This is a genomic window from Pseudomonas sp. CCNWLW23 (assembly GCF_037095675.1).
GTDB lineage: Bacteria > Pseudomonadota > Gammaproteobacteria > Pseudomonadales > Pseudomonadaceae > Aquipseudomonas > Aquipseudomonas atacamensis.
The window spans coordinates 138382-193347 of record NZ_JBAWKM010000007.1; the positions used below are offsets into that span (position 1 = coordinate 138382).

Below are 54966 nucleotides of genomic sequence, written 5' to 3' on the forward strand. Positions count from 1 at the left end.
TCGGGCGGATGTTGGAGTAGTACTCGTTTTCGATCTGCAGGATGTTGGTGTTGAGCTGCACCCACTCACCATCCTTGTGCGTACCGACTTCAACATACGGCGCATACGGCGTGGCCACGGCTTCGCGCAGGCTGTCGGTGTAGCTCGCCAGATCGTTGTAGCACGGTGTCAGGCCGGCCTGGGCGTTGCTCTGATAACCGAGATCGCTCATGCGCAGGCTGGTCGCGTACGGCAGATACAGCGTGTCCGGGTCGAGCTGCTCGAGCTGATGCGAACGCCCGCGCAGGAAGCCGGCGTCCAGCGCCGGCGAGGCACCGAACAGGTACATCAGCAGCCAGCTGTAGCGACGGAAGTTGCGGATCAGCGCGATGTAGGACGCCGACTGGAAATCGCGATCGGTGCCGACGAAACCTTCAGCCTCGCGCAGCAACGGCCAGAGTTGTTCCGGCAGGGAAAAGTTGTAGTGAATCCCGGCAATGCACTGCATGGTCTTGCCGTAACGCAGGGCCAGGCCCTTGCGATAAACGTACTTGAGCTGACCGATGTTGGAGGTGCCGTAATAGGCGATCGGAATATCTTCCTCGGCCGGCAACGGGCACGGCATCGATGGACTCCACAGATACTCGTTGCCGAGTTTGCTGTAGGCAAAACGATGAATCTTGTCCAGGCTTGCCAGCGTGTCGGCAGGATCCGGCAGGGCGGGGGTGATGAATTCCAGCAGCGACTCGGAGTAGTCGGTGGTGATCTGTTCGTTGGTCAGCGCGGAACCCAGGGCTTCGGGGTGCGGCGTTTGCGCCAGGCGACCTTCACTGGTCACGCGCAGGCATTCACGTTCGATACCGTGCAGGCACTGCTTGAGCAGAGAAAGGTTAGCGCGCTCGCCGAGCAGAGCCAGGCGGCGGTTGAGAAGTTCGCTCAATTTGGATTCCTTCACGCGTCAGTCGCCCCAATATGGGGGTGGGCAGGACGGTCTACAAGGGTGAAGTTGAAACTGGCGTTATCGCCTGGTTTGTAGCGGCAGGCCATTTGCCGGTCAGTCAAGAACTGCACAATCCCTGTGGGAGCGAGCCTGCTCGCGAAGAGGGTTTTGCAGTCAATTTCATCGTCGACTGACACACCGTCTTCGCGAGCAGGCTCGCTTCCACAGGATTCATTGCGCCGAAATTAACTCAAAATGATGAGCAACATCTACAGGACAGCGAAGGTGCCTTGCGCTTTTGCGACCAGTTTGTCGCCCTGCACCACCTCGGCTTCGACCACCAGCGTGCGCCGGCCCGGGTGGATCACCCGCGCCGTGCACAGCACCTCGCCATCGGAAACGGCGCGGATGTAGTTGATCTTGCATTCGATGGTCGCACTCTGCTGATCGAAGCCATGGCTGCTGGAACACGCCAGGCCCATAGCAATATCGACCAGACTGAACAGCGCACCGCCGTGCAGTTTGCCGCCGCGGTTGCGCAGTTCGGGCTCAAGCGCCAGGGCGACTTGCGCCACCCCGGTTTCGAGACTGTGCAGGCGACAGCCCAACAGCTTGAAAAACGCGCTCTCGACGAGCCCGGCCGGCATGTCCATCAGCGTTTCTTCAACTGCTTGGCGTTGGCGAACAGCGAGGCCATCGCATTGTTCACCGGCGCGGCGGTGGCGGTTTCCTTGCGCGGCGCGTTGCCCGAAGACTGGCGCGGTGCCGAGCCCGGGCGCGAGCCACGGGCGCCATCGATTTTCTCGCCCGGGGTGTCGCTCATGCGCATCGACAGGCCGACGCGTTTGCGCGGGATATCGACTTCCATGACCTTCACTTTCACCACGTCACCGGCCTTGACTGCTTCGCGTGGGTCCTTGATGAACTTCTCCGACAGCGCCGAAATGTGCACCAGACCGTCCTGGTGCACGCCGATGTCGACGAACGCACCGAACGCGGTCACGTTGGTCACCACGCCTTCGAGGATCATCCCCAGTTGCAGGTCCTTGAGGTCCTCGACGCCTTCCTGGAACTCGGCGGTCTTGAACTCCGGACGTGGGTCGCGACCGGGTTTTTCCAGTTCTTGCAGGATGTCGGTGACGGTCGGCAGACCGAAGGTTTCGTCGGTGAATTTCTTCGGATCCAGACGCTTGAGGAACGCGGCATCGCCGATCAGCGAGCGAATGTCGCGGTCGGTTTCAGCGGCAATGCGCTGCACCAGCGGATAGGCTTCCGGGTGAACCGCCGACGAATCCAGCGGGTTGTCGCCGTTCATCACGCGCAAGAAACCGGCGGCCTGTTCGAAGGTTTTTTCGCCCAGACGCGCGACTTTCTTCAGCGCTGCACGGGTCTTGAACGCGCCGTGTTCGTCACGGTGAGCAACGATGTTCTGCGCCAGCGTCGCATTGAGGCCGGAAATCCGTGCCAGCAAAGCCACGGAGGCGGTGTTCACATCCACGCCCACGGCGTTCACGCAATCCTCGACCACGGCATCCAGACCGCGCGCCAGTTTCAGCTGCGAGACATCGTGCTGGTACTGGCCGACACCGATGGATTTCGGATCGATTTTCACCAGTTCGGCCAGCGGATCCTGCAAGCGACGGGCGATCGACACGGCGCCACGGATCGACACATCGAGGTCCGGGAATTCCTTGGCCGCCAGTTCCGACGCCGAGTACACCGAGGCGCCGGCTTCAGACACCATGACCTTGGTCATTTTCATCGCTGGATATTTTTTGATCAGCTCGATCGCCAGCTTGTCGGTCTCGCGGCTGGCAGTGCCGTTACCGATGGCGATCAGGTCCACCGAGTGTTTGGCGCACAGCGCGGCGAGAATGGCGATGGTTTGATCCCATTTGTTGTGCGGCACGTGCGGGTAAACCGTGGCGTGGTCGAGCAGCTTGCCGGTGGAGTCGACCACGGCCACCTTGCAGCCGGTACGCAGGCCCGGGTCGAGGCCCAGGGTCGCGCGCGGGCCGGCCGGAGCGGCCAGCAGCAGGTCGTGCAGGTTGTGCGCGAACACGTTGATCGCTTCGGTTTCGGCACCGTCGCGCAGCTCGCCAAGCAGGTCGGTTTCCAGGTGGGTGTAGAGCTTGACCTTCCAGGTCCAGCGCACCACTTCACCGAGCCATTTGTCCGCCGGGCGGTTCTGGTTCTGGATGCCGAACTGCTGAGCGACCATGCCTTCGCACGGATGCATCGTGCCGGGCAGCTCATCGCCGACTTTCAGCGCGGAGCTGAGAATGCCTTCGTTGCGGCCACGGAAAATCGCCAGGGCGCGGTGCGAGGGCATGCTTTTCAGCGGCTCGTCGTGTTCGAAATAATCACGGAACTTGGCGCCTTCCTCTTCCTTGCCAGCGATGACGCGGGCACTGAGGATCGCTTCCTGTTTGAGGAAATTGCGCAGCTTTTCCAGCAGGCTGGCGTCTTCGGCGAAGCGCTCCATGAGAATGTATTTGGCGCCTTCCAGCGCAGCCTTGATGTCGGCCACGCCCTTTTCGGCGTCGACGAAGCGCGCGGCTTCGGTTTCCGGCGACAGGTTCGGGTCGTTGAACAAGCCGTCGGCCAGTTCGCCGAGGCCGGCTTCGAGGGCGATCTGGCCCTTGGTGCGGCGCTTCTGCTTGTACGGCAGGTACAAGTCTTCGAGACGGGTCTTGGTGTCGGCGAGCTTGATGTCGCGCTCAAGGGCAGGGGTGAGTTTGCCTTGCTCCTCGATGCTGGCGAGGATGCTGATGCGCCGTTCGTCGAGTTCTCGCAGGTAGCGCAGGCGCTCTTCCAGATGACGCAACTGGGTGTCATCGAGGCTGCCGGTGACTTCTTTCCGGTAACGGGCGATAAAGGGAACGGTAGAACCTTCATCGAGTAGCGCGACGGCCGCTTCGACCTGTTGTGGGCGTACGCCGAGTTCCTCGGCGATGCGGCTGTTGATGCTGTCCATAAAACCACCTGACATAGTATGAAAGCAGGCTCGCAGGCACGCAGATAATGGCCTGGAGGCTGATTGAGCGGCTGGAAAATTGCCGCTGCCTGGATCAAGAAGCTGCCCATTGACCCGTGAAATCGAACAGTTACTGCACAGGGCCGGAAAAAATACCGGCCACTTACGGTAACGATTCAGACGTTGCCTGGCGCAAAACGCCGCGCATTATAACCAGCGTTCTGTCATTCGGGGGCGTTGCAGGCTGTAGGCATAAACCCCGGTTTTCTGGCAGTGAAGGAAAAATCTGCTAACAATGCACACGGTGCGTATAACGACAGCTACGCCATAATGCGCGCCGAGCTAAAAGGAGCATCCAATGAGCAGCACTGCACAAACGGCTGAAGGCGAAAAAATTCTTATCGTTGATGACGATCCGGGGCTGAGCAGCCTGCTGGAGCGTTTCTTCGTCAGCAAGGGCTACCGTGCCCGTACCGTTCCGAACACCGAGCAGATGGACCGTCTGCTGGCGCGTGAAGTGTTCAATCTGGTCGTTCTCGACCTGATGCTGCCGGGCGAAGACGGCCTGACCGCGTGCCGCCGCCTGCGCAGCGCGAACAACCAGATTCCGATCATCATGCTCACCGCCAAGGGCGATGAGCTGAGCCGTATCAAGGGCCTTGAACTGGGCGCCGACGATTACCTGGCCAAGCCGTTCAACCCCGACGAGCTGATGGCGCGGGTCAAAGCGGTATTGCGCCGTCAGGCCGCACCGGTACCGGGCGCACCGGGCAGTGAGGACGAAAACGTCACCTTCGGTGATTACGTGTTGTCGCTGGCGACCCGCGAGCTCAAGCGTGGCGATGAAGTGCACATGCTCACCACCGGTGAGTTCGCGGTACTCAAGGCGCTGGTGATGAACGCGCGTCAGCCGCTGACTCGCGACAAGCTGATGAACCTCGCCCGTGGCCGTGAATGGGATGCGCTGGAGCGTTCCATCGACGTGCAGATCTCGCGTCTGCGCCGGATGATCGAACCCGATCCGTCGAAACCGCGCTACATCCAGACCGTCTGGGGCGTGGGTTACGTGTTCGTACCGGATGGCACCGCCACCAAGTGATCGGTGATTTGTAGGAGCGGGTCTGCAAGGCTCTGGTCGCACGGCCATTGCCACAGACTCGCAATCCGCAATATGCGAGCATTGCTCGCTCCTGCAAGTGTGTAGCGGTTAAAGATGAAAACCCCCGTCTGGTTCCCCCAAAGTTTTTTCTCCCGCACCCTCTGGCTGGTGCTGATCGTCGTGCTGTTTTCCAAGGCGCTGACCCTGGTTTATCTGTTGATGAACGAGGACGTGCTGGTGGACCGCCAATACAGCCATGGTGTCGCTCTGACGCTGCGCGCCTATTGGGCCGCCGACGAAGAAAACCGCGCAAAAATTGCCGATGCCGCGACCCTGATTCGTGTGGTCGGCGCCGGTGTGCCGGAAGGCGAGCAGCACTGGCCGTACAGCGAAATCTATCAGCGGCAGATGCAGGCGGAACTGGGTGCCGACACCGAGGTGCGTTTGCGCATGCACTCGCCACCGGCGCTGTGGGTGAGGGCACCGAGCCTGGGCGATGGCTGGCTGAAAGTGCCGTTGTATCCACATCCGTTGCGCGGCCAGAAAATCTGGAACGTGCTCGGCTGGTTCCTCGCCATCGGCCTGCTATCGACGGCGTCGGCATGGATTTTCGTCAGCCAGCTCAACCAGCCTTTGAAGCGCCTGGTGTATGCCGCGCGGCAACTCGGCCAAGGCCGCAGCGTGCGCCTGCCGATCAGCGACACGCCGAGCGAAATGACCGAGGTTTATCGCGCCTTCAACCAGATGGCCGAGGACGTTGAACAGGCCGGACGCGAGCGCGAGCTGATGCTGGCGGGGGTTTCCCACGACTTGCGCACACCGCTGACGCGCTTGCGCCTGTCGCTGGAATTGATGGGCGATCACACCGATCTCACCGACGACATGGTCCGCGATATCGAAGACATGGACGCGATTCTCGACCAGTTCCTCGCGTTCATCCGCGATGGTCGTGATGAGTCAGTGGAGGAGGTGGACCTCAGCGATCTGGTGCGTGAAGTCGCCGCGCCGTACAACCAGAACGAAGAGAAAGTGCGCCTGCGCCTGGAACCGATCCAGCCGTTTCCGCTGCGTCGAGTGTCGATGAAACGCCTGCTCAACAACCTGATCGGCAACGCCTTGAACCATGCCGGCACGGGAGTTGAGGTCGCGGCTTATGTGTCCGGAGATACCAGCGCGCCGTATGTGGTCCTGAGCGTGATGGACCGTGGCGCGGGGATTGATCCGTCCGAGCTTGAGGCAATCTTCAACCCGTTCACCCGAGGTGATCGGGCTCGCGGTGGCAAAGGCACCGGGCTGGGGCTGGCGATCGTGAAAAGGATTGCGGCGATGCATGGCGGCAACGTCGAATTGCGCAACCGGTCCGGGGGTGGACTGGAGGCGCGGGTGAGATTGCCGCTGGGGTTGATGTTGCCCCGAGATGCGGTTTAGAAGCAGCTGCAAGCTGCAAGCTGCAAGCTACAAGCTGCAAGCAAGAGCGCTTTTCACTTGCCGCTTGAGGCTTGCCGCTAGCAGCTGCTTCTCTAGCCCTTGCCCTTGGTGCGGGTCATATTCGGCCCGCCATTCTTTTCCAGATGCTCGATGATGATCCCGGCGACATTCTTGCCCGTAGTGGTTTCGATGCCTTCCAGTCCCGGCGACGAGTTCACTTCCATCACCAGCGGACCGTGATTGGAGCGCAGGATATCCACACCCGCCACCGCCAGGCCCATGACCTTGGCAGCGCGTAACGCGGTCATGCGTTCCTCCGGGGTGATCTTGATCAGGCTGGCGCTGCCGCCGCGATGCAGGTTGGAACGAAATTCCCCCGGTTTGGCCTGGCGCTTCATTGCCGCGATCACCTTGTCGCCGACCACGAAGCAGCGGATATCCGCGCCGCCGGCCTCCTTGATGTATTCCTGAACCATGATGTTCTGCTTCAGGCCCATGAACGCTTCGATCACCGATTCTGCCGCCGTCGCGGTTTCGCACAGCACCACGCCGATGCCCTGAGTGCCTTCGAGCACCTTGATCACCAGCGGTGCGCCGTTGACCATGGCGATCAGGTCGGGAATATCGTCCGGCGAGTGGGCAAAACCGGTGACCGGCAGACCGATTCCGCGTCGCGACAGCAGCTGCAGTGAACGCAATTTGTCCCGCGAGCGGGCGATGGCCACCGACTCGTTGAGTGGGAACACGCCCATCATTTCGAACTGACGCAATACCGCGCAACCATAGAACGTCACCGACGCGCCGATCCGCGGGATCACCGCGTCGAAACCTTCCAGCGGTTTGCCGCGGTAATGGATCTGCGGCTTGTGGCTGGCAATGTTCATGTAGGCGCGCAAGGTGTCGATCACCACCATTTCATGCCCGCGCTCGATTCCGGCTTCGACCAGACGGCGGGTGGAATACAGACGCGGATTACGCGACAGCACAGCGATCTTCATGCAACACCTGTGGAGGAGGTAGATACCGGGAACACCGGCTTGTCTTGTACATACTTGATGCCCGGATTGACCACCAACTGGCCATCGATCAGGGCTTTGGAACCGAGCAACAGGCGATAGCGCATGGACTTGCGGCAGGCCAGGGTGAACTCCACCGGCCAGACCCGATCGCCAAGGGCCAGCGTGGTGCTGATCACATAGCGCACTTGCGCATGGCCGTTGGAGCTCTTGATGGTTTTGCGCGTGACCAGCGGTGCTTCACAGCGCCGGTGACGCAACTGCACCACCGTGCCGAGATGCGCAGTGAAGCGCACCCATTTCTCGCCGTCGCGTTCGAACGGTTCGATATCGGTGGCGTGCAGGCTGGAGGTGCTGGCGCCGGTGTCGATTTTTGCGCGCAGGCCAGCGACTCCCAGGCCCGGGAGCGCCACCCACTCGCGCAGACCGACAACGGTCAAATGATCAAATGTCTTCAAAGAAAAAAACCAAGGGTTAACGCTTCCAGGCCTCGTCCGGCACCTGGGCCAACGCTTTGAATGCGGGTCTGGCGAACCAGTAGCCCTGCATCAGAAATATTCCACAGTCCGCGAGGAAATCCCGTTCCCCGGCGCTTTCTATGCCTTCGGCAATGACTGTAACGTCCAACTCCGCACACATTGTGACAATCCCCCGCACGATCACCTGACGGACACGGTCCTGGTCAACATCGCGGATCAGCGCCATGTCGAGTTTGATCAGGTCCGGTTGGAAATCAGCCAGCAGATTGAGCCCCGAATAACCGGCGCCGAAATCGTCGATGGCGGTCTTGAAGCCGAATTCGCGGTATTCACGCAGAATATTGGTCAAATGGCGATAATTATCTACGTGCTCGATTTCCAGGGTTTCGAAAATCAGTCGGTCGATCGGAAAGTTGTGTTTGCGTGCGGCCTCCAGTGTGCTGCGAATGCATAGCTCTGGACGGTAGACGGCGTTGGGCAAAAAGTTGATCGACAAGTGTGTCTGCATATTAAGGCTCGCCGCGCCTTCGATGGCGCGGGTCCGGCAGAGCTGGTCGAAACGGTAGCGGTTATCTTCTGTAACCTGATTTAACACCGACAGTGCACCTTCCCCGGCCACGCCTCGCACCAGCGCCTCGTGGGCGAATACCGACTGGTCGCGCAGGTCGACGATCGGCTGGTAGGCGAAGGCAAAATCGAAGTCCAGCGGTTCGCTCTGCTGGCAGCCCTGGCAACCGCCCTTGGTTGAGGTCAACGAAGTTGGAAATTTAGTCACGCGGTCACTCCAGGCCGGTCAGGCGGCGAAGATCACAGTCTATCTGGAGGGCCGAGTTCTTGCGCCCGACAGAAACGGTAGTACAGTTCCGACTACTGGCTGAGCGAGGAATTCATATGGGACAGAAGCAGGAGGAGGACGACAAGGTCCGTCTCGATAAATGGCTATGGGCAGCGCGTTTCTACAAGACCCGTGCATTGGCCAAAGCCGCCATTGAAAGTGGCAAGGTGCATTGCCGTGGCGAGCGCTGCAAACCGGGCAAGGAGCCGCGCATCGGTGATGAGTTCGAGATTCGTACCGGCTTCGAAGTGCGCACGGTGAGGGTCGAGGCATTGTCGATCGTGCGTCGTGGCGCACCCGAGGCGCAGACCTTGTATGCCGAGACCGAGGCGAGTGTCGCCAAGCGTGAAGCGGCTGCGGCAATGCGCAAGGCAGGGTCGTTGGGCGTGAGCACCGATGGCAAGCCGAGCAAGAAACAGCGGCGTGATCTGTTCAAGTTTCGCGGTAGCAGCAACGAAGATTGAAACGTTGTGCCGGCCTCTTCGCGAGCAGGCTCGCTGCCACATTTGATCAAGTCGTCTGTGGCAGCGAGCCTGCTCGCGAATCGAGTACGACGCGGTATCAGGCGCTACGCACCACACTCATCCGCGACACCATCGGCAGCTTGCCCAGCAACGCGAAAACCGGCGCGGTCAGCTTCAACCAGAAGTTCGCCGCGTGATAGGCAAACGGTGTGTAGTAACCCCAGCCCAACGCCCACACCGCCAGCAGCACGCCGCCGATGTAGTCGTCCTGACCCCAATGCGCGCCGGCCACCAGACGCGGCAGCATGAACAACACGGCCAGACCCCATACTGTTAGAAATTGTCCGACGGTGCGGCTGAACACGCCCATGAACAACGCCCAGATCAACAACACTGAGGCATGATCACCGGGGAAACTCTGGCCGGAACGGTCCTTCAGCTCCCAGGTTTTTTCCAGATGCGGAAAGTAATCGCTGATGTGCACGGCGCCCTCAAGCACCATTGACGGGCTGCTGTGCTGCCAGCCCATGTGATCGGCGAATTTGGAAAACAGCGCGCGGATCACCACCATCAGCAGCAGGATCGAGAAAAAACCGAAGAACGCGCGACGCACGTCGATCGCCCTGAAGACCCAGTCGCCCTTGATCAGCAGCGTCAGCAGAATCAGTCCGACGACGATGTCGAACGGGCGCAGACTTGCAATTGCCCAAATGTGGAGCCATATCGGGTTGCTGGCCAGCGGTGCATTCAGCGAGCGGAACAGCCACTCGTCGAAAATCACACACAGCATCTGGCCGGTAGGCCATAACCAGAAAGCCAGCAGCGCCAACGGCACTACGTTACACAGAACCAGCCGGCCGAGGTTCCACCTTGATTGGAACAAACCCGGATTGTTCATAAAATGCCTCCCATGGCGAAAAAGCGCCGGCACCAAAAAAAGTGCCAGCAAGCGCAAATTTTCACGTTTTGTAATCATTTTGTCATCACATTCAGATACCCAGACCTATGACTGACCTAGCGGATACCGATTTCACTCAACGCTTCATCTTCGATGACAGCGACACTCGCGGCGAACTGGTAGCGCTGGAGCGCAGCTACGCTGAAGTCCTCGCCAAACACCCGTACCCGGAACCTGTCGCGCAGTTGCTCGGCGAACTGATGGCGGCCGCTTCGTTGCTGGTCGGCACGCTCAAGTTCGATGGCTTGCTGATTTTGCAGGCACGCTCGGAAGGGCCGATTCCGCTGCTGATGATCGAGTGCTCCAGCGAGCGTGAGATCCGTGGTCTGGCGCGTTACAACGCCGAGCAGATCGCCGCAGACGCCACCCTCAGCGATCTGATGCCGGACGGCGTTCTGGCCCTGACCGTCGACCCGACTGTTGGCCAGCGCTATCAGGGCATTGTCGATCTCGACGGCGAAACCCTGTCGGATTGCTTCACCAACTACTTCGTCATGTCGCAGCAGGTTGGCACGCGCTTCAAGCTGTTCGCCGACGGTCGTCGTGCCCGCGGCATGCTGCTGCAACAACTCCCCGCCGATCGCTTGAAAGACGAAGAGGATCGCGCCGCCAGCTGGCAGCACCTCACCGCGTTGGCCAGCACTCTGAGCGCCGATGAGCTGCTGAGCCTGGACAACGAAACCGTCCTGCATCGCCTGTACCACGAAGAGCAGGTGCGCCTGTTCGATGTGCAGCATTTGCGCTTCAGTTGCAGTTGCTCGCGGGAACGCTCCGGCAATGCGCTGGTCAGTCTTGGGCTGGAAGATGCGCTGGCGCTGGCCGCCGAGCAGGGCGGCAAAGTCGAGATCGATTGCCAGTTCTGCAATCAGCAGTACCTGTTCGACGCGGCCGATATTGCTCAATTGTTCGCTGGCGCGGGCGTCGATACGCCGTCAGATACCCGTCACTAAAACGGTTCAGCGCAGGTAAATTCACTGCGGAATGACGGAATATCGCCGTTACGACGGGAGGACCCTACTCTTTTTGGGCTTTTCTGGCATAATCCGGCCCACTTTTTTCGCGGTAGTAGTGCACGACTTTCTACTACAAAACGTTTGGAGCACACTCGGCCACTGGCCGACGGGGAACCTCATGACGCAAGCCAATAACGCCGTGTACACCGATCTGAGTGTTGATGATCTGGTAAAAGAAGCCCTGAATCGCGGTGAAGGCGAGCTTGCCGATACCGGCGCTCTGGTTGTTCGCACCGGTCACCGCACCGGCCGTTCGCCAGTCGACCGTTTCATCGTTGAAGAGCCTTCCACCCAGGCTGCTATCGCCTGGGGCCCGATCAACCGCAAGTTCCCGGCCGACAAGTTCGATGCCCTGTGGGCTCGCGTCGAGGCCTTCAACAACGCGCAAGAGCACTTCGTTTCCCACGTGCATGTAGGCGCGGCGGAAGATCACTACCTGGCCGTGAAAATGACCACGCAGACTGCCTGGCAGAACCTGTTCGGTCGTTGCCTGTTCATCAACCCGGCCCAGTACAACCCGGCTGGCCGTGAAGAATGGCAAGTGCTCAACGTCGCCAACTTCGAGTGCGTGCCTGAGCGTGACGGCACCAACTCCGATGGTTGCGTGATCATCAACTTCGCGCAGAAGAAAGTGCTGATCGCCGGCATGCGTTACGCCGGCGAGATGAAGAAAGCCATGTTCTCGGTGCAGAACTTCCTGCTGCCGGCCGCTGACGTGCTGCCAATGCACTGTGCTGCCAACATCGGCGAAGACGGCGACGTGACCCTGTTCTTCGGTCTGTCGGGCACCGGTAAAACCACCCTGTCGGCCGACGAAAGCCGTTACCTGATCGGTGACGACGAACACGGCTGGGGCGAAGGCGTGGTGTTCAACATCGAAGGCGGTTGCTACGCCAAGTGCATCGACCTCTCCGAGAAGAACGAGCCGGTCATCTGGAAAGCCATCAAGCACGGTGCAGTGCTGGAGAACGTCGTTATCGACGACGCCAAGCACGCCGACTACGCCGATGTCAGCCTGACCCAGAACAGCCGCGCCGCCTACCCGCTGGAGCACGTTGCCAAGCGCTCCGAGAAGAACCTGGGTGGCGAGCCAAACGCGGTGATCTTCCTGACCTGCGACCTGACCGGCGTACTGCCGCCAGTGTCGATCCTCAACGAAGAACAAGCGGCCTACCACTTCCTGTCCGGCTACACCGCACTGGTGGGCTCGACTGAAATGGGTTCGGGCAGCGGCATCAAGTCGACCTTCTCCACCTGCTTCGGCGCACCGTTCTTCCCGCGTCCGGCTGGTGAGTACGCAGAACTGCTGATCAAGCGCATCCGCGGCTTCGGCTCCAAGGTCTACCTGGTCAATACCGGCTGGACCGGCGGCGGCTACGGCGTCGGCCAACGCTTCAACATCCCGACCACCCGCGCGGTGATCGCAGCGATCCAGAGCGGCGCGCTGATCGGTGCAGCCACCGAACACCTCGACACCATCAACCTCGACGTGCCTCTGGCGGTCCCGGGCGTCGACACCAACCTGCTAAACCCACGCAACACCTGGGCTGACAAGGCGGCGTACGACGAAGCCGCGAAAGCACTGGCCGGTCTGTTCATCGAGAACTTCAAGAAGTTCGAAGTGAGCGACGCGATCAAGGCGGCTGGGCCGAAATTGTAAGTAGTGGTTTGCAGTGAATAAAAAACCGCCCTTTGGGGCGGTTTTTTCATGGGCGAAGATTTGGGTAAGCTCATCTCAACGGCGGTTCGTCACTTGCCGTGTAGCAGTAATCGTTCATTTTTGGCGTGATACGGCCAGAGTAATGCCACTTAACATTCCTGCAAAATGATCCTCTAGCTAAGGCCATTGCCGCCGTGCATGCATGACACGCAGCACTTCCACCCGGTCTTTTTTGATTGCGTAGACGATGACGTAGTTGGCGGCCGCAACGATTTCACGTGTTCCGTGGACCCTGCCCTTTCGGTACAAGGTTGGGCGCTGTCTTGCTATTTCCCCTTTTGATTCGAACATTTCATCGAGATCCGCAGCAGCGTCTGGGTTGTCCTGACCGATTCGATCCATTATCCGGTCTCGGTCAGCAAGCGCTTCCGGGCGCCAGACCAACCTCATCAGCGCCCTCGTTGACGCAGGGCATCACGCTTGGCGGCGAATATTCGGCGAGCATCTTCATCGCTGATACTTGGCCTTGGATCATCGATGCTGATCTGCACCTGTCGCTTGAACCATTCCTCATAAGCGGCCGCTTCATGGGCTTGTTTCAACGCTTCAGAGCGATCAGGCCTGGCGTAGGTTTTCAGTTGCAGCGGGTCATAACCGGAGGCATCCACGTTAAATTGGCTGATGCCCAAGCCCTGCAGGTAGGCCACCAGCGTCTCCAGCCTCTTGAACAGGCGCACCTGACCACTGCGTTGTGCTGTCAGCGCGCATTTGCGGCTACCTTGCCGAATCTCGACCGACCAGCCTCCCGGTTTCGCGACGATGATTGTGCCGCTCACAGAACCGTTTTCGACCAAGCGAAGGAGGGCGCTGTGGTCGATGTTTTCAGTGCTGGCCATAAATGCGAGCCCTTCGCTGAGTAATGGCTCCCATCGTACGCAATCAATAGTAGTTTGCAAAATTTGACTCCTGATGCTGGATACGCCGTGTGCAGCGATGATGTTTCGTTTGTTGCTGGGCCGGGGCTTTCGGACTTGCAGCAGGTCGCAGCCGTCCTGTGTCAGCGGATACAGAGCGTAGGTGATGTGGGTGTCACTGACCAAAGCAGCGACACCCACGACTATAGGTTCGCACCACCGCCTCGCGATAGCCGACAAGGCATCGCGTGAAGTAGGAATGGGACGAACAAAGCGCCAGACGTTGCTACCGATTCTTCAACGCCTTTCAACGCAGATGCTGGTAACCGGAAATATCCAGCAGGCTTGTGGTCAGTCCGGTCGCCGGCCGGTAGATCGTGCCTTTGACTGCCGAGAATGGCACGCCGTTGCTGCCCAGCGAGACATAGCGTTCACCTTTATCCAGCTCGGTGAAGTAGGTGTAGGACTGAGTATGCATCTTCTTGTAGCGAGCTTCGTCGCTGACGATGGCGCCGGTGAGGCGGCGCAGGTCGGTATCGTTCAGGTTGAGAGTTTTGCTCAGTGGCGCGCCCCAGCGCTTGAGGCAGGTCTCGGCGAGATGGCGAACGATGCGGCCGGGCTCGATCAGCGCGTTGAGGTCGCTGCTGCTACTCGGCTCGCCGCCGAGCGCCGTGGCGTTGCCAGCAAGGGTGGCGTGGCGACCGGCCATTGGATAGATCGAAGTCCTGGTGCCGGTAGCGGTTTGCGGGATCACGCAGCTGAAGCCTTTTGAGCGCTCGTCGCGGGCATAGAAGGCGATGTATTCCTTGACGTTGGATTCGAGTTTGACGCGGTTTTCCTGGAAGTTGCCAATTCCCGGGACTGGATCAATCGCAAAGATATTCACCGGAATATGTTTGAGCGCAGCGTCCCTGGACATTGCATTGGCAAGCATATGGCAACTGATACCACCCCGGCTCCAGCCGAGCAGATTGACACGCGTCGGAATAATGCCGTCCTTGCGGAAAGTCTTGATGATCTGTTCCTGCAACTTCTGTTGCGTGATACTTCGGTCGCCATAGTTATACTGGCGCCAGAACCAGGAACCTTCCTCTTTTACATCTTCAATAGGAATGCCTGCGGCTTTCAGACGGTTATATTCTGCCTCGGTAAGTTGTTTACGCTGCCAATCGCATTTGCCTTTGATGATATTCAACGCGTGCTGCACGTTTTCATCCCAGCCTTTGCCGAACAGCGTGCCGGACAAGCCGTATTCAGAGGTCTTGGTGAACAGGTCGTCGGCTTGCAGATTGCCGCTGCCAGGGCCATCGACGACGATCCACTCGGCGAATTCGCGTCCACTGTGGTGTGCAGCGAGCGTAGAAACGATTTCGCCGTCCCAGAAGTTTTTATGTTTGTCATCAAACTTGTTGGAGCCGGTGCCGCAGAAAAAGATTGTTAAAGTTGTCATTTCGTTGCTCTTGCTTATGTATAGGAGCAGTCAAGTTAGTTTGAAGTGTTGTTATAAATAAAGGGTGCTGTTGTGTCTGCGTTTGTAATTTTTAAGTTTGTTATATATATGTAGCTTAGTTTTTCGAAAGTTTGTCGAGACGCTTCGATTGTTACACGCTTGGTTTTCGCTTCCCATGTATCATTCAGTATCGATTCAACCCCGACCTTTTCTCGACTCGCTGCAATCGCCCGCTAGGCTTTGGGCATGGCAGCAGTCAAAGGAGTGACAGTAAATGCACCACACCCTGGAACAGGTTTTTGGTTATCCACAGTTTCGCCCCGGTCAGGAGGCCGCTGTCAGCGCGGTCCTGGCGGGGCGCTCCGCGGCGGCGATCTTTCCCACCGGCTCCGGCAAATCGCTTTGCTATCAGCTGCCGGCGCTTTTACTGCCACACCTGACATTGGTGGTTTCGCCGTTGCTGGCGTTGATGCAGGATCAACTGGCGTTTCTCAAGCGCCACGGTATCTCCGCAGGCAGTATCGATTCGGCGCAGAGCCGCGAGGATGCCAACGACGTCATGGCCCGTGCGCGTTCGGGGGAATTGAAGATTCTGATGATCTCCGTCGAACGCCTGAAAAATGAGCGCTTCCGCAATTTTCTGCAGCAGGTGCCGATCTCGTTGCTGGTAGTCGACGAGGCGCACTGCATTTCCGAATGGGGCCACAACTTTCGGCCGGACTACCTGAAATTGCCGGACTACCAACGTCAGTTCAACATCCCGCAGGCCTTGCTGCTCACCGCCACGGCGACACCAAAAGTCATCGCCGACATGCAGGCCAAATTCGCCATATCTCCGGACGATGTAGTGACCACCGGTTTCTATCGGCCCAACCTCAACCTGCTGGTCGAGCCTGTACGCGGTCAGGACAAGCGCCGGCGTCTGGTCGAATGGATGAGCGAGCGTCCCGGGCAACCGAGCATTGTCTACGTGACGTTGCAGAAGACCGCCGAGCACATCGCCGAGCATCTTCAACGCAACGGAATTCAGGCCGAGGCATACCACGCAGGTTTGCCCCACGATCAGCGTGAAGACATTCAACGTCGCTTCATGGCCGGGCAGTCCAATTGCATTGTCGCCACCATCGCCTTTGGCATGGGCATCGACAAGAGCGACATCCGTAACGTCGTGCATTTCGATCTGCCCAAATCCATCGAAAACTACAGCCAGGAAATCGGCCGCGCCGGACGCGACGGGCAGCCCTCCGACTGCCTGGTACTAGCGAATCGCGACAGCCTCAATGTGCTGGAAAACTTCGTCTACGGTGATACGCCCGAGCGCGACGGGATTCGCTATGTGCTCGATGAACTCAAAGCCTCGGTCCCGGAAGGGCAATGGGAATTTCTGCTTGGGCCACTGGCGGATCAGAGCAACATTCGCTCGTTGCCGTTGAAGACTTTGCTGGTGCAGCTGGAACTGCGGGGCCTGATCGCGCCGCGCTACGCTTATTACGCTGAATACCGCTTCAAATATCTGCTTGAGCCTGAAGCAATGCTCCAGCGCTTCGAAGGCGAGCGCAGGGATTTCGTTGCGGCGATCATCAGAACGTCCACGCGAGCACGCACCTGGGCCACAGTAGATTTCGAGGCGATGTATTCGCAGTATTCCGCCGAGCGCAATCGCGTAGTGACAGCGCTTGATTACTTCCAGGAAAAAGGCTGGGTCGAGCTTGAAAGCAAGCAAATGACCGAGGTTTACAGCCTGCTGCAAAGTGATTTTGCCAGCGACGCCCTGAGCGCTGAGCTGCACGAGTACTTCACTCGTCACGAAGAGACTGAAGTGGCGCGAATTCACGCCATGCTTGAGGTGTTCGCCACCGAACGCTGCCTGGGTTATCGCCTGGCCGAGTATTTCGGTGACCACAATGCCCCTGAACATTGCGGCCATTGTTCGGTATGTCACGGCCAGATCGCGCGGTTGCCGGAGCCGCCGCCATTGCCGCCGCTTGTGGATAAAAACTTCGCGCAGCTGTGTGGTGAATTTATCCACAGGCATGAGCAGCACACAGGCAGCCTTCCGACGGCCGAACGCCTGACACGGTTCCTGTGCGGAATCAGCGTGCCGTTGTTCACCAAACTCAAGGCGCGGGCGATACCGGGTTTTGCTGCGTTGGAAGAGTATCCCTACGCAGAGGTCCGCGAGTGGGCGGACAGTCACTTGCTCGATTAAGCAGAGAGTCTGTGGTCGCTGCATCCATCCGCTGAATGTCGATCATCACGCTAATAAACTTCAAAAAGCGTCGTGGCCTGACTAAGGTTGGAATCTGTCTTCGGGCAACTCACAAGAGAACAACATGAGCCAGACAAGCTTCGAGATTCAGCAGGCTGCCGTGATCGGCGCGGGCACCATGGGCCGTGGCATCGTCATGTGCCTGGCCAATGCCGGGGTGAACGTGCAATGGGTGGATAACAATCCACAGATGCTTGAGCAGGCGCTGACTACGGTCGCCGAAACTTATGCACACAACGTGCGCCAGGGCCGCATTGATCAGGCCGAGGCGGATGCGCGAATTGCTCGTATATCTGCGGCGGCGGATTACGCGGCGATTCGCAACGTCGATCTGATGATCGAAGCGGTGTACGAGAACCTCGAACTGAAGCAGAAGATTTTTCGCGAGCTGGATGGCCTGCTCAAGCCTGAGGCCCTGCTGGCGAGCAACACCTCGGCGCTGGACATCGACGCCATCGCAGCTGCGACCCGGCGCCCGGCACAGGTGCTGGGTCTGCACTTCTTCAGCCCGGCGCACATCATGAAACTGCTGGAAATCGTTCGCGGTGCGCAGACCTCGCCAGCGGCGCTGGAGGCCGCGCTGGCACTCGGCAAGCGCATGGGCAAGGTCAGCGTAGTGTCGGGCAACTGCCACGGTTTTATCGGCAACCGCATGCTGCATCCGTATGTACTCGAAGCGCGCAAGATGCTCCTCGAAGGTGCTTATCCACAGCAGGTGGATGCCTCGCTGCAAGGTTTCGGCTTCGCCATGGGGCCGTTTCGCATGTACGACGTGGTCGGCATCGATCTGGAATGGCGTGCTCGGCAGCTAGCTGGCAAGGGGCAGGATGCGCCCGAGGTTCAGGTGGATAACCGCCTGTGTGAGATGGGTCGGTTCGGGCAGAAGTCCGGCAACGGCTACTACCACTATGAGCCGGGCAGTCGCCAGGCCGAGCATGATCCCGAAGTGGATGCACTGGTGCTGCGGGTCAGCGAAGAGCTGGGTTTCCAGCGTCGCGACATCGGTCCTGAAGAAATCCTTGAGCGCTGTTTGCTGGCGCTGATCAACGAAGGCGCGAAGATTCTGCAGGAAGGCATTGCCGGCTCGGCCCATGACATCGATCTGGTGTACTTGAACGGCTATGGTTTTGCAGCGGATAAGGGTGGACCGATGGCCTGGGCGGATCAGCAAGGGCTGGCGGATATTCATCAGCGCTTGCTGGCACTGGAGACGCGCCAGGGCGATCAGTGGAAGCCGGCGCGGCTGATTGGCGAACTGGCGGCGCAGGGCAAGGGGTTTGCTCACGCATAGTGTTACGGCGAAAATCTATCCCCTCACCCCAGCCCTCTCCCCCAAGGGGAGAGGGGGAAAGGGAGCCGATCTTCGTGATTTTCGAATGTGAGCTCGACTCGACAGTTCAGGTCGGTGTATTTCGAGAGAACACATCGGTCAGTCCCCTCTACCTCTGGGAGAGGGCTAGGGTGAGGGCAAGCGCCCTCACTGAAAAACAAGAGAACCAGCACAACCATGTCCACCCCTCAGCGCATCGACTACCCCCACTTCCAGCCCATCACCACACGCTGGCACGACAACGACGCCTACGGTCACGTCAACAACGTTACCTACTACAGCTTCTTCGATACGGCGGTGAACACTTATCTGATTCAGGTCGGTGGCCTGGATATTCATGACGGCGAAGTGGTGGGATTCGTGGTCAGTTCCGCCTGCGATTACTTTGCCTCGATCGCTTTTCCCGATCTGATCGAGATCGGACTGCGGGTCGGCAAGCTGGGCAACAGTTCGGTGCAATACGAACTGGCTGTGTTCAAGGTTGGCGAAAGCGAGGCGTGTGCGGCGGGGCGGTTCGTGCATGTGTTCGTCGATCGGGCGAGCAATCAGCCGGTGCCGATTCCGGCAGGTTTGCGTGGGGCGCTGGAGCGGCTGGTGGTCTAGACGCGCAAAAAAAATCGCAGCTAAAAAGCTGCGATTTTTTGTTCAAGCCTTCGCCTTAGTGGTGGCGATAGTACTTGTGATGCTTGCGGTGGCCGTAGGCATGGCCGCGACCTGGATGACCACGGTCGCGGTAGTAGCGACCGTCATCATGGCGACGGTCGTAGCGACGATCATCATCGTCGCTCTTGTTGCCCATATAGTTACCCAGCGCGCCACCTGCACCGCCACCAGCGGCGGAGCCGATCAGGCTGCCGGTGGTGCCGCCGAGACTGCGGCCGACGACGTTACCGCCGGCTGCACCCAGTGCACCACCAATGGCTGCTTCGCCACGGCTGCGCTTGTCTGCGCCGACCGCACTACCACCCGCGCCGCCCAGGGCTGCGCCGATGGTGGAACCTGTATTGCCGCCTAACGATTGACCGACGACCGAGCCAAGAACCCCGCCCAATGCGCCGCCCACACCTGCTTCGGTGGTGCCTCCGGCAGAAGCGAAGCCACTGACCAGGCCAAGGGACAACAAGAGAATCGAGGAGAACTTCATAGAGGATGAGCCTCAAAGGGATGACGGCGCCGATCCTGAGGCTCTGCAATGGGCGTGACAATCAAAATCCGACGAATAACACGACTTGTATACAATAATGCAAGTTACTGTTTTTTCACCGGAACTTAACCGATTTTCGCCGGTCTTTAGCTACTTCGGACAGGCCGTTTTCATGCAGAAACGGCCTTTTTTGTGAGCGGTCGAAAATCTTTGCCACGGCAGATCTGTTGAAAGATCGATGGCTTTCGCGAGCAGGCTCGCTCCCACATTTGAAATGCATTCCAACTGTGGGAGCGAGCCTGCTCGCGAAGGGGCCGGATCTGGCTCCGCGGTTAAGCGGATTTAGCCATGATCAACCCAGTCTCACTCGCCGCTTCCAGCCGGATCGCAATGAACTTCGACGTCGGCGTGTGGCTGCCATCCCCCGTACTTTCCAGCGGCACCAGCGGATTGACCTCCGGATAGTACGCCGCCGCCTGCCCCGCAGGAATATCGAACGCCAACAATGTAAAACCTTTCACCCGGCGCTCGCGACCATCGTCCCAGATCGACACGATGTCGGCCTTCTGTCCCGGACGGAAGCCCAGGCGAATGATGTCGGCCTCGTTGGCGAACAGCACGTCACGCTGGCCCTTCACGCCACGGTAGCGGTCGTCGAGACCATAGATCGTCGTGTTGTACTGATCGTGGGAGCGCATCGATTGCAGGATCAGATCCGGCACCTGGCCGGTGGCGCGGGTGCGTTCGTGGACCAGATCTTTCGGCAACTGATTGGCGCGGAAGTTGGCGCGGCCTGACGGCGTGTTCCACTTGCGGGCGCCAGCCGAGTTGCCCAGATAGAAGCCGCCCGGGTTTTTGATCTTGTCGTTGAAGTCTTTGAAACTCGGGATGGTGTCGGCGATCAGTTCGCGAATGCGCCCGTAATCGGCTACCAGCCAGTTCCAGTCCACCGGTTGGCTGCCGAGAGTGGCGGCAGCGATGCCGGCGATGATCGACGGCTCCGAGCGCATCTGGTTCGACAGCGGCTGCAACTGGCCGTTGGACGCGTGGACCATGCTGAACGAGTCTTCCACGGTCACCGCTTGCGGGCCTTCGGTCTGGATGTCGATGTCGGTGCGGCCCAGGCACGGCAGGATCAACGCGTCTTTGCCGTGAGCGAGGTGGCTGCGGTTGAGCTTGGTGCTGATCTGCACGGTCAGGTCACAATTGCGCAGCGCTTCGAAGGTGCGCGAGCTGTCCGGCGTGGCCTGGGCAAAGTTGCCGCCCAAGCCGATGAACACCTTGGCGCGACCTTGGGCCATCGCATGAATCGCCTCGACCACGTTGTGGCCATTGTGGCGCGGCACCTTGAACTGGAAGCGACGCTCCAGCGAGTCGAGGAACGCCACCGGTGGACGCTCGTTGATGCCCATGGTGCGGTCGCCCTGCACGTTGCTGTGACCACGCACCGGGCACAGACCGGCGCCAGGTTTGCCGATATTGCCGCGCAGCAGCATCAGGTTGGCGATTTCCTGAATGGTCGGCACCGAATGACGGTGCTGGGTGATGCCCATGGCCCAGCACATGATCACGTTCTTGCCTTTGGCGTACATGCGCGCGGCTTGCTCGATCTCGACCAGGGTCAGGCCGGACTGCTCGACGATCTGCTCCCATGAGGTGTCGTCGACAGTGGCGAGGTACTCCAGCACGTTGGCGCTGTGGGCATTGAGGAAGTCATGATCGAACACCGCTGGCTCACCAGCTTTCTGCGCATCGCGTTCCCATTGCAGGAGGAACTTGGCCATGCCGCGCAGCACCGCCATGTCGCCGCCGAGTGCCGGGCGGAAGTACGCGGTGTTGGTCGGCTTGTCGCCGTTGGTGAGCATTTCGATCGGGTGCTGTGGATGCTGGAAACGCTCCAGACCGCGCTCTTTCAGCGGATTGATGCACACCACCTGGGCGCCGCGTTTCACCGCTTCACGCAACGGTTCGAGCATGCGCGGATGGTTGGTGCCGGGGTTCTGGCCCCAGACGAAAATCGCGTCGGCGTGTTCGAAGTCGTCGAAGGTCACCGTGCCTTTGCCGACCCCGACACTCTGCGCCAACGCCACGCCGCTGGCCTCGTGGCACATGTTCGAGCAGTCAGGGAAATTGTTGGTGCCGTAAGCCCGCACGAACAGCTGATACAGATACGCCGCTTCGTTGCTGGCGCGCCCCGAGGTGTAGAACTCGGCCTGATCCGGGCTTGGCAGATTGCGCAGGTGCTTGCCGATCAGAGCGAAGGCATCTTCCCAACTGATCGGCTTGTAGCGATCGGACTCGGCGTCGTAGACCATCGGCTCGGTCAGGCGACCCTGATATTCCAGCCAGTAATCGCTTTGTTCCAGCAGGGAAGTGACGCTGTGCTTGGCGAAGAACTTCGCATCGACGCGACGCTTGGTTGCTTCCCAGTTCACCGCTTTGGCGCCGTTCTCGCAAAACTTGACCATGCCGCTTTCCGGCGAATCACCCCAGGCGCAACCCGGGCAGTCGAAACCGCCATTCTGGTTGGTCTTGAGCATCATGCGCAGGTTTTTCAGGGCGTTGTCGCTGGTCAGCCACGCCTGGGCCACACTGATCAGGGCGCCCCAGCCGCCAGCGGCACCTTTGTAAGGCTTGTAGCGCGGGACAGGTTTCTGGTCGGCTTGATGATGTTGGCTCACGCTTGATTCTCCATCGCGGGGCTGTACACCCGCGGCGCACTTTTCTGCGGCAGGTGGATGAGATTGAGGTTATGGCGCCGGGCCCATTGCACGGCCAGGCCGGTGGGTGCCGACAGGCTGACCAGGGTCTGGATCCCGGCACGCAAAACTTTCTGGATCAATTCGAGGCTGCAACGGCTGGTGACAATCGCCAGGCCGCCTTCGGTGGAAATCTTCTGGCGTATCAGTCCGCCGATCAGCTTGTCGAGGGCGTTATGGCGGCCGATGTCTTCTCGACCGAGCAGCAATTCGCCGCTGGCATTCATGAACACCGCAGCATGCACCGCGCCGCAGTGCTGGCCGAGCGGCTGGAACGCGCCGATGCGCTGGCGCAAACCGTCGAGCCATTCGATCGGTGGCAAGGCTGCGCCCGGCAACACTTTGAGCTCAGGCAGCGCCTGTTCGACGGCTTCGACGCCGCACAGTCCGCAGCCGCTGGTGCCGGCCAACTGCCGACGCTGCTGTTTGAGGTTCCAGAATGCGCGATTGGCGATGGTCACTTGCGCGTATTGCGCCGAGCCTGCGCCTGTCAGTTGCAGATCGTAGATATCGCTGGCGTCTTCGATGATGCCGCTGCCGAGGCTGAAACCGACGATGAAATCTTCGAGGTCGGTCGGTGTAACCAGCATCACTGCCTGGCTGATGCCGTTGTAGGCGATCGCCAACGCGACTTCCTCGGCCAGCGCGGTGCTGGCTGATGCCTCAGAGGGTACATCGCTGTAGCTGTAGGTCTGGCTGGCGGCAGGCGCGGGCGTTTCAATTGCTGGCGCCGCGCAGGCTGCGCGCTTGGCGTTCATGGCATCACCGACGGTTTGATCTAGGTCAAGACTAGGCGCGGCAAGTTGTCGCGTCTAATCGCTATTACCGATCTACCGATAGATGCCGTCGATCAAGCGTCTTTTGACGATTTCTGATAAAGCGCGAAACAGGCTTCCGCCAGCGCTGAACGCGGCGCGCCACGGCGCATGATCAGCCCCAGTGGCGCTAGGGTGTGGGCATTTTCGATCGGTTGCAGACGCAGGTGATCAGCAAGGGTTTCCGCGCCGCCATCGAGCGGCATGATCGCGCAGCAAAAACCGCCGTGTACTGCTTGCAGCAGTTGATGCACGGCGTCGGTTTGCAACAGCGGCTGCGGGGTCAGGCCACGGCTGTGGAAGTTGTGGTCGATGGACTGGCGAAAATGCATGCCGCTGGTGAGCATGCACAGCGGCAGTTCGATCAGCGATTCCCAGCTCAGGGGTTCTTCGCCGAAGTTGAACGAACGCTCGTCATAGAGCAAGCCCATGCGCGTCTCGTTGAAGGCCAGCGAATCGAAGCGCTCGCTGTCCAGACGCTCCAGATACGACACGCCAATGTCGATGCGGTTGTTCGCCAAGTGTTCGAGCACTTGCTCGGAGCTCAGCGACGACAGCTCGAAGCGCAAGTCCGGGTGCGCCGCGTGCAGTCGTTGCATCAGCGGCAAGGGATCGAAACTCGACAGCGGCACCACGCCCAGGCGCAGCGTACCGATCAGGTTGCCGCGACAGGCCGCCGCTTCCGCCTGCAAGCCGTCGTAAGCCGCCAGCACCGTACGCGCCCACGCCAGCACGCGTTCGCCCGGTGCGGTGAAGCCTTCGAAGCGCTGGCCGCGATTGACCAATGGCAAGTCGAGTTCTTCTTCGAGGCTGCGCAAGCGCATCGACAGGGTCGGCTGGGTGATGTGGCAGCGCGCGGCGGCCTGGCCGAAATGGCGGGTTTCGTCGAGGGCGATGAGGAATTTCAGTTGCTTGATGTCCATCTTCGCTCCGGGCGGTTGGCGGGGTGTGGCGATTCTACCGCCTGCGGCGCGGCAGCGTCATTGGTCGGACTGGAACCGGGTTTGGCTGGGGTGGTCTAGGCTTGGACGACTGACCCTTTATTACATGGAGTGAATGCGATGAGCCTGTTCAGTTTTTTGAAAGAAGCCGGTGAAAAGATTCTCGATGCACTGACGCCGGACAAGGCCGAGGCCAACAGCGCAGCGCTGACCAAGCACGTGCAGGAAGCGCTGACCGGTATCGATACGTCGAAGATCCAGGTCAAGGTTGAAGGCGAGAAGGTCATCGCCACGGGTGAAGCGGCGAGTCAGGAAGAGAAAGAGAAGATTCTTTTGGCCCTGGGTAACGTCGCCGGCGTGAGTGGCGTGGACGATCAGATCACCGTGACGGGTGGCGTTGCCGCCGCCGCAAAATTTGTCACGGTCGAGAAGGGCGACACGCTGAGTGCGATTTCCAAGCGCGTGTATGGCGACGCCAACCAGTACAACAAGATTTTCGAGGCCAACAAACCTCAGCTCAAACATCCAGACAAGATCTACCCGGGACAAGTACTGCGTATTCCTGAATAACATTTGAAAGCGCTTTCGCGAGCAGGCTCGCTCCCACATTTGAAACGCATTTCGGTGTGGGAGCGAGCCTGCTCGCGATGGCAGCAACGCGACGTCAAAGTCCTGCAATCAAATCCCGGTAATCCTCGACTGCGGCAAACTCCGCTGTGTCCTTCGGTCCTTTGCGGCTGTCCGGTTCTTTCACCGCCAGCAAGTGCGCCACGCCAAAATCCCGTGCACTGCGCAAGATCGGCAAGGTGTCATCGATAAACAGGCTGCGCGCCGGATCAAAACCGATGTCCGCCTGCAAGGCATCCCAGAACTGCGGGTTCTCCTTGGGATAACCATAGTCATGCGAGCTGATCAGCCGCTCGAAGTAAGGCGCGAGTTCGATCCGTTCCAGTTTCAACGACAGCGAATCGCGGTGCGCATTGGTGATCATGATCACCCGTTTGCCGGCGCGTTTGATTGCATCGAGAAAGGTATCGGCATCCGCGCGCAGGGCGATCAAGTGGGCGGTTTCCTGTTTCAGTTCACGCACCGACAATTTCAGTTCCGCGCTCCAGAAATCCAGGCAGTACCACTGCAACTGGCCGGCGTGGCGTTCGAACAGCGGCTGCAATTCCAGCTCGGCCATGGCCCGGCTGATGCCGTGCAGTTCGGCGTAGCGCTGGGGCAGGTGTTCGAGCCAGAAATGGTTGTCGAAGTGCAGATCCAGCAGCGTGCCGTCCATGTCGAGCAGGACGGTATCGATGTCGAACCACGGTAAAGAAGGCATGGCAACGTCTCGAACGGTGAAAAGATATCCGACGCAAACAATCGGGAAAGCCGCGTTATAGTAGCGCGTTCACGCCAAGGAGCTTTGCATGCGCCAGAAACCCACCGTACTCGCCCGCGAGATCGTCGCCACCAGTCGCCTGTTTCGCGTCGAAGAACTCAAGCTGCGATTTTCCAATGGCGTGGAGCGCACTTACGAGCGTCTGGTCGGCAAGGGTGCGGGCTACGGCGCGGTGATGATCGTCGCGATGCTTGATGCCGAACACGCAGTGTTGATCGAGGAATACTGCGGCGGCACCGACGAATACGAACTGTCTCTGCCCAAAGGCCTGATCGAGCCGGGCGAGGACGTGCTGGCGGCGGCCGAGCGGGAGCTCAAGGAAGAGGCCGGTTATGGCGCGCGCCAGTTGGAACATCTGACCGAGCTGTCGCTGTCGCCCGGTTACATGAGCCAGAAAATCCAAGTGGTGCTGGCCACCGACCTGTATGAAGAGCGGCTGGAAGGCGATGAGCCGGAGCCGATGCGGGTCGACAAGGTCAACCTGCGCGAACTGTCGGCGCTGGCGCAGAATCCGCAATTTTCCGAGGGCCGCGCCTTGGCGGCGCTGTATCTGACCCGCGACCTGCTGAGCCAGCGCGGGGTGTTCAGCTATGAGTGAGACGTCGATGAATTTTCCCCATCCGCTGATGGCACCTGTGGTTGCGCTGGCTTTACAGGCTGGCGAGGCGATTCTGCCGTTCTGGCGTGCCGGCGTCGAAGTCACGGCCAAGTCCGATGATTCGCCGGTCACGGCCGCCGACCTGGCCGCCCATCACCTTGTCGTTGCCGGGCTGACGGCGCTGGATCCGAGCATTCCGGTGCTGTCCGAAGAGGACGCCAACATCCCGCAAAGCGTGCGCGCCGGTTGGCAGCGCTGGTGGCTGGTGGATCCGCTGGACGGTACCAAGGAGTTCATCAGCGGTAGCGAGGAATTCACCGTCAACATCGCGCTGATCGAAAATGGCCGGGTGGTATTTGGCGTGGTGACGATGCCGACCAGCGGTCGTTTTTACGTCGGCGGTGCCGGGCTCGGTGCATGGCGTGGCGACGAGGGCGCTACGCCGGTAGCGATTCGGGTGCGCGATGTGCCTGCGCCGGGCGAGGCGTTTACCGTGGTGGCCAGCCGTCGCCATTCAAGTCCCGAGCAAGAGCGTTTGCTGGCCGGGTTGAGCGCCAGTCTTGGTGAGCTGCAACTGGCCAATATCGGCAGTTCCTTGAAATTTTGCCTGCTGGCCGAAGGTGCTGCTGATTGCTATCCGCGACTGGCGCCGACTTCGCAGTGGGACACGGCGGCAGCTCAGGGCGTGCTGGAAGGCGCGGGGGGCGAGGTGCTGGATCTTAGCGGCGAGGCGTTCAGTTATCCGCCGCGGGAATCGCTGTTGAACGAGTTCTTTCTGGCGCTGCCGGCGAAGGCTGCGTGGCGCGGGCGGTTGTTGGAGCTGGCCCGAGGCTAACTGCCTGATCCGCAATTCCCCTCACCCCAGCCCTCTCCCCCAGGAGAGGGAGCCGACCGAGTTGTCTGGCGCTATGCATCGACCTGGAGAATCGAGTCGATTGTGGATTCGGCGAAGCAGGTTCAGGTCGACGTAAATCTGTAGCATCCCCGTATCGGTTCCCTCTCCCTCGGGAGAGGGCTAGGGTGAGGGGCTGTTGATCTTCAACGGTGCAAAACGTACTGGCCTGTAAATCTCACCGCCTCGTCCTCGCTTCCCGCATTCAAAATCCGCGTATCCAGCGTCAACCGCGCCCGTCCGTATCGCCGATACATCGCCACAAAGCGCTTCCACACCGCGGCATCCGGTGCCGGGCAGATCGCCACGGCGTCCCCGGTTACAGGCATCGGATAACTGATCTGCCCTTCCTGAATGACGATGTGTCCGTCGGTAATCCCTTCTTCCTGCAAACGTAGATGCAACCAGCCCCAGCCGGCCAGCACCGCGCCGCAGTAGAGGCTGCCGCCAAACATGGTGCTCTTGTGATTGACGTTGGGTGCGAGCGGCAGGTGCAGGCTCAGTTGCTGCTTGCGCCACTCGAGCACCTCAAGACCCATCTCGGCGGTCAGCGGAATGTCGTGATGCAGCACCGTTTGCAGGTATTCGCTTGCGCTGCTCATTCGTTGTCTTCCCCGTGGCTGCTGTCGCCGAAATTCAGACCGTGTTTGCGCAACTTGTCGTGCAGGGTCTTGCGCGGAATACCCAAGGCTTCAGCGAGGCTGCGTACCGAGCTGTGCGAGCGCGCGAGTTCGGCGGCGATCAGCGATTTCTCGAAGTTTTCGACTTGCTCGCTGAGGCCGCCACTGACCACTTCCACAGGCGTGCCACCGCTGCCATCCGCGCTGTTGTCCAGTGCCAGCTCAAGCCCGAGGGCGAAGCGTTCGGCGGCATTTTGCAGTTCACGGACATTGCCCGGCCAGGTGTGGCGCAGCAGCAGGGCGCGGTGTGCCGGTTGCAGTTCGTGGGGGGGCAAGCCGTGGCGGGCGCTGGCTTCATCGGCATAGTGCTGGAACAGCACCAGTGCGTCTTCGCCCCTTTCGCGCAGCGGCGGGATGCGCAGCGGCGCGACGTTGAGGCGGTAATACAAGTCGGCGCGGAAGCGACCCTGATCCGCCGCTTGGCGCAGATCTTCCTTGGTCGCGGCGATGACGCGGATGTCCAGCGGGATCAACTGATTGCCGCCCAGGCGTTCGACGACGCGCTCCTGCAGCATGCGCAGCAGCTTCACTTGCACGTCCATGCTCATGCTTTCGATTTCGTCGAGAAACAGCGTGCCGCCGTTGGCGAATTCGAATTTGCCGATGCGGCGTTTCTGCGCGCCGGTGAAAGCGCCGGGTTCGTGACCGAACAGCTCGCTTTCCACCACCGACTCCGCCAGGGCGCCGGCGTTGATCGCTACGAACGGGCCGTTGCGGCGGCTCGACAAATCGTGCAGCGCGCGGGCCACCACCTCTTTGCCGGCACCGGTTTCGCCGAGGATCAGCACGTCAGCCTTGGTCGCCGCCAGCGCACCGATCTGCTCACGCAGACGCAGCATCGGCGTCGAATGGCCGACCAATCGCGCGCTCAATTCGTTGCGGTCGCTCAAGGCCAGACGCAGGCTGCGGTTGTCCAGCACCAGCCGCCGTAGCGCGAGGGCGCGACGGACGCTGTCGAGCAGCGCGTCGCTGGCAAAGGGTTTTTCCAGAAAATCGTAAGCGCCGGCGCGCATCGCCTGCACTGCCAGCGGTACGTCGCCATGGCCGGTGATCAGCAGCACCGGCAACTCGGGATCCTGTGCATGCAACTCGCTCAACAGTTCGAGGCCGTCCATGCATGGCATGCGGATGTCGCTGACCACCACCCCCGGCCAGTCACGCTCAAGCTGTGCCGCCAGCCCTTTGGCTTCGGACAGCGGCAGGATTTTCAGGCCGGCCAGGTCCAGGGTCTGGCCGAGGGCCTGGCGCAAGTGCGGATCGTCGTCGATCAACACTACCTGGATGCGATTGTCGATGGTCATGCACTTCGATCCTCGGACGGTTGCAGGCTGACTCCGGGCGCGCCGGCGCGCAGGCGCAGGGTGATCAGGGCGCCGCCTTGCTTGTGGTTGGCGAACGACAGCTCGCCACCAAAGGCGCGCATCAGCGTTTCACAAATCGCCAGCCCCAGGCCCAGACCCTGGGTGCGGGTCTTGGTGGTGTAAAAGGGCTCGCTGGCGCGGCCAAGGGCTTCCATGCAGAACCCGGGGCCGTTGTCGCGAATGTACAGATTGACGCCGTCGGCGGTGGCTTCGGCACTCAGCCACAACTTACGGGGCGGGCCTTTTTCGGTCAGGGCATCGAGAGCATTGGCCAGCAGATTGCCCAGCACTTGGCGCAAGCGGGTTTCGCCGGCCTCGACCCACAGCGTCGCGGCTGGCAGATCGCGGATCAGTTCGACTTCCATGCTGCGCCGACGTTTGGCCAGCAATGCCAGCGCATCGTCCAGCGCCGGTTGCAGGGCGACGCTTTCCGGTGCGTGGCGATCGCGACGGGCGAAGGCGCGCAGGTGGGCGATGATCGAGGCCATGCGCCCGGTCAGTTCGCTGATCAGCTTGAGGTTGCCGCGCGCGTCCTCGGTGCGCTGATGATCGAGCAGCACTTCGGCGTTTTCCGCATAGCTGCGAATCGCCGCCAGCGGTTGATTGAGTTCGTGACTGATGCTCGCCGACATGGTCCCCAGCGCCGACAATTTGCCCGCCTGGACCAGATCGTCCTGGGCGCGCACCAACTCCTGCTGCGCCTGCTCACGCTCGAGCACTTCCTCCTTCAAACGCCGGTTGAGGCCCTCCAGATCGCTGGTACGTTCAGCCACCCGGCCTTCCAGTTCGCGGCGCGCCTTGGCCTCGAAGGCGATGCGCTCCAGATAATGCCGGCGACGTTGCATCATCAAACCCACCAGCAGCATCACCACCAACAGCGTGGCGCCGCCGATCGCAACCACCGTGCGCACCGGACGATCAATCAGCGTGCGCGGGGCGAGAATGCTCACGCTCCAGCCGGTTTCGGCGATGTCGTGGGTCTGCGTCAGCCAGGCGTCGGCGCTGAGGTTAAGCGGTCGGGGTTCGCGGGTCGGGTAGGGCTGGATTGCGGTGATCGCGGCGCGCTCGGCATCGCTCAACGCGCGAGTGGAACGGAAACGCCATTCCGGGCGCGACGTCAGGATGACCACGCCGTTGTGGTCGGTCACCAGCAGTTGTTCCGGGGTTTTGCCCCACAGGCTTTCGGTGTGGTCGAGGTCGACCTTGATCACCAGCACGCCGATGATTTTCTCGCCGTTGCGCACGGCAGCGGCGAAGAAGTAGCCGCGTTTGGCCGATGTGGTGCCGAGGCCGAAGAAGCGTCCGAGGCGCCCGGCCATGGCTTCGCTGAAATACGGGCGGAAGGCGAAGTTGCGGCCGACGAAGCTGTCGCGTTTGTCCCAGTTCGACGCCGCCAGCGTCTGGCCGGACGTGTCCATCAGGTACATGACTTCAGCGCCGGTCTGCGCGGCGATATTTTTCAGCAGGCGATTGGCGTTGCCTTGGGTAACCCCGTCGTCCGGCGCACCGAGCACCGCGCGCAGGGCCGGCAAGTCGCCGAGAATCTGCGGCAACACTTCATAGCGATGCAGGGTGCCGAGCAGGTTGGCGACGTACAGATCGAGGGTCTGGCGATTCTGTCCGGCGAGCTCGCTGCGGTAATAGCGCTCGGCAAGATGTTCCAGCGGCCACAGCAGCGGCGCCAGGCACAGGGCCAACAGTGCGAGGCTGCGCCAGCGAGGTCTGCGGGGGAGCGGTGGTTTCATGTGCCGGATACGCCTGTAGGGACAGGCGCATTATGCCCGGCCTCAGGCGAAGACGTCAGCGTCCTTGAGCAGCGCGGCCGCCTGGTCCTTGGCCGACAGCTTCGGCGCTTCGTCCAGTTGCCAGTCGATGCCCAGCGCCGGGTCGTCCCAGCGAATGCTGCGCTCGGAGGACGGGTCGTAATAGTTGGTGGTCTTGTAGAGGAATTCGGCGAACTCGCTCAGCACCACGAAACCGTGAGCGAAACCTTCCGGCACCCATAGCTGACGATGGTTTTCCGCCGACAGGCGCACCGCCACCGATTTGCCGAAATGCGGCGAGCTGCGACGGATGTCCACCGCCACATCGAGCACTTCACCCGCGGTCACACGAACCAGCTTGCCCTGGGTGTTCTGCAACTGGTAATGCAGACCACGCAGCACGCCTTTTTGCGAGCGCGAATGGTTGTCCTGCACAAACTGCGTTTCCAGACCGGTAGCGTCCTGAAACGCCTTGGCATTGAAACTCTCGTAGAAAAAACCACGCTCGTCGCCGAACACCTTGGGTTCGATGATCAGAACACCGGGCAGATCGGTGGTGATGACATTCATGGGGATTTCCATAGACAGGTTTGAATGGGCGACATTCTTGCGCAAAGCGCTGCGGGGCGCGAGTGCGGACTACGCCGGAGCGTCAATCGACCTCGCCAAAATACCAGCGTTCCTCTTCATAAGTCTGCCCATCCCAGCCTTCAACCTCGTAGCGCAAACCTCGTTCGCCCATGCCCTTTGGCAACACAAGACCCCATTCTTGAGCCAGGCTTTTGCCGGTTTCGACATATTCGCTGTCGGAGGCAGGGATGTGACCGCGGTGGTATTCCAGATCCGTATAGATACAGATTTCGCTGGAAAACATGCCGGGAACACAAATGGCTGCGACCACCCTGCAGTCAAGCGCATGCTCAGGACGAGCCAGGCGTAGATGCTGCGCCGCGTCGATCAAGTGCTGGGCACATTGCCTTTTCAGATCGGTCGTTGCCTGTTTTCCTTCGACCATCGCCATGTGAATCGGAATTTTCCAGTTCCAGTATTTATCTTCGAGAGTGAGGTCGGCTGGAAAGTATCCCTCGAAATCGGCGGCCCAAGCAGCCAATGCACGTAAGCGGCGAGGGATGTTGCGAACCTTTTTGTCGGTAAGGGCGAGGCGACGATGGGACATGACTTGGGCTTGCATCCGTGCTGTGAATTCGGGGCGCAGATTGCACAGAGCGGCGCTGAAACACAATCTGAAAGTCTTGTAGGAAAGTTTGCCTGGAAGTCTTTCATGATCGCATTTCCGTTTTCGGTTGACCGGGCAACGTCTTAAGGGGTTGCGTAACCGCCAAGGCAATGGCGATATAAGCGCCTAATAAAATTTCAGGGGTCGTTTCATGCCGCTCGCCACGTTGATTCATCGCGCCAGTTTGCCCGGTCCGCAGGTTTCAGAGGCGCAGGCGCTGCAATGGCTGGCCGAATATTACGGGTTCAGCGGCACGTTGCAGGCGCTGGGCAGCCAGCAGGATCTGAATTATCGCGTCGACAGCGCGCGTGGACGCTTTGTGCTGAAAGTCTGTCGTGGCGACTACGCTCTTGTGGAGTTGCAAGCCCAGCACGCCGGGCTCAAATACTTGGCCGAGCATTCGGCGATCAAGGTGCCGCGCGTCATCGCAGCCAATAACGGTGCAGATCTATTGTCGTTGCAAGCCAATGGCGAAACGGTGCATGTGCGGTTGCTGGAGTACATCGACGGCCAACCATTGACCGATTTCGATCATCTTGGCAAAGACGTGGTCGCCGGGTTTGGCCGACTCTGTGGCGAGATGGATCTGGCCCTGGCAGGTTTCGATCACCCGGGTCTTGAACGCACCTTGCAGTGGGACGCGCGTCACGCCAACGCTTTGATCAGTCATCTGTTGCCGGTGATCACCGACGCGCAGCAGGGTGCGGTGATCAGCGCTGCCGCCGAGCAGGCCGAGCGCCGTTTGCAGCCGCTGCTGGACAAGCTGCCGGTGCAGGCGATTCACATGGATATCACCGATGACAACGTCGTCTGGGCGCGTGATGCCCAGCGGCATTGGCAATTGCAGGGTGTGATCGACTTCGGTGATCTGGTACGCACCTGGCGCATCACCGATCTGTCGGTGACCTGTGCGGCTTTGCTGCATCACGCCGATGGCGATCCGTTTGTCATCCTGCCGGCGGTCAAGGCTTATCACGCGGTCAATCCGTTGCAGTACGCTGAGCTGCAAGCGCTGTGGCCATTGATCGTGGCGCGGGCGGCGGTGCTGGTGCTCAGTGGCGAGCAACAGGTGAGTATCGACCCCACCAATATGTATAGCCGCGACAATCTCATTCACGAGTGGGAAATCTTTCGCGTCGCGACATCGGTGCCACAGGCGCTGATGGAAGCGGCGATTCTCAGCGCCGTGGACGAGACCGTGCCGAAGGTCGAAAATCCGGAATTTGCACCGTTGTTGCCAGGGCTGGTCGGGCGCGAATTCGCGCTGATCGATCTGGGCGTGTTGAGCCCGCACTTCGAGGCGGGCAATTGGGAGCAGCCGGGCATTGATCAGCGCTTGCTGACAGAAGCCGCAGCGGTGCACGGGCTGGCGGCGACGCGTTATGGCCAGTACCGCTTGTCACGTACTCGGCCAGACAGCGCGACTGAGCCGGACACGTTCCCGTTGCATGTCGAATTGCGTGTGCCGACCGGAACCGAAGTTCAAGCACCGTTCGCCGGCGTGCTGAAGCAAGCGGCAAACGGTGCGCTGCAACTCGATGGCCCACAGTTCAGCGTTCGCCTGTGGGGCGTGACGCCTGTTCTTGAACATGGGGTGGCAGTGGATAGAGGCCAGAAACTCGGTGAAGTCACTGGGCCGCTGATTGTGCAGTTGTGCCGAGAAGCAGAGCTCGACGCGCCGCTGTTCTGCACGCCGTCCCGTGCATCGGCGTGGCAGGCGTTGTGCCCGTCACCGGCGATGCTGCTCGGGCTGGCCTGCGACGCCGAGCCTGAGCTGGACGCGAAAACCCTGATCGAACGCCGCGATGCCAGTTTCGCCCGCACGCAAAAACACTATTACGTTGACCCACCGCGCATTGAACGCGGCTGGCGCAATCACCTGATTGATATGCAGGGCCGCTCGTATCTGGACATGCTCAATAACGTCGCCGTGCTCGGCCACGGTCACCCTCGGATGGCGGCGGTCGCGGCGCGGCAGTGGTCGTTGCTCAATACCAATTCGCGCTTCAACTACGCGGCGGTCGCCGAATTTTCCGAGCGCTTGCTGAAGCTGGCGCCGGAGGGCATGGATCGCGTGTTCCTGGTCAACAGCGGCAGTGAGGCCAATGACCTGGCGATTCGTCTGGCCTGGGCCTACAGCGGCGGGCGCGACATGATCAGCGTGCTCGAGGCGTATCACGGCTGGACGATCGGCGCCGATGCGGTATCGACGTCGATTGCCGACAACCCGAAGGCCCTGGAAAGTCGCCCGGACTGGGTGCACCCAGTGCCAGCGCCGAACACGTATCGCGGCGAATTCCGTGGCGCCGATTCGGCGCCGGATTACGTGCGCAGCGTCGAGCATCATCTGCAAAAACTGGCCGAGCAAAAGCGGCAACTGGCCGGTTTCATCTGCGAGCCGGTCTACGGTAATGCCGGGGGTATTTCTTTACCGCCGGGTTATTTGCCGCAGGTGTATGAAAAAGTCCGCGCGCAGGGTGGAGTATGCATCGCTGACGAAGTGCAGGTCGGTTACGGGCGCATGGGTAATTTTTTCTGGGGCTTCGAAGAGCAGGGCGTGGTGCCGGACATCATCACCATGGCCAAGGGCATGGGTAACGGTCAGCCACTTGGCGCGGTGATCACTCGCCGGGAAATCGCCGAGGCGCTGGAGGCTGAGGGCTATTTCTTCTCGTCGGCGGGCGGCAGTCCGGTCAGTTGCCAGATCGGCATGGCGGTGCTCGATGTGATGGAGGAAGAAAAGCTCTGGGAAAACGCTCAGGTCGTCGGCGGCCACTTCAAGGCGCGCCTGGAAGCGTTGATCGATAAACATCCGCTGGTCGGCGCGGTGCACGGCTCCGGGTTTTATCTCGGGCTGGAACTGATCCGCAATCGGCAGACGCTGGAGCCGGCGACCGCCGAAACTGCGTTCCTGTGTGATCGCTTGCGTGAGCTGGGGATCTTCATGCAGCCGACCGGCGACGATTTGAACATTCTCAAGATCAAGCCACCGATGGTGACGTCGCGCCAAAGCGTGGATTTCTTTGTCGATATGCTGGATCGGGTGTTGAGCGAAGGACTGTAAGCAAGGCACATCCCCTGTGGGAGCGAGCCTGCTCGCGAAAGCTGCGTATCAGTCGCCACATGCGGTGACTGATACAGCGCATTCGCGAGCGGGCTCGCTCCCACATTTGTTTTCGGTCTGAAGTCCGATTTGTATCGATTTAATTGGCGTTCAAACAGAGATATTCCTTCTTTACAGCTTTTAAAGCCGATATTTATCGGTTATAAAGTCGCCATTGCTCCGGCATGGCGATCTTTTGTCCGGTGCGCGCGTTTTCTTTTCGGTTGAATTCTTCGACCGTCAAAGCACTAGCCCGGAGATGATTCATGAGCCGTATCGTTACCGTCGCCGCCACGCAGATGGCCTGTTCGTGGGACCTGGAAGCCAACCTCGAAACCGCTGAAAGACTGGTCCGCGAAGCCGCCGCCAAAGGCGCGCAGATCATCCTCATCCAGGAACTGTTCGAGGCGCCGTACTTTTGCCAGAAGCCCAATCCGGATTACCTGCAACTGGCAACGACGGTTGAAGATAACGTCGCCATCAAGCATTTCCGGAAAATCGCCAAAGAGCTGCAAGTGGTGCTGCCGATCAGCTTCTACGAACTGGCCGGGCGTGCACGCTTCAACAGCATCGCGATCATCGACGCCGACGGCAGCAACCTCGGGATTTATCGTAAAAGCCATATCCCCGACGGCCCGGGCTATCACGAGAAGTATTACTTCAACCCGGGCGACACCGGCTTCAAGGTATGGAACACCCGTTACGCGAAAATCGGCGTCGGCATCTGCTGGGACCAGTGGTTCCCGGAAGCGGCGCGCAGCATGGCCTTGCAAGGCGCGGAAATTCTCTTTTATCCAACCGCGATCGGCAGCGAGCCGCACGACAAGACCATTTCTTCGCGCGACCACTGGCAGCGGGTGCAGCAGGGCCATGCCGGCGCCAACCTGATGCCGCTGATTGCCAGCAACCGCATCGGCAATGAAGAGCAGGACGGCTACGACATCACCTTCTACGGCTCGTCGTTCATCGCCAACCAGTTCGGCGAAAAAGTGCAGGAGCTGAATAAAACCGAAGAAGGTATTCTTGTGCACACGTTCAACCTCGACGAGCTGGAACATATTCGCAGCGCGTGGGGTTCATTCCGCGACCGCCGGCCGAATCTGTACGGCGCGTTGAAAACCCTCGACGGTTCCCTGGAGTCCTGATGACCACATTGAAAAGTACCCCACGCGCCGATGGCTTCTACATGCCGGCCGAGTGGGCGCCACAAACCCAGACCTGGATGATCTGGCCCGAGCGCCCGGACAACTGGCGTCTGGGTGGCAAACCGGCGCAGGCCGCGCACGCCACAGTGGCCAAAGCCATCGCCCGCTTCGAGCCGGTGACCGTTGCCGTCTCCGCCGGCCAATACGAAAACGCCCGCGCGCGCCTCGATGTGCCGAATATCCGCGTGGTGGAGATGTCCAGCGACGACGCCTGGGTTCGCGACAGCGGCCCGACCTTCGTGATCAATAACCATGGCGAAGTGCGCGGTGTGAACTGGGATTTCAACGCCTGGGGTGGTTTCGATGGCGGCCTGTATGCAGCGTGGAACCGCGATTCGCAGGTCGGCGGCAAGATCCTCGAGATCGAGCGCAGCCCGCGTTACCGCACCGAAGGTTTCGTGCTCGAAGGCGGTTCGATTCATGTCGACGGCGAAGGCACGCTGATCACCACCGAAGAATGCTTGCTCAACCGCAATCGCAACCCGCACCTGAGCCGCGAAGAAATCGAAGCCGTACTCAGCGACAACCTGTCTGTGGACAAGATCATCTGGTTGCCGGATGGCTTGTTCAACGATGAAACCGACGGCCATGTGGATAACTTCTGCTGCTACGTGCGTCCAGGCGAAGTGCTGCTGGCGTGGACCGATGATCCGCAGGATCCGAACTACCCGCGCTGCCAGGCCGCAATGAAAGTGCTGCAAAGCAGCACCGACGCCAAGGGCCGCCCGTTCACGGTGCACAAAATGCCGATTCCGGGGCCGCTGTACGCGACCGAAGAAGAGTGTGCCGGCGTCGATGCGGTGGACGGTTCGCAGGAGCGCAATCCTTCCGTGCGTCTGGCCGGTTCCTACGTGAACTTCCTGATCGTCAACGGCGGCATCATCGCGCCGAGCTTCGACGACCCGATGGATGCCCCGGCCAGGGAAATCCTGCAGAAGCTGTTCCCGCAACACGAAGTAGTGATGGTGCCGGGCCGTGAACTGTTACTGGGTGGCGGCAATATTCACTGCCTTACCCAACAGCAGCCAGCCCCGCACAAAGAGTGAGTTGAGTCGTAACAGCTTGAGTTGATTCACAAATCAGCCAGGCAATGATTAGCTCGCTCAGCATCAAAGCAAGCCCGCGGCCCGTCAGGACCGCGGGCTTGTTTGTATCCGCCGGTCGACATTCGGGTCGCCTTGGCATAGCTCTTGTATTGCTCCTGATGCACTAGGGAGGGAGGGGAACTTCAACAGTTCTGTCACAAACCTTGGATAACGTAGCCGCTCACGAACGGGGAGAGAGCGCTGAAATGAACGCCGAAGTGAACGTAATCAGCGAGCGGACTGTGCATCCCATGGCCGTCAACGGCGAATCGCTCCAGCTTGTCGCGCACTGGTTGAAGTCCAATGGAACGCGTCAGATCAGACAACCTGATCCGCGCCGGATGATGATCGAGCGTTACCCCGCTGGCCTGTTCAGCGAGGCCGAGCTGGAAGCCTTGTGGGATGTGATGGAAGGATAAGAACAATAGGGATTGGTAAAAGCGCTGCCGGGATGGCGGCGCTTTTTTTGCCTGATTTTTATCCACAGGTATTCAGAAGTGGGAGCGAGCCTGCTCGCGAAGACGTCAGCACTGCCAATGACTTTGTTGACTGATCCAGCGCTTCGCGAGCAGGCTCGCTCCCCACAGTTCAAACTCCCTGTTTAATCCGTTTTTTCTGCAACCGCCCAGCAAGAAAATTACGTTTCTTAGACGTTTTTCGCCTATTTAAAGACGATTCTTGAAATTGACACACAGTTCAGGGCGCGGCTACGATTCGGCCCAACGCCTGTGGCTAACCGCCATGACTCAAAATAAGGAGCAGGCCCGCCATGACGTTAACGTCGGCGGGCTTTTTTGTTTCGGGGTGAATACAAGAGTGCAGAAAGCGCCGTTTCAGCCGTTCGACACAGCGCGTTTCAACCCGTAATAAGGAAAACAAAATGTTGAACAAGCGAATCAGTCTGATCGCACTGGGGATGTTGAGTGCTACACAGGCCATGGCTAACGACCAGGCCGAGTCCAAGGGTTTCGTTGAAGACAGCAGCCTGAAAGTGCTGCTGCGCAACGCCTACATCAATCGTGATTACAAAGACGGTAACAAGGACAAGGCCGAATGGGGCCAAGCGGCCATCGGTACGTTCTCGTCGGGATTCACTCAAGGCACCGTCGGTGTCGGCGTGGACGCTTTCGGTCTGTACGCATTGCGCCTGGACGGCGGCAAGGGCCGTAGCGGCGCTGGCGGCATCGACTTCTTCAGACAGGAAAATGACGGTCGTGCGAACCACGACATCGCCAAGGGCGGCGCAGCGGTCAAATTCCGTGTTTCCAACACCGTGTTGACCTATGGCGACCAGATGCCGGCCCTGCCGGTGCTGAGCTACGACAACGTGCGTCTGCTGCCGGAAAGCTATACCGGTACCTTGATCACTTCCCGTGAAATCCAAGGCCTGGAATTGAACGCCGGCCGATTCACCGCCGAATCGCGCAAGAGCGATGAGGGCCGTGACAGCGGCGGTCTGAAGTCGATCAACGTGTTGGGCGGCAGCTATCAGTTCACCGAACACTTCAAAGGCGCGCTGTATGCGTCCGACGTTGAAGACGTCTTGAAGAAACAGTACGTGAACGCCAACTATGTGATTCCGTTCAACAAGGATCAGTCCCTGACCCTGGACTTCAACGGCTATCGCACCAAGCTGGACAGCTCGTACGTACGCGAAAACACCGTGCCGGGCGAAAGCATCGTCACTGGTCGCGACAACAAGATCTGGAGCCTGGCAGCCACTTTCGCCACCGGCCCGCACTCGTTCACCGTGGCGCATCAGCGTTCCACTGGCGACAGTAACCTCGGTTACGCCTATGGTGGCTACCAGAAAGATCAGGGCCGTGTCGGCGACGGCGGTAACTCCATCTACCTGGCCAACTCCTACTGGTCTGACTTCAACGCCGAAGACGAACGCAGCTGGCAGCTGGGTTATGGCCTGGACTTTGGTTCGTTCGGCGTTCCGGGTCTGAGCTACAACTTCGCTTACGTGCGCGGCGACAACATCACCACGTCCACCAGCGAAGGCGGCACCGAGCGCGAGATCTTCAACCAGTTCAAGTACGTCGTGCAAAGTGGCCCGGCCAAAGACCTGAGCGTGAAGTTGCGCAGTTCGATCCTGCGCGTGTCGCAGAAATCCAGCGAGTACAACGTCAGCGGTAACGAGCTGCGTGTATTCGTGGACTATCCGATCAACATCTTCTGATGAGCGATCCGCTGTAAGAAAAATGAGAAAGCCCCGATTCGTTCGGGGTTTTTTTTCGCCGGTTTTTCAGCGCAAACCGTAAATAACCGGTGTTTTTGTCATGTAAAAGTCGTTTTTCAAGCGCTGCAGATTTCGTTTCAAGCAGTGCTTCAAATGCCTGAAATTCTTTCTCATGGACGCAAATTCTCCACCCAATAGATTAGGGCGTTCAACGCAGCGGAGAATTTGGTAATGATCGTTTTGAACAGAGAAGTGGGCGAATCGCTACGGCGCGACAAGTTTGTCAACGTCCAGGGTGGTGACTTCAATCTCTACGGTCATTTTGCCGACTTCGTCAGACTGACCAAAAGTTGGGAAAACATGGAGCCTGACAGCTACTACGGTCAGGCCGAAGCCGGCATGCGTTACCGTCGTTACAGCGACTTTGAATACAACCCGAAAACCCGCGAGCTCAAGCAACTTGAGCATCGCGCCTATGTGCAATCGAAAGAGAACAACGCTTACGTCGGCGGCGTGGTACGACACTTTCAGGACTTTTCCGAAGAAGTGATCTCTTCGCCGGTGATGCGCAGCCTGATCGACACCGATTTCGAAGTGTACAAAAGTGTGCTGCCAGAAGAGTTGCACGATGAAATCTGGCAGTGCCAGATCCATCAGATCCGCATTGAGATCAAACCCGGCAAGCAGCTGGAAATCACCCCTGAAGGCATTCATTGCGACGGCTATCCGTTCAGCGGCGTGCACTTCTGGGGGCGCAATAATGTCGAGGGCGCTGAGAGTCGTTTGTATGACATTCATCAGCAACAGCTGGCGGCGACCACCTACGAGGAAATTCTCGATACCACCTACTTCCTCGATCGCGACATGCGCCATTACGTGACCCCGGCGCGCAACACCCACACCCATGCCATGGCGTACCGGCAGATTCTGGCGATTTCCTTCTCGCGGCCCGGGACCGCTTTCGACATTGTTCGCTAATCAGATCACCCCAATCGACGGCGTCGAGTGCTCGACGCCAGTGGTACTGCGCCGCGCCACCGCCAAGGATGCGCAACGCATGGAGCGCTTCTTCCGCCAGTTCGACGAAGTGTCGTTCTGCGAATGGCAGGACGCCAAATGCCTGCGCGGCGTGTTGATCCAGAAAACCACCACGGCGTACCTGGCTTTCGATGTCGAGGGCGAGATCGTCGGCGCGGTGCTCGGCGGCATGCTCGGCAGTCGCGGCACGATCAACCATCTGGCCGTGAGCCCGCGTTACCGCAGCCAGGGCGTGGGCCAGCGTTTGGTCGAAGCAGCGTCGTCCGACATGAAACGGGTCGGGGTGCTGCGGATGTTTCTGTTCGTCGACGATGCTAACCTCGCGGGCAAGCGATTCTGGACCGCCCAGGGTTTTTGCGAGCCTCACGGCGAACGAACATTTGAGAGGGATCTATGAATGAAAGGTCCGGCAGCGCGCCGCTGATGGCGACTCATCAGCCGTCGCGCACGTTTGCCGAAGCCAGCCCGGTGGTCGCCGGGTATTTCACCGTGTCGTTTGTCTTCGGGCTGATGGCGGTCAACGCCGGCCTGCCGATGTGGCTGCCGGTGGCGATGTGCTTGTTTGTCTATGCCGGCGCTTCGCAATTCGCCGCGCTGGCGCTGATCTCCAGCGGCGCATCGCTGACCACCATTGTGCTGACCACGTTTCTGATCAATGCGCGGCACATGCTGATGTCGGTGTACATGGCCAAAGCCCTGCGTGCATTGGGCTTGAGCCGCATGGAGCGTTGGGCTTACGCCGGTGGCCTGACGGATGAATCCTTCGCCTTTCATAGCGTCAAGCTCGGCACGGGCGCACCGGTCAACGTGCGTTACCTGATCGGTTTCAATCTGTTCTGCCACACCTCGTGGGTGCTCGGCGGTTTGCTCGGTGCGGTCTGCGCGCAGTACGCGGCGCACTTGATCAAATATCAGCTCGATTACGCGCTGACGGCGATGATGCTCTACGTGCTGGTCTCGCTGTGCAACACGCGTAACAAATTGATTGCGGCCGCTGCTGCCGTGGTGTGCATGGGTGCGCTGAGCCTGATCGGCAGTTCGCCCTTCAACGTATTTATCGCCACGTTTGTGGGCTGCGGAGTGGGTGTATGCCTGACCAAACATTCCTGATTCTGGTGGTGGTGCTGATGATGGCGGTGACCTTCCTGCCGCGCGCCTTGCCGCTGCAGATCAACACCGAACACTGGCCGCCGTTCGTGGCGCGCGCACTGGAATATCTGCCGGTGGCGATCGTCGCTGCGATCAGCCTCACGCCCCTGTTGATCAAGGACCGGCAGATCCAGCTCGATCGCCCGGAATTCTATGCCGCGATTCCGACGTTGCTATGTGCGTATTTCAGCAAAAACCTCTTTCTCAGTGTGGCGGTGGGGACGGCTGCGTACATTGCGCTCGGCTCGTTCATGTAGCGGCAGGTCAACGACGTCGTTCAGCGCCTGGTGGGACAACTCCGGATTGTTTACCGCCAGGCGCACTTCGAGGAAATCCTCGAAACCGGGAAAAATCGTCAGTCCGTTCTTCTGTGCCGCTTCACGCGAGACCATGCCGACCGCATCCATCTGCGTGATCAACGACAGCGTCAGGGTTTCGCTGCAGGAATAGACCATGCGCTGGCCGTTCTCGTGATTGCCCAGCCCGGCGTCGAGAAACCGCAAGAAGCTGTGGGAATACGGACAATCTTCCGCAGGACGCACCTGAAACTTGTTGCCCAGCAACGTCAGCGGATCGTTTTCCTGGCCGCAATGCGCACCGACCACCTGCACCTGCACATCCGGCAGGACGATGCTCGGCAGCCCCGGCCGCTGCGGGCCGATCAGCACGGCAAGGTCGAAATCTTCGTTCTTCAGCTTGCTGAGGTTTTCCATCGACTCGGCGTAGCTGAACTCCATCTGATAATCGGGAAACACCTCGATCAGGCGTCCGATCATGCGTCGGTTGAAATCAGGCGACAGGGTGTTGTTCAACGCCACCTTCAACGTCCGCTGCCCTGGCACCTTCAGCGCTTCGACCTTTTCTTCCATCTGTCGCGTGGCGATCAACACTTTGTCGATGTAGGGCGTGAGCTCCGTGCCTTGCGGCGTCAGCGTCAGGCCTTTGTTGGAACGGCGAAACAAGCGGAAACCGAACTGCTCTTCGACCTTGTTCAACTGTGCGGCCAACGCCTGCACGGTCAGGCACGAATGCTCGGCTGCAGCCGACAACGAGCCGGTCTGCACGATGCGCATGAGGTTGCGTAAGGTTCTGCTATCCATGGGTAATGCCCTCTGAAGTGGGCTGGGTATTGTTGTGTACGAAACGACCGAAACGGCGCCATATGCCGGCTATATTCCTGCACCTGAGCATAGTTGTCGCGGATTTAGTAGCGAATTGATTTCCCCGCCGATGGCTGGAGGCTGACAGAGGATCGGGGTTTTTGGTGAAGTGGGGGTGATGAAGGTCAAAAAAGTGCGTGGTTTTGGTGCGCGGGGAGATTCTTTTCGAAGAGAAACAGCTTACATCTTCCTAGCTTTTTGCCTGCGTCATACGCAGATAGGTCACGGGTAAAGTAACGATTTAGCTGATAGCGCCCAACAGTCAAAGGAGTTGAAATGGATGTCTGGCATGCGAGCCATGGTAGTAGATAACCACCTATCAACTTCGCGTTGACCGACGAAGATCACTCCGAACACAATGCAGAGGTAGCGCTGATGTAGCTACAAAACCACGATGAGGTAATTGAAATGGCTGCACTACTGAAAACTACCGATGTGCGCTGCCGCATTGATGAGGATTTGAAAGCGCGTGCCACTGAAGTCTTGAACGCTTGCGGGCTGAGCATTAGTGACGCCATGCGACTTTTTCTGCGACAGGTTGTTGCTACTCAGGGGCTTCCCTTCGAGGTGCGAGTTCCATCGGAGAAGACGGCCCGCGCAATGATGGAAGCACGAGAAATCCGTCAGCGTTTCGACTCGATAGACGACATGCTGAGGAATGCTGATGGCGAAACAGGAGAAAACACAAAAACGCGCTGATCGACCTAAACAGTGTGCACAGACTTCTGAATTCAAGAAGTCTTGGGATCGTTACAACCGTGCCGGAAGGCGAGATATGAACGACGTTCGGAAGGTGATGGCAATGTTGTTCCTGGGGCAGCAGTTACCGGCAGAATATCTGGATCATGCGCTGACTGGAGATTGGTCTGGATTCCGCGAGTGTCATATCGGTGGCGATTTTCTGATGGTTTACGAGAACACACGTCCCGACCTGATCACGTTCGTGGATTTAGGGAGTCATTCAGAACTGTTTCAATAGCGCAGAAATACATAAGCCGGCTTAACTCCGGCTTCTGCGCATTTGATTGTTACGATTCGTTCGTTTGTGTATCAAAATACTAAAAAATTACAGTTATGTACTAGTCTTCAGCTAAGACAAAAATCAGGAGGCGTCTATGCCTACCTCATCCCCAGCTCTTACCCCATGCGAACAACTCGACGCCCCCGAAGCCGGCCGGGTTGCGCTGAAGTTCTTCTTCAGCCTCATGGAGCATTGGGGCTGTAGCGCCGAGCAACAACGCACCCTGCTCGGAGGAGTCGGCAACACCACGTTCTATAAATACAAACACCTGCCAAACATACGCCTGCCCCATGACACCCTCGAGCGCATCTCTTACCTGATGGGTATTCACAAGGCGTTGAGCATCATCTTCAGCAACAGCCGCGAGCGCGCCTACGATTGGGTCAGCAGCCCGAACACCGCGGCACCGTTCAATGGCAAAACCGCGCTGGATTACATGCTGGCGGGCCGGGTGGTCGATATCGCCGATGTGCGCCGCTACCTCGACGGAGTGCGCGGTTGAAAGCGCCGGCGCCGGTGGATGTGCCATGGCCGCGGGCGTATCGCATCGTCAACAGCAGCTTCCCGCCGATTGCACTGTTCGAAGACGTCCTCGACCCCGAGGACCTCGAAGTTGCCTACGCCATCGAAGCACTGACCAATGATCGGCTGGTCGAACAGGCCGGCGTCCTTGCCCGCGTACGTCCCGAAGATCGCCTGTCCGGCCCCGGTTCCAGCCCGGTGATGGCCGCGTTCACTCACGTCGGCAAACGCAGCCGTTTCAGTGACGGCACCTTCGGCGTCTATTACGCCGCCAGCAGCCAGGCTGCGGCGATCGCCGAAACCTGTTTTCATCAGGAACGTTTTCTCGCGGCGACCCGGGAAGCCGATCTCGAATTGACCATGCGTACTTACTTCAATCAGGTGATCAGGCCGCTGCATGATATTCGCCATGGCTTTGATCATCTGCATCAGCCTGATCCTGAAGCCTATGGCCCATCACAACTGTTCGCGCGACAACTGCGCGACGCCGAGTCGTGGGGCTTGCTCTATAACAGCGTGCGGTTGCCCGGGCATGAGTGCGTTGCGGCGTTTCGGCCGCCGGCGGTATCGATTCCGAAGCAGGGCAAGCATTTGCGCTATGTCTGGAGCGCAAGTGAGGGCAGAATTTCGTTTGTATTCGAGATCAGTCAGGTCTGAATTATCGCTTTGACTTCGTCGAGCGTTGTGACGGGAATGACGCTGGATGGAATTCGCGAAGAGGGCGACAAGTTGTAAACGGCAAATTTACTGTCGATGACTTTGTCGGACATGAGTTTCAGAGATGGAAGAATTCTGGAATGAAAATGCTGGTCCAGCCCGCACGGGGAGATAGAGCTTCCATCAGTCTCGTAAAAACGCCCGGCCGACTGGTTCATATCCGCTCCCACCAAAATCACCTTTGAAAAGCCTGCGTGATAGGCAAGTTGGAGTGCGAGATACAAGACTGTGCGGGCATCAAAAAAACCATGGGCCAGGTTTTTGCTGAACCCGATACTGCGGTTTCGGCTACCCAGAACAGCGCGATTACGTACCAGATCCTGGTTGTTGCGAAGTAGCCATTCAGTCAGGGTTGGTTTGGGCGCTTTCTTCAGAAGATAGAGATCACCTGTCGGTTCAACGGCGAGTTCCTGGGCCTGGCGAGCCCAGAGAGCTACTCGCTGACTGGTGCGCATTGCATAGGCAAACAGATCAGGCTGTTGTAGCGAAAAACTGGTGTCGGTGCATGCATAGAAGAACGGCTTTATGCCTGTTCCCGTGAACATGGATATCGCGCCGTTCACCGTGATCATCGGGATGTCGGCAAACTGTTCAATGGGAAAGTCCTTCGCGGAGTTACCCGACGCGATTATGAATACAGCGCCTCGAGCAATGTTTCGACAGTCAGAAAAGTCCCTGATTTGCGAACGTGCGGAGCCGTTTGGCGTTTCTGATGTTGAGTTCATCGATGGTCTCTTGGTCCATGTCATGCATTCAGTCCGTTGTGCTGACGTGATGAAGCGAGATGACTCTTCTATAGCGCCGCGCTTTGTAAGTGAGTGTTGCGCTCGGCGTTAGTTCCCGTTTGGCTGCTGGGCAGCCGAAGCGTTGGCCAAGAACGCTCCAGTGGCTGGCGGGTTATCTGGATAGATGCAGGAGGGAAGTCGGATATGTCCGCGCACCAAGGGACCTTGAGGAAGGCCGGCATGTTTTCGGCAGGCCTGAAATGCAAAAAGCCCTCGCATCAACGAGGGCTTCGAATGGCGGTTTGCATCAATGCCTTTCTGGTGGCGAATCCATTACTTCACCACATCATCGATCAATGCCTTGCTTGGCTCGTGCAGATACTGCGAGGCATAAGCGCGGACTTTGCAGGATTGGGAGCAGGGGCGCAGGCAACCGACGGGTGCAGTGCAGACTCTCTTGCGGGTCGCAAGTCAGCATCCTGAGGCGTTGCGGGATTTGTATCCTGCCTGATCCCCATAGTTGACTTCTTGGCTGACTCAGAAACAACAAAGCCCCTGCATTTCTGCAGGGGCTTTGTTTTGTATGGTGCCGGCACCAGGAGTCGAACCCGGGACCTACTGATTACAAGTCAGTTGCTCTACCAACTGAGCTATACCGGCGTGTGGGCGACGATTATAGCGATTGGGTAGATCCTGTAAACCCCTGAATTCAGACTATTTTTGCATTCCGGAAAAATCAGGCCCTGCGCAAATTAATGCGCAGCTTTTGTACCTCAAGCGCAGTAAGGCATTTATGCAGGGCGTACGGTTGAGTCTGGGCTTTCGGGACCCTGCAGTTATTCACTCGGCCAGCCCAATATTCGTCGGTTATGTCCTTTTGGTTGGCAGCTTATGCACAACTGAGGGGCGCTAGGACTGCTTGGGCGAGGTTTAGTGCAGCCATTCTCATCTTGTTCGCAAATCCCTGTTTTACAGGTTTTTATTTATGTGAACAAAAAATGACCAGTGTCGTTAAGGCGATGAAACAGGCGCAGATATTGGATCCACGGCAAATCCATCAACAGAGTTATCCACAGGCTGTGATGTTTTCAGCGCGTTCGGCGAGCAGCAGTAAGTTTCGCGGTGTGAGTGAGGCGTCGCAAAAGGTGCCGAGGCGTACGACGTATCCCTGTTCTGCGAGGAAAAGCGCCCGATCCAGATTCAGCCAGAGCTCAAGCGGTCGTCGGAACAATCCGCGAAGCAATTCCAGGTTGCGCACTTCGGCCAACCGCTGCCAACCGGCGGCTTCGAGTGTCGACCAGTCTGGCGAGCCGACTGTGGATAACTCCTTCAGCGCTGCTAGATCGAGACAATAGTCCGCAAACGGTTTATCCAGCCAGGCGCTGGGCAGGGAGGGCGTTGGCAGGTATTCATTGACGCCGCGCACTTGCCGTTGCAGCAGGTCGAAAGCCAGGCGACGAGCCATCGAGGTGTCGCGCTGACGTCGGACGCGCGCACCGGCGGTGACGGTTTCGCTCATCGGCAACGCCAGATCTTCCAGCGACAGGTGTAGGAGTGATGCCGATCCCGCGCAGGACAAGGCCTGATATTCGTTACGACTGATGCGGTTGTAGCAGCACGGCGCAATCGCCATTTGCTGGCAACCTGCGGCACTGGCCAGTTGCATCAAGCGCACATGAAGATCACCGCAGGCGTGGAGGGCGACGGGGGTGTGGGCGGCGTTCAACACGGCCGGGGCGTCTGCCGCGAGTACATCCTGTTGGACATGCAGGGCGTGCAAGTGATGACGCTGACTCAAGGCCTGACCGCTGGCGACCAGCACCGGATCGTATTCAACGCAAGTCAATTGTTGCCCGGCACCCAACAGGCGCCGCCCCAGATGCCCTTTGCCGGAGCACCAGTCCAGCCAATGCGTCGGCTGCGAGGCGAAAGACAAGCGACTGGCAAACGCTTCAATCTGCTGCCACTTACGCCCCGGAACATCGACATTCAAGCCATGCCCGGCAGCTTCAAGCGCACGCCCCGCCAACTCACCGACCGCACTCAACTCTGCCGACAACTTCGCCAATGAAGCGAACGGCTCTGGCGCATCGACAAGGTCAGCAGGATGGTTATGCGTGCGTTCTGCATCTTCCAGCGACCGCCCGCGTAGCCACGCAGACAACTCCGGGTAGGATGCTTCCCATGGAAGTTGTAGGTGAGTGAACGGCCGAGGTTTCCACAGCGCCTGATGCTTAATCAAGAAAGCATCCAGCGCGGTGAAGCGGGCGAGTAGGGCCTCGCCCGTCAGCACGTGGGAAGTATCAGCGGCCTTGGCAGGCATCGACGCGCAGCCAGCGCTCCAGCAGCTTGAAGCCGCGTACCAGCACGTAAGCCATGACCAGATAGAACACACCGGCGGCGAAGAAGATCTCCACCGGCAGATAAGTGCGGGCGATGATCGTGCGGGCCATGCCGGTCAGTTCCAGCAGGGTCACGGTGCTGGCCAGGGCGCTGGCCTTGAGCATCAGGATCACTTCGTTACTGTAGGCCGGCAGGCCGATGCGCGCGGCACGGGGCAGGATGATGTAGAACATTGCTTTGGGCCGGGACATGCCCAAGGCCCGCGCGGCTTCGATTTCACCTGGTGGAATGGCCTGAATGGCTCCACGCAGGATCTCGGCGATGTACGCCGCCGTATGCAGCGTCATGGTCACCGTTGCACACCAGAACGGATCGCGCAGGTACGGCCACAAGGCGCTTTCACGCACGGCTTCGAACTGCGCCAGACCGTAATAGACCAGGAACAGCTGCACCAGCAGCGGTGTGCCACGGAAAAAGAAGATGTAGGCGTAGGGCAGCGAACGCACGTACCAACGCTTCGAAGAGCGCGCGATGCCCAGCGGAATGGCGAGCAGCAGGCCGGCGATGACCGCGATGGCGACCAGTTCCAGCGTCAGGGTCGCGCCCTGTGCCAGTTTCGGCAGCCACTTGATAATGACTTCCCAGTTCATTGCGCGCTCCTCGCAAAGCCGCGAGCGGCGCGTTTTTCCAGCAAGTGCATGCCGGTCATCGCCAGCACCGTCAGGCCGAGGTACATGATCGCGGCGACCATGTAGAAGGTGAACGGTTGTTTCGACACGGTCACGCCAATCTGCGCGTGACGCATGATTTCTTCCAGACCGATGACCGATACCAGCGCGGTGTCTTTCATCAGGATCATGAACAGGTTGCCCAGGCCCGGCAGGGCGATGCGCCACATCTGCGGCATGATCAGCCGGGTAAAAATGCGCCACTTCGACAGGCCCAGGGCCTGGCCGGCCTCACGGTGACCCTTGGGAATGGCCAGCAGGGCGCCGCGAAACACTTCCGTGGCGTAGGCGCCGAAGCACAGGCCCAGTGCGATCACACCGGCGGCAAAGGCGTTGAGTTGCAGGTCGGGGTTGCCGAAGTACTCACCGAGGGTGCGCATCAGGTTGACCGTACCGAAGTAGATCAACAGCACCCAGAGCAATTCCGGGACGCCGCGTACCAGCGTCGAATAAGTGCCGCCAAGCCATTGCAGCGGCTTGTACGGGGAAGTCTTCGCCAAGGCGCCGAGCAGGCCGAGCACCAGGCCCAGGCACAGGGCGGTGAGGGCCAGTTGGACGGTCATCAGCGCGCCAGCGGCGAGCGCCGGGCCGAATCCGTAGAGGTCGATAATCATGGGTTTCTGTTCAAATTGCGGCAGGCAAAGTCGGGAGCCGGTGCCGCTTGATCACGGCGCCGGTCCCACAGGTCAGATCAATAGATGCTGAACGGGAAGTACTTGTCGTTGATTTTCTTGTAGGTACCGTCAGCGACGATTTCCTTGAGGGCTGCGTTCAGCTTGTTGCGCAGCTCGTTGTCACCCTTGCGCACGGCGATGCCGATCTTGTCGCTTTCCACCACCGGGTCGCCCTTGAACTCGTAGTCCTTGCCGGCGTCGCTTTTCAGCCAGTCATAGTTGGCGTACTTGTCGGCAAGGATCGCGTCGACACGACCGGAGGTCAGGTCGAGGTAGGCGTTTTCCTGGGTGTCGTAGAGGCTGACCTTGATGTCGTCACCGTAGGTGTCTTCCAGCCAGGTGCCGGCCAGCGTTGCGCGCTGGGTGCCGATGGTCTTGCCCTTGAGCGAGTCCTTGTCGGTTTTGAAATCGACGTTTTTCGGTGCGATGAACTGCAGCTTGTTCGAGTAGTACGGATCGGTGAAGTCCACCGCGCCTTTGCGCTCTTCGGTGATCGACAGCGAGGAGATCAGGAAGTCGAATTTCTTCGCGTTCAGGGCTGGAATGATGCCGTCCCAGTCGGAAGTGACGACGGAGCATTCGGCTTTCATCTTCGCGCACAGGGCGTCGCCGATTTCCTTGTCGAAGCCGACCACTTGGCCGCTGGCGTCTTTATTGTTGAACGGCGGGTAGGCCGCTTCGATGCCCATCTTCAGGGTTTCAGCCATGGCACCGGCGCTGAATGCGAGGGTGACGGCGGCGGCCAGGAAGACCTTTTTGAAATTCTGCATGCATGTTGCTCCGTTAGCGGTTGCTGGACATGAATTGTTTGCAGCGCGCCGAAAGCGGGTTGTCGAACACCTGCTGTGGCGATCCTTGCTCTTCTATAAGGCCCTGATGAAGGAACACCACTTCGCTGGAGACCTGGCGGGCGAAGCCCATTTCGTGGGTCACGAGCAGCATGGTGCGGCCTTCTTCGGCCAATGCGCGGATGACACTAAGTACTTCCTGAACCATTTCCGGGTCAAGCGCGGAGGTCGGTTCGTCGAACAGGATCACTTTCGGCTGCATTGCCAGCGTGCGGGCGATGGCGGCGCGTTGTTGCTGACCACCGGACAATTGCGCCGGGTAGGCGTGGCGCTTGTCAGCGATGCCGACCTTGGCGAGCAACGCTTCGGCGACTTCGATGGCCTCGGCCTTGCTCTGGCCGAGCACGCGGCGCGGGGCCTCGATAACGTTGTCGAGCACGCTCATGTGCGGCCACAGATTAAAGTTTTGAAATACAAAACCAATCTCCGAGCGCAGGCGATTGATCTGCTTGCCGTCGGCGGCGACCAGTTCGCCGTTCTTCGCGGCCTTGAGCTTGAGTTCTTCACCGGCCACCAGGATCTGGCCCTGGTGCGGGTTTTCCAGCAGGTTGATGCAACGCAGGAACGTGGACTTGCCGGAACCGGAAGAGCCGAGGATCGAGATCACGTCGCCGTCGCGGGCGGTCAGCGAGATGCCTTTGAGCACCTCCAGCTGTCCGTAGCGTTTGTGCAAGTTGCGGATTTCCAGCGCGGGCGTGGCCTCAGCCATGTGCGTTCCTCATATATGTTGCGCTCCTGCTGTTGGCGGGCCTTCCTGGCGAGGCGGCCAAGCTAGCATAGCGTTTCAATGGCAGCCAACAGCGCTACGAGCGGTAAACGGGTGGCATGTGGCGGGTTGTCGCATCGGCGCAGCAGACTGTCGCCCCATCAACAACCGAACGGGTGTTTGATCATGCAAACCCGTGGGTGCCGCGTAAAAAAAGGCGCGATGTTGCCAGCTTTGGCGGGGTGTTGGAAGCGCTATCCGGCCGAACGTTCCTTATTCGCCCTTTTTCTGTGCGCCGCACACTTTTTCTGTGTGTTTCTGGTGCGCTGATTCGTCTTGAAAGTGAGTCGCCGGGTAACGTTCTGGCGAATAGCCATTAAACTCAATGACTTGCATCGGATGCCGGAGCCCCCGGCACTCAAGGACTTGAAACATTTTGGCGCAAATATTGCGTGCAGAATAAGGAACAGGCCGTTGGATTCTTTTTACGAGAAAGAATTTTCAGACGCGCCGGACGCACTCGCTTTCCTTGCAAAGGTAGTCTCTATGAGCAGTACCCCAAGCTCCACAGGCCTCGAACAGGGGCTCAAACCGCGTCATGTGACCATGTTGTCGATCGCCGGTGTGATCGGCGCCGGTCTGTTCGTCGGCTCCGGCCACGCCATCGCTGCCGCCGGCCCGGCCGTGCTGCTGGCCTACGCCGCTGCCGGTACTCTGGTGGTGCTGGTGATGCGCATGCTCGGCGAGATGGCCGTGGCTTCGCCGGACACCGGTTCGTTCTCGACTTACGCTGATCGCGCGATCGGTCACTGGGCCGGATTCACCATCGGCTGGCTGTACTGGTGGTTCTGGGTGTTGGTGATTCCGCTGGAAGCCAACGCCGCCGCGACCATCCTGCACGCGTGGTTCCCGGGTGTCGGCATTTGGGCTTTCGCGCTGGTGATCACCATGCTGCTGACCGTGACCAACCTGTTCAGCGTGAAGAATTACGGCGAGTTCGAGTTCTGGTTCGCCCTGATCAAGGTGCTGGCGATCATCGGCTTCATCGGCCTCGGTCTGGCGGCGATTTTCGGTTTCCTGCCGACCAGTCAAGTCAGCGGTGTGTCGCATCTGTTCGACAGTGGCGGCTTCCTGCCCAACGGCATGGGCGCTGTGCTGGGCGCGATCCTGACCACCATGTTCTCGTTCATGGGCACCGAGATCGTCACCATCGCGGCGGCGGAATCGAAGGACCCAGGCAAGCAGATCTCCAAGGCCACCAACTCAGTGATCTGGCGGATCGGCCTGTTCTATCTGGTTTCGATTTTCATCGTGGTGGCGCTGGTGCCGTGGAACGATCCTACCCTGGCCAACCTCGGCTCCTATCAGACCGTACTTGAGCGCATGGGCATTCCCAACGCGAAGATGATCGTCGACATCGTCGTACTGGTGGCGGTGACCAGTTGCCTGAACTCGGCGCTGTACACCTCGTCGCGCATGCTGTTCTCCCTCGGCAAGCGCGGCGATGCCCCGGCCATGTCGACCCGCACCAACAAGAGCGGCACGCCTTACTGGGCGGTGATGCTGTCCACCGGCGCTGCGTTCCTCTGCACCTTCGCCAACTATGTGGCTCCGGCAGCGGTGTTTGAGTTCCTCCTGGCCAGCTCCGGCGCCATCGCCCTGCTGGTGTACCTGGTGATCGCCTTCTCGCAACTGCGCATGCGGAAACAGCGCATGGCGCGCGGCGAAAAAATCGTCTTCAGCATGTGGCTGTTCCCGGGTCTGACCTGGGCGGTGATCATCTTCATTGTCGCCGCGCTGACCATCATGCTGTTCCAGGAAGCCCACCGCGTGGAAATCCTCGCCACCGGTCTGCTGAGCCTTATGGTGGTAGCGGCTGGTCTGCTGGTGTCGCGCCGTCGCAAGCTGGAGAAGCGTGGTGCGGTGGTGTTGAACTGAGTCGTAACGCGTGATGTAAAAACGGCCGCTGTCAGGGATGACTAGCGGCCGTTTTTGTTTCTGAGCTTTCCAGTCAGGTTAAACCCAGTCCTCGATTCGCAAACCGGAAACGCGTTGAAACTCCCGTACGTTGTTCGTCACTACAATGAGTCCAAGTGAGCGTGCGTGGCCAGCGATCATTTGGTCGTATGGCCCGATCGGCGTTCCAGCCTTCGCGAGTTCAGATCGAACCATCCCGGCCTGTGCGGCTGCGTCGTTATCGAAAGGCAAGACATCCAGTCGCGCGACAAATCCTTCAACAATTGCCAGATTTTTCTCCGGGGCCGCCGACTTTTCAGCACCGTAAATAAGCTCCATAAGCGTGATAGCGCTGATGCACAACTGCCCGGAATGTCGATTGAAGGCTTCCCGGACAATTTGTGGTTTGTTCTTGATGGTGAAGATGCAGATATTTGTATCCAGCATGTACTTGATCATCAGAACGACTCGCGCTCCTGTTCAGTGGGTTGCTCACGGTTAGCCATGAAATCAGGGCTGACGCTGTCGCCATCAAACCAGCTATCCCAGCTTTCTCCAGCAGGCGTAATGACGCGTGTTCTGCCAATCGCGATGACTTCCACTCGTTTAACGTCGCCGGGCATCGCAACTGCCTTTGGCAGTCGGACTGCCTGACTTCTGTTGCTCATGAAAATTGTGGTCTGCTCCATATTCGAGCTCCCGGGTCTGTTCCTGTGATTAGCTCAGGATAGATCGTGCTGGGGATATGTCAATGGGATATACATCGTCACCGGACAAAGAGTAGCTAGGCCATCCAAACAAAAACGGCCGCTGTCAGGGATGACTAGCGGCCGTTTTTTGTTTCTGAGAAGGGCTTATTCGCTCTTGTCTGCCTGGGGCTCTACCGACTTGCCATAAGCATCCAGCGCCACGCCGAAATCAGTGATGAACTGCGGCTCGCTCAGCCAGGCCTGGGCTTGTTCGATGGTCATGCCGTCGGCCCACATGCGGTAGTCGATGAGCATGTCGGCGGCCAGGTGGGTGGCGGCCATGCCTTCGTTGTCGGCGTTTTCCATGTCGAGCAGTTCAGGATGGTCGACGATGATGAAGGCCAGTTCGCGCAGCAGGGTCAGCAGCATTTCGTCGCGACTGACCGCTTCGGCGTCACGCATTTTGCTGAACATCGCCAGGGTGTATTCCGGGATCGGCTCGGCGAGGTGGCCGAGGTCTTCGTCCTGATCCAGCGGTTTGCGCCCGACCATGCGGATTTGCTTGGCTTTGGCCTTGGCGCGTTTGGCGCGTTTCTGTTGCTTGTTCAGGGATGCCATGGGAGCTCAGTTCTTCTGTTGGGTTTGTGCGGCGATCGCGTCGGATGCCGCTACATAGTCAGCCTGGAATGCCGGGGATTCGATCCACGCCAGTGCGCCAGCCTCG

Annotated in this window: 56 protein-coding genes, 1 tRNA gene and 1 pseudogene (2 of these 58 cut by a window edge); 26 read left to right on the forward strand and 32 right to left on the reverse strand. The window is 59.3% G+C overall.

Annotation, left to right across the window (positions count from 1 at the left end; all coding sequences use genetic code 11):
- From gshA to V8J63_RS11705, 3 genes are all read right to left on the reverse strand, one after another.
- A protein-coding gene (gshA, locus tag V8J63_RS11695) for a glutamate--cysteine ligase (protein WP_336464080.1) crosses the window boundary here: on the reverse strand, positions 1-919 show its 5' portion. 665 nt of this gene lie to the left of the window's left edge; the window shows 919 of its 1584 coding nt (coding positions 1-919); the start codon lies at positions 917-919; the stop codon falls past the left edge of the window.
- Positions 920-1188: 269 nt separating this feature from the next.
- The gene (locus tag V8J63_RS11700) at positions 1189-1572 is read right to left on the reverse strand and encodes a PaaI family thioesterase (RefSeq protein ID WP_016772188.1); all 384 of its coding nucleotides are present in this window, start codon (positions 1570-1572) and stop codon (positions 1189-1191) included.
- Positions 1572-3896, reverse strand: coding sequence for a Tex family protein (locus V8J63_RS11705; protein WP_336464081.1), 2325 nt, complete (start codon positions 3894-3896; stop codon positions 1572-1574). The genes V8J63_RS11700 and V8J63_RS11705 overlap by 1 nt, the downstream gene beginning before the upstream one ends.
- Before the next feature lie 358 nt (positions 3897-4254).
- On the opposite strand from V8J63_RS11705, the gene ompR reads away from it, so the two are divergent.
- Both ompR and V8J63_RS11715 read left to right on the forward strand, forming a co-directional pair.
- Positions 4255-4995 carry an osmolarity response regulator transcription factor OmpR gene (gene ompR / locus V8J63_RS11710; RefSeq protein WP_016772186.1) on the forward strand — a complete coding sequence of 247 codons (741 nt, stop codon included), beginning with the start codon at positions 4255-4257 and terminating at the stop codon, positions 4993-4995.
- Positions 4996-5109: 114 nt separating this feature from the next.
- Positions 5110-6423: an ATP-binding protein gene (locus tag V8J63_RS11715; RefSeq protein ID WP_016770645.1), complete on the forward strand. Its 1314-nt coding sequence runs from the start codon at positions 5110-5112 to the stop codon at positions 6421-6423.
- 92 nt (positions 6424-6515) lie between these two features.
- Here V8J63_RS11715 and rimK read toward each other — a convergent pair whose 3' ends face one another.
- Genes rimK through rimA form a run of 3 tightly spaced genes read right to left on the reverse strand, consistent with a single transcriptional unit; the run spans position 6516 to position 8693 of the window.
- On the reverse strand, positions 6516-7421 hold the full coding sequence (rimK, locus tag V8J63_RS11720; protein WP_024011184.1) for a 30S ribosomal protein S6--L-glutamate ligase: 906 nt from the start codon (positions 7419-7421) through the stop codon (positions 6516-6518).
- Entirely contained in the window at positions 7418-7897 is a 480-nt protein-coding gene (gene rimB, locus V8J63_RS11725; protein ID WP_016772184.1) for a retropepsin-like aspartic endopeptidase RimB, read from the reverse strand. The genes rimK and rimB overlap by 4 nt, the downstream gene beginning before the upstream one ends.
- Before the next feature lie 16 nt (positions 7898-7913).
- Entirely contained in the window at positions 7914-8693 is a 780-nt protein-coding gene (gene rimA, locus V8J63_RS11730; protein ID WP_016772183.1) for a S6 modification regulatory phosphodiesterase RimA, read from the reverse strand.
- A 116-nt stretch (positions 8694-8809) separates the two neighbouring features.
- On the opposite strand from rimA, the gene V8J63_RS11735 reads away from it, so the two are divergent.
- Positions 8810-9217 (forward strand): RNA-binding S4 domain-containing protein, encoded by a 408-nt coding sequence (locus V8J63_RS11735; protein WP_016772182.1) that lies wholly within the window; start codon positions 8810-8812, stop codon positions 9215-9217.
- A 97-nt stretch (positions 9218-9314) separates the two neighbouring features.
- Here V8J63_RS11735 and V8J63_RS11740 read toward each other — a convergent pair whose 3' ends face one another.
- Positions 9315-10115: a phosphatase PAP2 family protein gene (locus V8J63_RS11740; protein WP_016772181.1), complete on the reverse strand. Its 801-nt coding sequence runs from the start codon at positions 10113-10115 to the stop codon at positions 9315-9317.
- A 107-nt stretch (positions 10116-10222) separates the two neighbouring features.
- Here V8J63_RS11740 and hslO point away from each other — a divergent pair, with 107 nt between their 5' ends.
- Together hslO and V8J63_RS11750 are read left to right on the forward strand one after the other, a co-directional pair.
- Positions 10223-11125 carry an Hsp33 family molecular chaperone HslO gene (gene hslO / locus V8J63_RS11745; protein ID WP_016772180.1) on the forward strand — a complete coding sequence of 301 codons (903 nt, stop codon included), beginning with the start codon at positions 10223-10225 and terminating at the stop codon, positions 11123-11125.
- Positions 11126-11306: 181 nt separating this feature from the next.
- Positions 11307-12848, forward strand: a complete 1542-nt coding sequence (locus V8J63_RS11750; RefSeq protein ID WP_016772179.1) for a phosphoenolpyruvate carboxykinase — start codon at positions 11307-11309, stop codon at positions 12846-12848.
- A gap of 177 nt (positions 12849-13025) precedes the next feature.
- Here the strand turns inward: V8J63_RS11750 and V8J63_RS11755 are convergent, their stop codons facing one another.
- The 3 genes from V8J63_RS11755 to V8J63_RS11765 form a co-directional block, all read right to left on the reverse strand.
- Positions 13026-13298, reverse strand: coding sequence for a type II toxin-antitoxin system RelE/ParE family toxin (locus V8J63_RS11755; RefSeq protein ID WP_123444075.1), 273 nt, complete (start codon positions 13296-13298; stop codon positions 13026-13028).
- Positions 13298-13963, reverse strand: coding sequence for a hypothetical protein (locus V8J63_RS11760; RefSeq protein WP_232245433.1), 666 nt, complete (start codon positions 13961-13963; stop codon positions 13298-13300). Before V8J63_RS11760 ends, V8J63_RS11755 begins: the two co-directional genes overlap by 1 nt.
- Positions 13964-14069: 106 nt before the next feature.
- Positions 14070-15212 carry a hypothetical protein gene (locus V8J63_RS11765; protein WP_125925821.1) on the reverse strand — a complete coding sequence of 381 codons (1143 nt, stop codon included), beginning with the start codon at positions 15210-15212 and terminating at the stop codon, positions 14070-14072.
- A 274-nt stretch (positions 15213-15486) separates the two neighbouring features.
- Here V8J63_RS11765 and V8J63_RS11770 point away from each other — a divergent pair, with 274 nt between their 5' ends.
- The 3 genes from V8J63_RS11770 (at position 15487) to V8J63_RS11780 (ending at position 19414) form a co-directional block, all read left to right on the forward strand.
- A complete protein-coding gene (locus tag V8J63_RS11770; protein WP_336464082.1) occupies positions 15487-17421 on the forward strand; it encodes a RecQ family ATP-dependent DNA helicase in 1935 nt (644 codons plus the stop codon).
- Positions 17422-17545: 124 nt separating this feature from the next.
- Positions 17546-18772 (forward strand): 3-hydroxyacyl-CoA dehydrogenase, encoded by a 1227-nt coding sequence (locus V8J63_RS11775; protein WP_130887612.1) that lies wholly within the window; start codon positions 17546-17548, stop codon positions 18770-18772.
- Between the two features lie 216 nt (positions 18773-18988).
- Positions 18989-19414 carry an acyl-CoA thioesterase gene (locus V8J63_RS11780; protein ID WP_016772173.1) on the forward strand — a complete coding sequence of 142 codons (426 nt, stop codon included), beginning with the start codon at positions 18989-18991 and terminating at the stop codon, positions 19412-19414.
- 55 nt (positions 19415-19469) lie between these two features.
- Here V8J63_RS11780 and V8J63_RS11785 read toward each other — a convergent pair whose 3' ends face one another.
- From V8J63_RS11785 to V8J63_RS11800, 4 genes are all read right to left on the reverse strand, one after another.
- A complete protein-coding gene (locus V8J63_RS11785; RefSeq protein WP_125925818.1) occupies positions 19470-19955 on the reverse strand; it encodes a glycine zipper domain-containing protein in 486 nt (161 codons plus the stop codon).
- Positions 19956-20287: 332 nt separating this feature from the next.
- On the reverse strand, positions 20288-22636 hold the full coding sequence (locus tag V8J63_RS11790) for an FdhF/YdeP family oxidoreductase (protein WP_130927699.1): 2349 nt from the start codon (positions 22634-22636) through the stop codon (positions 20288-20290).
- A complete protein-coding gene (gene fdhD / locus V8J63_RS11795) occupies positions 22633-23472 on the reverse strand; it encodes a formate dehydrogenase accessory sulfurtransferase FdhD (protein WP_336464083.1) in 840 nt (279 codons plus the stop codon). The genes V8J63_RS11790 and fdhD overlap by 4 nt, the downstream gene beginning before the upstream one ends.
- A gap of 92 nt (positions 23473-23564) precedes the next feature.
- On the reverse strand, positions 23565-24452 hold the full coding sequence (locus tag V8J63_RS11800; protein ID WP_024011190.1) for a LysR family transcriptional regulator: 888 nt from the start codon (positions 24450-24452) through the stop codon (positions 23565-23567).
- Between the two features lie 138 nt (positions 24453-24590).
- On the opposite strand from V8J63_RS11800, the gene lysM reads away from it, so the two are divergent.
- Positions 24591-25040, forward strand: coding sequence for a peptidoglycan-binding protein LysM (lysM, locus tag V8J63_RS11805; RefSeq protein WP_016772168.1), 450 nt, complete (start codon positions 24591-24593; stop codon positions 25038-25040).
- Between the two features lie 94 nt (positions 25041-25134).
- Here lysM and yrfG read toward each other — a convergent pair whose 3' ends face one another.
- Positions 25135-25797, reverse strand: a complete 663-nt coding sequence (yrfG, locus tag V8J63_RS11810) for a GMP/IMP nucleotidase (RefSeq protein ID WP_336464084.1) — start codon at positions 25795-25797, stop codon at positions 25135-25137.
- 88 nt (positions 25798-25885) lie between these two features.
- On the opposite strand from yrfG, the gene nudE reads away from it, so the two are divergent.
- Entirely contained in the window at positions 25886-26455 is a 570-nt protein-coding gene (nudE, locus tag V8J63_RS11815) for an ADP compounds hydrolase NudE (protein WP_016772166.1), read from the forward strand.
- A 7-nt stretch (positions 26456-26462) separates the two neighbouring features.
- Entirely contained in the window at positions 26463-27290 is an 828-nt protein-coding gene (cysQ, locus tag V8J63_RS11820) for a 3'(2'),5'-bisphosphate nucleotidase CysQ (RefSeq protein ID WP_336464103.1), read from the forward strand.
- A 203-nt stretch (positions 27291-27493) separates the two neighbouring features.
- Here cysQ and V8J63_RS11825 read toward each other — a convergent pair whose 3' ends face one another.
- The 5 genes from V8J63_RS11825 to V8J63_RS11845 all read right to left on the reverse strand — a co-directional run bounded on the left by V8J63_RS11825 (position 27494) and on the right by V8J63_RS11845 (position 32328).
- Positions 27494-27949, reverse strand: a complete 456-nt coding sequence (locus V8J63_RS11825) for a YiiD C-terminal domain-containing protein (RefSeq protein ID WP_336464085.1) — start codon at positions 27947-27949, stop codon at positions 27494-27496.
- Positions 27946-29328 carry a sigma-54-dependent transcriptional regulator gene (locus V8J63_RS11830; protein ID WP_336464086.1) on the reverse strand — a complete coding sequence of 461 codons (1383 nt, stop codon included), beginning with the start codon at positions 29326-29328 and terminating at the stop codon, positions 27946-27948. Before V8J63_RS11830 ends, V8J63_RS11825 begins: the two co-directional genes overlap by 4 nt.
- Entirely contained in the window at positions 29325-31133 is a 1809-nt protein-coding gene (locus tag V8J63_RS11835; RefSeq protein ID WP_336464087.1) for a sensor histidine kinase, read from the reverse strand. Before V8J63_RS11835 ends, V8J63_RS11830 begins: the two co-directional genes overlap by 4 nt.
- Before the next feature lie 42 nt (positions 31134-31175).
- Positions 31176-31721: a dTDP-4-dehydrorhamnose 3,5-epimerase gene (rfbC, locus tag V8J63_RS11840; RefSeq protein WP_016772161.1), complete on the reverse strand. Its 546-nt coding sequence runs from the start codon at positions 31719-31721 to the stop codon at positions 31176-31178.
- Between the two features lie 82 nt (positions 31722-31803).
- Positions 31804-32328, reverse strand: a complete 525-nt coding sequence (locus V8J63_RS11845) for a DUF3916 domain-containing protein (RefSeq protein ID WP_083387087.1) — start codon at positions 32326-32328, stop codon at positions 31804-31806.
- 211 nt (positions 32329-32539) lie between these two features.
- On the opposite strand from V8J63_RS11845, the gene V8J63_RS11850 reads away from it, so the two are divergent.
- The 9 genes from V8J63_RS11850 to V8J63_RS11890 all read left to right on the forward strand — a co-directional run bounded on the left by V8J63_RS11850 (position 32540) and on the right by V8J63_RS11890 (position 42410).
- Positions 32540-35452 carry an aminotransferase gene (locus tag V8J63_RS11850; RefSeq protein ID WP_336464088.1) on the forward strand — a complete coding sequence of 971 codons (2913 nt, stop codon included), beginning with the start codon at positions 32540-32542 and terminating at the stop codon, positions 35450-35452.
- Between the two features lie 305 nt (positions 35453-35757).
- Entirely contained in the window at positions 35758-36636 is an 879-nt protein-coding gene (aguB, locus tag V8J63_RS11855) for an N-carbamoylputrescine amidase (protein ID WP_197890724.1), read from the forward strand.
- Positions 36636-37742: an agmatine deiminase gene (gene aguA, locus V8J63_RS11860; protein ID WP_336464089.1), complete on the forward strand. Its 1107-nt coding sequence runs from the start codon at positions 36636-36638 to the stop codon at positions 37740-37742. The genes aguB and aguA overlap by 1 nt, the downstream gene beginning before the upstream one ends.
- A gap of 245 nt (positions 37743-37987) precedes the next feature.
- Positions 37988-38200, forward strand: coding sequence for a hypothetical protein (locus V8J63_RS11865; protein ID WP_016772156.1), 213 nt, complete (start codon positions 37988-37990; stop codon positions 38198-38200).
- A gap of 461 nt (positions 38201-38661) precedes the next feature.
- Positions 38662-39966, forward strand: coding sequence for an OprD family porin (locus V8J63_RS11870; RefSeq protein ID WP_122751817.1), 1305 nt, complete (start codon positions 38662-38664; stop codon positions 39964-39966).
- A gap of 231 nt (positions 39967-40197) precedes the next feature.
- The gene (locus V8J63_RS11875) at positions 40198-40944 is read left to right on the forward strand and encodes a 2OG-Fe dioxygenase family protein (protein ID WP_016772154.1); all 747 of its coding nucleotides are present in this window, start codon (positions 40198-40200) and stop codon (positions 40942-40944) included.
- A gap of 79 nt (positions 40945-41023) precedes the next feature.
- A complete protein-coding gene (locus V8J63_RS11880; RefSeq protein WP_003220700.1) occupies positions 41024-41401 on the forward strand; it encodes a GNAT family N-acetyltransferase in 378 nt (125 codons plus the stop codon).
- Complete coding sequence (locus V8J63_RS11885) at positions 41398-42114, forward strand: AzlC family ABC transporter permease (protein ID WP_336464090.1); 717 nt, start codon at positions 41398-41400, stop codon at positions 42112-42114. The genes V8J63_RS11880 and V8J63_RS11885 overlap by 4 nt, the downstream gene beginning before the upstream one ends.
- Positions 42093-42410, forward strand: coding sequence for an AzlD domain-containing protein (locus V8J63_RS11890; protein WP_024011198.1), 318 nt, complete (start codon positions 42093-42095; stop codon positions 42408-42410). The genes V8J63_RS11885 and V8J63_RS11890 overlap by 22 nt, the downstream gene beginning before the upstream one ends.
- On the opposite strand, the gene V8J63_RS11895 is transcribed toward V8J63_RS11890, so the two are convergent.
- Positions 42327-43253, reverse strand: a complete 927-nt coding sequence (locus tag V8J63_RS11895; protein ID WP_016772151.1) for a LysR family transcriptional regulator — start codon at positions 43251-43253, stop codon at positions 42327-42329. The genes V8J63_RS11890 and V8J63_RS11895 overlap by 84 nt on opposite strands.
- Before the next feature lie 468 nt (positions 43254-43721).
- Here V8J63_RS11895 and V8J63_RS11900 point away from each other — a divergent pair, with 468 nt between their 5' ends.
- The 4 genes from V8J63_RS11900 to V8J63_RS11915 all read left to right on the forward strand — a co-directional run bounded on the left by V8J63_RS11900 (position 43722) and on the right by V8J63_RS11915 (position 45513).
- Positions 43722-44012, forward strand: coding sequence for a type II toxin-antitoxin system RelB/DinJ family antitoxin (locus V8J63_RS11900; RefSeq protein ID WP_125917396.1), 291 nt, complete (start codon positions 43722-43724; stop codon positions 44010-44012).
- The gene (locus V8J63_RS11905; RefSeq protein WP_122611117.1) at positions 43978-44292 is read left to right on the forward strand and encodes a type II toxin-antitoxin system YafQ family toxin; all 315 of its coding nucleotides are present in this window, start codon (positions 43978-43980) and stop codon (positions 44290-44292) included. Before V8J63_RS11900 ends, V8J63_RS11905 begins: the two co-directional genes overlap by 35 nt.
- Before the next feature lie 136 nt (positions 44293-44428).
- The gene (locus tag V8J63_RS11910) at positions 44429-44836 is read left to right on the forward strand and encodes an MbcA/ParS/Xre antitoxin family protein (RefSeq protein WP_125925811.1); all 408 of its coding nucleotides are present in this window, start codon (positions 44429-44431) and stop codon (positions 44834-44836) included.
- Positions 44833-45513, forward strand: a complete 681-nt coding sequence (locus V8J63_RS11915) for an RES family NAD+ phosphorylase (protein WP_110644796.1) — start codon at positions 44833-44835, stop codon at positions 45511-45513. Before V8J63_RS11910 ends, V8J63_RS11915 begins: the two co-directional genes overlap by 4 nt.
- Here the strand turns inward: V8J63_RS11915 and V8J63_RS11920 are convergent.
- Positions 45504-46298 carry a lipopolysaccharide biosynthesis protein gene (locus tag V8J63_RS11920; RefSeq protein ID WP_374190762.1) on the reverse strand — a complete coding sequence of 265 codons (795 nt, stop codon included), beginning with the start codon at positions 46296-46298 and terminating at the stop codon, positions 45504-45506. The genes V8J63_RS11915 and V8J63_RS11920 overlap by 10 nt on opposite strands.
- Positions 46299-46695: 397 nt before the next feature.
- On the opposite strand from V8J63_RS11920, the pseudogene V8J63_RS11925 reads away from it, so the two are divergent.
- Positions 46696-46809: pseudogene (locus V8J63_RS11925) on the forward strand (helix-turn-helix domain-containing protein); the annotation flags it as partial.
- 73 nt (positions 46810-46882) lie between these two features.
- On the opposite strand, the gene V8J63_RS11930 reads toward V8J63_RS11925, so the two are convergent.
- The 6 genes from V8J63_RS11930 to V8J63_RS11955 form a co-directional block, all read right to left on the reverse strand.
- Positions 46883-46958: transfer RNA gene (locus V8J63_RS11930), tRNA-Thr, on the reverse strand.
- A gap of 406 nt (positions 46959-47364) precedes the next feature.
- Positions 47365-48621 carry a methyltransferase gene (locus tag V8J63_RS11935; RefSeq protein ID WP_125925802.1) on the reverse strand — a complete coding sequence of 419 codons (1257 nt, stop codon included), beginning with the start codon at positions 48619-48621 and terminating at the stop codon, positions 47365-47367.
- Entirely contained in the window at positions 48602-49291 is a 690-nt protein-coding gene (locus V8J63_RS11940; protein ID WP_336464091.1) for an ABC transporter permease, read from the reverse strand. The genes V8J63_RS11935 and V8J63_RS11940 overlap by 20 nt, the downstream gene beginning before the upstream one ends.
- On the reverse strand, positions 49288-49983 hold the full coding sequence (locus V8J63_RS11945; protein ID WP_024011207.1) for an ABC transporter permease: 696 nt from the start codon (positions 49981-49983) through the stop codon (positions 49288-49290). The genes V8J63_RS11940 and V8J63_RS11945 overlap by 4 nt, the downstream gene beginning before the upstream one ends.
- A gap of 77 nt (positions 49984-50060) precedes the next feature.
- Positions 50061-50813: an ABC transporter substrate-binding protein gene (locus tag V8J63_RS11950; protein WP_125925801.1), complete on the reverse strand. Its 753-nt coding sequence runs from the start codon at positions 50811-50813 to the stop codon at positions 50061-50063.
- Between the two features lie 13 nt (positions 50814-50826).
- Entirely contained in the window at positions 50827-51600 is a 774-nt protein-coding gene (locus V8J63_RS11955; RefSeq protein ID WP_024011209.1) for an ABC transporter ATP-binding protein, read from the reverse strand.
- 543 nt (positions 51601-52143) lie between these two features.
- Here V8J63_RS11955 and gabP point away from each other — a divergent pair.
- Complete coding sequence (gene gabP / locus V8J63_RS11960) at positions 52144-53535, forward strand: GABA permease (RefSeq protein ID WP_336464092.1); 1392 nt, start codon at positions 52144-52146, stop codon at positions 53533-53535.
- 78 nt (positions 53536-53613) lie between these two features.
- Here gabP and vapC read toward each other — a convergent pair whose 3' ends face one another.
- From vapC to V8J63_RS11980, 4 genes are all read right to left on the reverse strand, one after another.
- Positions 53614-54012 carry a type II toxin-antitoxin system tRNA(fMet)-specific endonuclease VapC gene (vapC, locus tag V8J63_RS11965; protein WP_016772140.1) on the reverse strand — a complete coding sequence of 133 codons (399 nt, stop codon included), beginning with the start codon at positions 54010-54012 and terminating at the stop codon, positions 53614-53616.
- The gene (vapB, locus tag V8J63_RS11970) at positions 54012-54242 is read right to left on the reverse strand and encodes a type II toxin-antitoxin system VapB family antitoxin (protein WP_024011210.1); all 231 of its coding nucleotides are present in this window, start codon (positions 54240-54242) and stop codon (positions 54012-54014) included. The genes vapC and vapB overlap by 1 nt, the downstream gene beginning before the upstream one ends.
- 165 nt (positions 54243-54407) lie before the next feature.
- Complete coding sequence (locus V8J63_RS11975; RefSeq protein ID WP_281120534.1) at positions 54408-54860, reverse strand: hypothetical protein; 453 nt, start codon at positions 54858-54860, stop codon at positions 54408-54410.
- Positions 54861-54866: 6 nt separating this feature from the next.
- On the reverse strand, positions 54867-54966 hold the final stretch of the coding sequence (locus tag V8J63_RS11980) for a hypothetical protein (protein WP_125925799.1). It continues 314 nt past the right edge of the window; only the last 100 of its 414 coding nucleotides appear in the window; its start codon lies beyond the right edge, outside the window; the stop codon is at positions 54867-54869.

Excerpts from the sequence above, each read along its gene's own strand:
- V8J63_RS11785 (WP_125925818.1), bottom strand. The coding sequence starts at position 19,955 with ATGAAGTTCTCCTCGATTCTCTTGTTGTCCCTTGGCCTGGTCAGTGGC.
- V8J63_RS11850 (WP_336464088.1), top strand. The coding sequence starts at position 32,540 with ATGCCGCTCGCCACGTTGATTCATCGCGCCAGTTTGCCCGGTCCGCAG.
- aguB (WP_197890724.1), top strand. The coding sequence starts at position 35,758 with ATGAGCCGTATCGTTACCGTCGCCGCCACGCAGATGGCCTGTTCGTGG.
- fdhD (WP_336464083.1), bottom strand. The coding sequence starts at position 23,472 with ATGAACGCCAAGCGCGCAGCCTGCGCGGCGCCAGCAATTGAAACGCCC.
- V8J63_RS11775 (WP_130887612.1), top strand. The coding sequence starts at position 17,546 with ATGAGCCAGACAAGCTTCGAGATTCAGCAGGCTGCCGTGATCGGCGCG.
- aguA (WP_336464089.1), top strand. The coding sequence starts at position 36,636 with ATGACCACATTGAAAAGTACCCCACGCGCCGATGGCTTCTACATGCCG.
- rimK (WP_024011184.1), bottom strand. The coding sequence starts at position 7,421 with ATGAAGATCGCTGTGCTGTCGCGTAATCCGCGTCTGTATTCCACCCGC.
- V8J63_RS11910 (WP_125925811.1), top strand. The coding sequence starts at position 44,429 with ATGCCTACCTCATCCCCAGCTCTTACCCCATGCGAACAACTCGACGCC.
- V8J63_RS11940 (WP_336464091.1), bottom strand. The coding sequence starts at position 49,291 with ATGAACTGGGAAGTCATTATCAAGTGGCTGCCGAAACTGGCACAGGGC.
- V8J63_RS11830 (WP_336464086.1), bottom strand. The coding sequence starts at position 29,328 with ATGACCATCGACAATCGCATCCAGGTAGTGTTGATCGACGACGATCCG.
- V8J63_RS11715 (WP_016770645.1), top strand. The coding sequence starts at position 5,110 with ATGAAAACCCCCGTCTGGTTCCCCCAAAGTTTTTTCTCCCGCACCCTC.
- V8J63_RS11945 (WP_024011207.1), bottom strand. The coding sequence starts at position 49,983 with ATGATTATCGACCTCTACGGATTCGGCCCGGCGCTCGCCGCTGGCGCG.
- V8J63_RS11755 (WP_123444075.1), bottom strand. The coding sequence starts at position 13,298 with ATGAGGTTGGTCTGGCGCCCGGAAGCGCTTGCTGACCGAGACCGGATA.
- V8J63_RS11905 (WP_122611117.1), top strand. The coding sequence starts at position 43,978 with ATGGCGAAACAGGAGAAAACACAAAAACGCGCTGATCGACCTAAACAG.
- nudE (WP_016772166.1), top strand. The coding sequence starts at position 25,886 with ATGCGCCAGAAACCCACCGTACTCGCCCGCGAGATCGTCGCCACCAGT.
- V8J63_RS11895 (WP_016772151.1), bottom strand. The coding sequence starts at position 43,253 with ATGGATAGCAGAACCTTACGCAACCTCATGCGCATCGTGCAGACCGGC.
- V8J63_RS11955 (WP_024011209.1), bottom strand. The coding sequence starts at position 51,600 with ATGGCTGAGGCCACGCCCGCGCTGGAAATCCGCAACTTGCACAAACGC.
- V8J63_RS11845 (WP_083387087.1), bottom strand. The coding sequence starts at position 32,328 with ATGTCCCATCGTCGCCTCGCCCTTACCGACAAAAAGGTTCGCAACATC.
- V8J63_RS11920 (WP_374190762.1), bottom strand. The coding sequence starts at position 46,298 with ATGAACTCAACATCAGAAACGCCAAACGGCTCCGCACGTTCGCAAATC.
- V8J63_RS11900 (WP_125917396.1), top strand. The coding sequence starts at position 43,722 with ATGGCTGCACTACTGAAAACTACCGATGTGCGCTGCCGCATTGATGAG.
- V8J63_RS11740 (WP_016772181.1), bottom strand. The coding sequence starts at position 10,115 with ATGAACAATCCGGGTTTGTTCCAATCAAGGTGGAACCTCGGCCGGCTG.
- V8J63_RS11700 (WP_016772188.1), bottom strand. The coding sequence starts at position 1,572 with ATGGACATGCCGGCCGGGCTCGTCGAGAGCGCGTTTTTCAAGCTGTTG.
- V8J63_RS11875 (WP_016772154.1), top strand. The coding sequence starts at position 40,198 with ATGATCGTTTTGAACAGAGAAGTGGGCGAATCGCTACGGCGCGACAAG.
- V8J63_RS11825 (WP_336464085.1), bottom strand. The coding sequence starts at position 27,949 with ATGAGCAGCGCAAGCGAATACCTGCAAACGGTGCTGCATCACGACATT.
- V8J63_RS11885 (WP_336464090.1), top strand. The coding sequence starts at position 41,398 with ATGAATGAAAGGTCCGGCAGCGCGCCGCTGATGGCGACTCATCAGCCG.
- vapC (WP_016772140.1), bottom strand. The coding sequence starts at position 54,012 with ATGATCAAGTACATGCTGGATACAAATATCTGCATCTTCACCATCAAG.
- V8J63_RS11705 (WP_336464081.1), bottom strand. The coding sequence starts at position 3,896 with ATGGACAGCATCAACAGCCGCATCGCCGAGGAACTCGGCGTACGCCCA.
- V8J63_RS11870 (WP_122751817.1), top strand. The coding sequence starts at position 38,662 with ATGTTGAACAAGCGAATCAGTCTGATCGCACTGGGGATGTTGAGTGCT.
- V8J63_RS11935 (WP_125925802.1), bottom strand. The coding sequence starts at position 48,621 with ATGCCTGCCAAGGCCGCTGATACTTCCCACGTGCTGACGGGCGAGGCC.
- cysQ (WP_336464103.1), top strand. The coding sequence starts at position 26,463 with ATGAATTTTCCCCATCCGCTGATGGCACCTGTGGTTGCGCTGGCTTTA.
- V8J63_RS11750 (WP_016772179.1), top strand. The coding sequence starts at position 11,307 with ATGACGCAAGCCAATAACGCCGTGTACACCGATCTGAGTGTTGATGAT.
- gabP (WP_336464092.1), top strand. The coding sequence starts at position 52,144 with ATGAGCAGTACCCCAAGCTCCACAGGCCTCGAACAGGGGCTCAAACCG.
- yrfG (WP_336464084.1), bottom strand. The coding sequence starts at position 25,797 with ATGCCTTCTTTACCGTGGTTCGACATCGATACCGTCCTGCTCGACATG.
- V8J63_RS11780 (WP_016772173.1), top strand. The coding sequence starts at position 18,989 with ATGTCCACCCCTCAGCGCATCGACTACCCCCACTTCCAGCCCATCACC.
- ompR (WP_016772186.1), top strand. The coding sequence starts at position 4,255 with ATGAGCAGCACTGCACAAACGGCTGAAGGCGAAAAAATTCTTATCGTT.
- V8J63_RS11865 (WP_016772156.1), top strand. The coding sequence starts at position 37,988 with ATGAACGCCGAAGTGAACGTAATCAGCGAGCGGACTGTGCATCCCATG.
- V8J63_RS11770 (WP_336464082.1), top strand. The coding sequence starts at position 15,487 with ATGCACCACACCCTGGAACAGGTTTTTGGTTATCCACAGTTTCGCCCC.
- hslO (WP_016772180.1), top strand. The coding sequence starts at position 10,223 with ATGACTGACCTAGCGGATACCGATTTCACTCAACGCTTCATCTTCGAT.
- V8J63_RS11800 (WP_024011190.1), bottom strand. The coding sequence starts at position 24,452 with ATGGACATCAAGCAACTGAAATTCCTCATCGCCCTCGACGAAACCCGC.
- V8J63_RS11975 (WP_281120534.1), bottom strand. The coding sequence starts at position 54,860 with ATGGCATCCCTGAACAAGCAACAGAAACGCGCCAAACGCGCCAAGGCC.
- V8J63_RS11880 (WP_003220700.1), top strand. The coding sequence starts at position 41,024 with ATGGAGCGCTTCTTCCGCCAGTTCGACGAAGTGTCGTTCTGCGAATGG.
- V8J63_RS11890 (WP_024011198.1), top strand. The coding sequence starts at position 42,093 with ATGCCTGACCAAACATTCCTGATTCTGGTGGTGGTGCTGATGATGGCG.
- vapB (WP_024011210.1), bottom strand. The coding sequence starts at position 54,242 with ATGGAGCAGACCACAATTTTCATGAGCAACAGAAGTCAGGCAGTCCGA.
- V8J63_RS11735 (WP_016772182.1), top strand. The coding sequence starts at position 8,810 with ATGGGACAGAAGCAGGAGGAGGACGACAAGGTCCGTCTCGATAAATGG.
- rfbC (WP_016772161.1), bottom strand. The coding sequence starts at position 31,721 with ATGAATGTCATCACCACCGATCTGCCCGGTGTTCTGATCATCGAACCC.
- lysM (WP_016772168.1), top strand. The coding sequence starts at position 24,591 with ATGAGCCTGTTCAGTTTTTTGAAAGAAGCCGGTGAAAAGATTCTCGAT.
- V8J63_RS11765 (WP_125925821.1), bottom strand. The coding sequence starts at position 15,212 with ATGACAACTTTAACAATCTTTTTCTGCGGCACCGGCTCCAACAAGTTT.
- V8J63_RS11950 (WP_125925801.1), bottom strand. The coding sequence starts at position 50,813 with ATGCAGAATTTCAAAAAGGTCTTCCTGGCCGCCGCCGTCACCCTCGCA.
- V8J63_RS11835 (WP_336464087.1), bottom strand. The coding sequence starts at position 31,133 with ATGAAACCACCGCTCCCCCGCAGACCTCGCTGGCGCAGCCTCGCACTG.